Raw genomic sequence first — 56,211 nt, forward strand, 5'->3', positions numbered from 1 at the left:
GATAGGATGATCGAGCAACATCGTCGTCTCCAGGTTGAATGGATGCAACCTCAGTCTGGCCTCAGACTTGGTCGCTATCCACCCCCATGGAATCTTCGCCGCGCTCGCAAGGATGATTGTGGAGGCGTTGCGTTCTTTTGTTTTACCCCCGCCCCACGAACGGCATCTTGGTCGCCATCACTGTCATGGTCAGCACATTGGCGTCGAGCGGCAAACTCGCCATGTAGGCGACGGCATCGCCGACCGCCTTGGCATCCATGCGCGGCTCGTGCTTGGTGGTGCCGTCGGGCTGGAGCACGCCGGGACCGTTGACCATGCGGTCGGTCATCGGGGTGGCGGCATTGCCGATATCAACCTGGCCGACCGCGATGTCATACATGCGGCCGTCGAGATTGGACGCCTTGGTGAGACCCGTGATGGCGTGCTTGGTCGAGGTATAGGCGGCAGAGAACGGCCGCGGCGCGTGTGCCGAGATCGAACCATTGTTGATGATACGGCCGCCGCGCGGGGTCTGGTCCTTCATGATGCGGAAGGCGTGCTGAGTGCACAGGAACGGGCCGGTGAGGTTGGTGTTCACCACCGCCTGCCACTGCTCAAGGCTGAGATCCTCGAAGTTGACGGCCGGCGCGCCCATGCCGGCGTTGTTGAAGAGCAGGTCGAGGCGGCCATAGGTCTCCTTCACCTTGGCAAACAGCGCCGCGATCGACTCCGGTTTGGTCATGTCGGCGGTGACACACAGGCTTTTTCCTGCGGGGCCGAGCTTTGCGGTCTCCTCGAGCATGTCGAGCCTGCGCCCGACCAGCACCACGGTGAAGCCGGTGTTCATCAGCGCCAGCGACGCCGCACGCCCGACACCGGTGCCAGCACCCGTCACCACTGCGATCTTTTTTGCTTCACTCATCGTTTCTTGCCTTTTGTCATGCTGTCAGCTTTTGGGTTCTTTTTCGTTCTTGTAGGGCGGGCGCGGAATGTTCTGATGTGCGGCGCGCAACGCCGCCGACCAGCGCGAGCGCAAATCGTGGAAATAGGGCTCGCCCGCCTCGATGCGGTGATTGAGATCGGCCTCGCAGGCATCGTTGCGCACCACCAGCACGTCGATCGGCAGGCCGACGCCGAGGTTCGAGCGCATGGTGGAGTCCATCGAGATCAGGCCGGTCTTCAGCGCCTCGTACAACTCGACGTCGTAGTGCATGGCGCGGTCGAGCACCGGCTTGCCGTATTTGTGCTCGCCGATCTGCAAGTACGGCGTATCTGTGGTGCACTCGATGAAATTGCCGGCGGTGTAGATCATGAACAGGCGCATCCGGGAGCCCTTGATCTGGCCGCCGAACAGGAAGGAGACGTCGAAGGAAACGTCCTCGGACTTCAGCGCCGGCCCTTCGGTCGCGTGCACGGCCCGGATCGCCCGGCCGATGCGCTGGGCGGCCTGGAACATGGTCGGCGCGTTCATCAGCGTCTCGATCTCGCCCGTGTCGGGGTCCTCCAGGCCTTCCGTCAGCGTCGACAGCACCGACTGGCTGATGGCGAGGTTGCCGGCGCTGGCGATCGCCATGATGCGCTCGCCGGACTTGGAGAAGATGTGCAGCTTGCGGAAGGTCGAGACGTTGTCGAGGCCGGCATTGGTGCGGGTATCGGCGATCATCACCAGACCGTCCCGAACCAGGATTCCGCAACAATAGGTCATTTCCCGTCCCCGAACGCGTTTGCGCGGAATTACTAGCCAATTTCGGGAGCCGCTCCAACCCCCGATTCCCAGGGATCATGTCGTCATTCCGGGGCGCGACGTAATCGCGAAGCCGGAATCCATTCCTCCGCTAACTCTGCGGCCCAATGGATTCCGAACGCGTGCCGAGGCACGCCCGGAACGACGAGCTAGCTTTGCCGCTGTGACTGCGATTGCGACTGCCCGCCGCGGCCGGCCTGCTCGACCTTGACGGCCACCGTCAGCGTCTCCGTGCCGCCGCCATAGCGGGTGCCGCGCACGGGGGCTGCGCCGAGATAATCGAGTCCGGTCGCGACGCGGACATGGGCGTCGGTGGCGCAGATGCTGTTGGCGGGATCGAAGCCAACCCAGCCGAGATCGGGCACGTAGGCCTCCGCCCAGGCGTGGCCGGCCTCCTGGTGCACCGTGCCGTCCGAGCGCAGGAAGTGTCCGGAGACGAAGCGCGCCGGCACGCCACCGCTGCGTGCGCAGGCGATGAAGATATGCGCGTAGTCCTGGCAGACGCCGCGCTTGAGCGTGAACGCCTCCGCCGCCGAGGTGCCGCTGTTGGTCGGGTCCTCGTCGAAGGTCATGTGATCGCCGATCTCGGTCATCAACGTGTGCAGGAAGCCGAGCGTGTCGCTCTCGGCCTCGCTGCGCAACTGGCGCGCAACCGCCATCATCGCCGGATTGACGGAGGTGAGGTCGGTTGAGCGCAGAAACATGCCGGCCGGAAAGCGCTCGTCCGTGCCGCGCAGCACGCCGCCGGTGTCGTGGGTCTCGATCAGGCCTTCGGCGGTGATCTTGATGTCGCCGACGGAACCGCAGGATAGCACATTGGTGACGTTGCCGAACGCGTCCTCGTGCGTGTCGAGCTTGGTGTCCGTCGAGACATCGATCTGCCATTCCGCCACATACTGCCCGTCATGGCTGCCGGGCGTCATCCGAAGGATCTGGATCACGCTGGTCGCCGGCGGCTCGTAGCGATAGGTCGTGGTGTGCTGGATTCGCAGGCGCATGGTGATTAACTTGCTCCGTCATTCCGGGATGGTCCGAAGGACCAGACCGGGAATCTCGAGATTCTCAGGTGCGCAATTGCGCACCATAGTTCGCCCTTGGGGCGCCCCGGCATGACAGCCTGTATCAGATCAAATACTGCTTGGTGATGATTTCGCCCAGCCTGGAATTGTCGGTAATGAATTCCTGAATGAATTCATGCACGCCGTGCTGGAAAATGTCGTTCATATTGCTGTGTTCCAGCCGGTTGCGGATGCCGCGGGCGTGGCGCTGAGCGGGTCCCTGGCGGCCATAGGCGACGCCGATCTGGTCGAGGTTGCGCACGAGATTGCCGTAGCAGCTTGCCAGCGAGCGCGGCAGCGTGTCGTTGAGGATGAGCAGGTCTGCGATCAGCCACGGTTTCAGCGTCTCGCGATAGACCCAGTGATAGGCCGTCAGCGCCGAGACCGAGCGCAGAATCGAGCTCCACTGATAGAAGTCGAGCGGGCCGCCGACATGCTCTTTCTCGGGCAAGAGCACGTGATACTTCACATCGAGGATGCGCGCGGTGTTGTCGGCGCGTTCGAGATGCACGCCCATCCGCGAGAACCAGTAGGCGTCGTTGCGCAGCATGGTCCGGTAGGCCGACCCGTCGAAGCGCAGCGAGGTCTCCTGCACGAAGCGCAGGAATTTTGCGAGGTCCTCCCGCGTGGACGTGCCCTTGCTCCAGACCGCCTGAAGCTCGATCCAGGCCGAATTGATGGTGTCCCACATCTCGCTGGTGAGCGCGGTGCGCACCGAGCGCGAGTTGAGGCGGGCCGCCTCGATGCAGTTCTTGATCGAGGACGGGTTTCCCGCCGAGAACGAGAGGTAATCGACGACGTTGTGCTCGTTGGCTTCCTCATATTGCTGATAGAAACTGCCGGCGACACCGGCGGTGAGCAGCGCCGAGTCCCATTCATTGGTCTTGCCGATATAGGCGGCGGGAAGCGCGGTGACGCGCAGCGTCGCATCGATGGTGCGCGCGAGGTATTCGGCCCGTTCGACGTAGCGAGCGAGCCAGTAGAGGTTTTCGGCGGTACGCGACAGCATGTCTCTACTCGTCCAAAATCCAGGTGTCCTTGGTGCCGCCGCCCTGGCTGGAATTGACGACCAGAGAGCCTTCCTTGAGTGCAACGCGTGTCAGCCCACCCGGCACGATCGTGGTGCGCTTGCTGCCCGTGAGCACGAAAGGCCGCAGGTCGACATGGCGCGGGGCGAGGCCGCTTGCGGTGCAGGTCGGGCAGGTCGAGAGCGCCAGCGTCGGCTGCGCGATGAAGCCTTCCGGCTCACGCTTCAGTTTCTCGCGGAAGGCCTCGATCGTGGCTTTCGTCGCGGCGGGGCCGATCAGCATGCCGTAGCCGCCGGAGCCATGGACCTCCTTGACGACGAGTTCGCCAAGATTGTCCAGCACATAGGCGAGATCCTTCGGCTCGCGACAGCGCCAGGTCGGCACGTTCTTCAGGATCGGCTCCTCGCCGAGATAGAATTTTACGATGTCGGGCATGTAGGAGTAGATCGCCTTGTCGTCGGCGATGCCGGTGCCGACAGCATTGGCGAGCGTGATGTTGCCGGCCGCATAGGCCGACATCAGGCCCGGCACGCCGAGCACGGAGTCGGGGCGGAAGGTGAGGGAATCGAGGAAATCGTCGTCGACGCGGCGATAGATCACGTCAACCCGCTTCAACCCCTCCGTCGTCCGCATGAACACTTCGTTGTTCTTGACAACGAGGTCGCGGCCCTCGACCAGCTCGATGCCGAGCTTGTCGGCCAGGAACGAGTGCTCGTAATAGGCGGAGTTGTAGACGCCGGGCGTGAGCAGGGCGACGGTCGGCTCGCCGGAGGCGCTTTGCGGCGCGACCGAGCGCAGCGCGGCGAGAAGCTCGTCCGGATAGCGTTCGACCGGCGCCACCCTGTGGCGGGCGAACAGATCCGGAAACAGCCGCATCATGATCTCGCGGTTTTCCAGCATGTAGGACACGCCCGAAGGCGTCCGCGCATTATCCTCCAGCACGATGAAGTCTTCAGCGTCGGTCCGGACGATGTCGATGCCGGCGATGTGCACATAGACGTCGTGCGGCACCTGCTGGCCGTTCATCTCGGGCCGGAACACCGGGTTCTGGAAGATCAGATCGTCGGGTACGATTTCGGCACGAAGGATATCGCGGCCGTGATAGATGTCGCGCAAAAACATATTGAGCGCACGCACGCGCTGCTTCAGGCCCTTCTCCAGCAGCGCCCATTCCTTGCCGGACATGATCCGCGGGATCACGTCGAACGGGATCAGGCGCTCGGTCGACTCGGCTTCGCCATAGACCGCAAAGGTGATGCCGATGCGGCGGAACAGCAGTTCCGCCTCCTGGCGGCGATATTCGAGCGCCTCGGGAGGCGTCTCCTTGAGCCAACGCGCCAGCTCTTGATAAGCAGGGCGCAGGTCGCCGCCGGGAATATTCATTTCATCAAACGCGACTGCCATAGATCCCGACTGTTCTCCCCAGGCGTTGCGACATGAGCCAAGTCGCGCCGGCCTTGGTGGAGACCGCAACGTCCTGTGGCCATGCGGCAAGAGTGCATGACTTTCATGTGGTAGCAAGGGGCGGGCCAGCGCGATAAGCATGGAGGACGGGCATTTGCCGGGGATGGCCGGCGGCTTGCCTGAAAAAATGGCTGAGGACTGCTTATTTCGGCGGCAAACCGCGTGACTTCAACGCGTTACCTCGGCAAAGTTGGCGCCACAGGTGAGGGACAGTTTATGAGCGAGATCGTCACGGCGGGCATTCTGGTCATTGGGGACGAAATCCTGTCCGGCCGAACCAAGGACAAGAACATCGGGTTCATCGCCGAGTACCTGACCAATATCGGCATCGACTTGAAGGAAGTCCGGATCGTCTCCGACGACGAGGACGACATCATCGCCGCCTTGAATGCACTGCGGCACCGCTACACCTATGTCTTCACCACCGGCGGCATCGGCCCGACCCATGACGACATTACGGCCGACAGCGTCGCCAAGGCCTTCGGCGTCGGCATCGACCATCACCCGGAGGTGGTCGCCCGCTTCCGCGAGCGCTGGAGCGAGCAGGACCTCAACGAGGCCCGCTTGCGCATGGCTCGCATCCCTGACGGTGCTGAGCTGATCCAGAGCGCGACCATCCTCGCGCCGGGCTTCAAGATCGGCAATGTCATCGTGATGGCCGGCGTGCCCTCGATCATGCAGGCGATGATGGATATCGTCTCGCCCAAGCTGAAATCCGGCGTGCGCATGCTTTCCGAATCGGTCCGCGCCAATGCGCGCGAGGGCGACATCGGCAGCCCGCTGCGCGCGATCGCGGCCGCCCATCCCGACACCATCATCGGCAGCTATCCCTTCATGGACGAGGAGCAAAGGCCGAACACCAATCTGGTGGTGCGCTCGCGCGATGCGGATAAGCTCGCGGCGGCGATGGCGGCAGTGAAGGAAATGCTGGCGGGATTGAACATCACCCGCTAAAGCGCCCGGCTTGCCGGACGTTTTACGAAGCAGGAGACGACAATGGCGGGTGAAGCACCGGAACTCAGCGCGCAGGAACGGGCGGGCAAGGCCTTCCCGGTCTCCTGGGACCAATTCCACCGGGATTGCCGGGCGCTGAGCTGGCGTCTCAACGAGGTCGGTCCGTTCCATGCAGTGATCGCGATCACCCGCGGCGGCCTGGTGCCGGCCGCGATCGTGGCGCGCGAGCTCGGCGTGCGCGTGATCGATACGGTCTGCATCGCCAGCTACGACCACAACAAGCAGGGCGAGCTCCAGGTCCTCAAGAGTATTTCCGAGGCGGCGATGAAGCTCGGCGGCGGCACCGGAAAGGGGCTTCTAATCGTCGACGACCTCGTTGATACCGGGAAGACCGGCAAGCTGGTGCGCGAGATGCTGCCCAATGCGCATTTCGCCACCGTCTACGCCAAGCCGATGGGGCGTCCGCTGGTCGATACCTTCATCACGGAAGTGTCGCAGGATACCTGGATCTTCTTCCCCTGGGACACTGCGCTGTCCTACCACCCGCCGCTTCGCGACGGGGCGGCGTGAGAGAGTGCGAATGGCGAGTGGCGAATGGCCAGTAGTGAATCCCCAATTCGCAATTCGCCATTCGCTACTCGCCCGCTGCAAAATCGCGTCACGCCGACCGGTGAGATCATTGCCACGCCCCATCGCGGCCTGTTCACCGGCAACCGCGGCATCATCCATGATCCGGCGACGAAGACGCTGCTGAGGAAGCGGTGGTCGTCGCCGGCCTGGCTCACCTGCACTTGCGAATTCCGCGGACGGCGCCGCGAGGTGATGGCACAGCGAAGCTGGACCGAGCTGTTCTTCCTGGACGAGGCCACTGCGCTCGCCGCCGGCCATCGCCCCTGCTTCTACTGCCGCCGCGACGATGCCAATCGCTTCCGGGCTGCGTGGGAAAAGGGCAATCGCGTGCACGGCGTCCGCATGCACGACATCGACACGGTGCTGCATCATGAGCGGCTCGATCACGGCAGCAAACGACTGCACGTCTTGCTGGTGCCGCTCGACCAGCTCCCCGACGGCGCAATGGTTCAGCAGGGCGAGGACAGTTTTTTGGTGATGCGGGGCAGGGCGCTGTTGTGGTCGCCGGCGGGTTATACCGCAGTCGAGCGTCAGCTTGGCGAAGCGACGTTACTGACGCCGCCCTCGACGCTGCGCACATTGAACTCCGGCTACGCGCCCGTGTTGCATCCGACGGCGCTGCCTTAGCACAGCGCCCGCCCGTGCCATTACCCCAGTTTCTCGCGCGCCAGCGCCGCGCCGGCGCCGAGCGCCATCAGCTTGGCTTCGGCGATCTCCCGCCGCATCGGCGCCATGCCGCAATTGGTGGTGGCGATGATGTTGCTCTTTGGGACGAATTTCGACACTGCCTCGATCACCTTCACGACGTCGTCCGCCGTCTCCACCGTGTCGCTGGCCACGTCGATCACGCCGGCCTGCACGATCTTGGCCTTGAGCAGCGCCAGCAGGTCGAGCGGCACCTTCGAATTGCGGCACTCGATCGCGACCTGCTGGATCGGGCTGGCATCGATTGCCGGGAAGATCTGCTCATACTGCCGCCATTGGCTGCCGAGCGTCGCCTTCCAGTCAGTGTTGGCCTTGATGCCGTAGCCATAGCAGATGTGCACGGCGGTGGCGCAGGTGAGACCCTGCGCCGCCTGCTCCAGCGCCTTGATGCCCCAGTCGTTGACCTCGTCCATATAGACGTTGAAGGCGGGCTCGTCGAACTGCACGAGATCGACGCCGTCGGCCTGGAGGGCCTTGGCCTCTTCGTTCAGCATCTCGGCGAAAGCGAACGCCATCTTCACGCGGTCGCCGTAATAGCGGTCCGCAATCGTGTCGATGATGGTCATGGGGCCGGGCAGCGTGAATTTCAGCTTCTTCTTCGTGTGCGAGCGCGCGACGCGCGCCTCGTCGGCATGAACGCGGCCCTTGAGCCGAAGCGGCGCGACTACCTGCGGCACCATCGCCTTGTAACGGTCCTTGCGAATGCCCATCTCTACCTTGTGCGCGAAGTCGATGCCTTCCACCTTCTCCAGGAAGCCGTGCACGAAATGCTGGCGGGCCTGCTCGCCCTCGGTGACGATGTCGATGCCGGCGTCCTCCTGGATCTTCAGCCAGATCAGCGTCGCGTCGCGCTTGGCGCGCAAGAGCTCCTCGCCCTGCGACTTCCAGGGCGCCCACAGCATGTTGGGCTCGGCGAGCCATTCCGGCTTCGGCAAGGAGCCGGCGATCGTGGTTGGAAACAGCATGGCGGCCTCCCGGCGGGTTATGTTGCGCCTCTTCCTGCCATGTCTTAACGTCGAGGTACAGAACGACAAAAGTCGTCAACCCCGCGACGCCGGACCGGAAACGCCATGATCGAATTCTTCTTCGACTGTTCCAGCCCCTGGACCTATCTCGCCTTTCACAACATCCAGCCGCTGGCGAAAGAGCTCGGCGCGGAGATCATCTGGCGGCCGATCCTGGTCGGCGGCATCTTCAACACGGTCAATCCGAGCGTCTACGCGCAGCGCGAAAAGCCGGTGCCGCTCAAGGCGCGTTACATGAAGAAGGATATCGCCGATTGGGCGCGCTCGGCAGGCCTGTCGATCAAGATGCCGCCGACCGTGTTTCCCGTGAACAGCGTCAAGGCGATGCGCGGCTGCATCTGGCTCGGCAATGACATGGTGCCGTTCGCCACGGCCGTGTTCGAGACCTACTGGGGCGAGGACAGGGACATCTCGCAGGACGCGGTGCTCGCCGACATCTGCAAGAAGGTCGGCATCGACGAGCAGAAATTCTTCGCGGGCATCGCAGAGCAGGGCATCAAGGACCAGCTCAAGGCCAATACCGAAGAGGTCGTGGCGCGTGGCGGTTTCGGCTCGCCGACGATCTTCGTCGGCAAGACCGACATGTACTTTGGCAACGACCGCCTGCCGCTGATCCGCGAGGCGCTGCTGCGCGCCAAGGCGAGTGCGGCCTGATGGTGCGGGCCGTCATCTGCCGTGAACTCGGCGCGCCCGAGACGTTGCGGCTGGAGGAGTTTCCGTCGCCGCCGCTAAAGCCCGGCGAAGTGCGCGTTGCGATCCGCGCTGCCGGCCTGAACTTTCCCGACGTGCTGATGGCGGCGGGCGAATATCAGCTCAAGCCGGAGCTGCCGTTCACGCCCGGCATGGAAGCTGCCGGGGACGTCATCGAGGTGGCTGCGGAGGCGAGGGGCGTTGCCGTCGGCGACAAGGTCATCGTGAAGATGCGCCACGGCGCCTTCACGGATGAAGCGGTGGTGACGCCATCGCAACTCACCCCTAAGCCGTCCACTTTCGACCATGCTGAGGCCGCGACCTATCTCGCCGGTCATGGCACGGCCTATCATGCACTGATCGATCGCGGCCGGGTCGCGCCGGGCGAGGTGCTGCTGGTGCATGGCGCCGGCGGCGGCGTCGGTCTCGCGGCCATCGAGATCGGCAAGATGCTGGGTGCGACCGTGATCGCAACCGCCTCCAGCGACGAGAAGCTGGCGATCGCGAAATCGCGCGGCGCCGATCATCTCGTCCGCTACGATCGCGAGCCGTTTCGCGATGCTGTCAAGCACATCACCGACGGCCGCGGCGCGGATGTCGTGTTCGATCCCGTCGGCGGCCAGGTGTTCGAGGATTCGATGCGCTGCATCGCCTGGGGCGCGCGATTGCTGGTGATTGGTTTTACCGGCGGCATCGGTTCGGCCAAGACCAATCTCCTGTTGATCAAGGGCGCGAGCGTGCTAGGCGTGCGCGCCGGCGAAGCGGTTCGAAGGAATCCTGAGCTTGGCGAGGTGCGCCTGAAGGCGCTCTTGCGGTGGGCGGAGGAGGGCAAGCTGCGCCCCCACGTTTCGCATCGCCTGCCGCTGGAAGATTATGCAAAGGCGATGCGATTGCTGATCGAGCGCAAGGCAATCGGCCGCGTGGCGCTGGTGATGGATTGAGTTTTACCACCGTCATCCGGGGAGCCCGAAGGGCGAACCCGGAATCGAGATTCCGGGTTCTCGCTTCGCGAGCCCCGGAATGACCGTGAACTATTTATATTCCCGCTCCGTCCACCACGGGAAATAATCCGGCATATCTGTCGATACCTTGTTCTTGAATTGCGCCGGACGCTTCTCCAGGAACGACACCACGCCTTCCTTCACATCGTCGGAGCGGCCGCGGGCGTATATGCCGCGGCTGTCGATCTTGTGCGCCTCCATCGGATCGTCCGCGCCCATCATGCGCCACATCATCTGGCGGATCAGGGCGATCGAGACCGGCGCGGTTTTGGCGGCAAATTCCTTGGCAAGTGCGCGCGCGGTCGGCAGGAGATCATCGGGCGGCACGACCTTGCTGACGAGACGGCCGGAGAGCGCTTCCTGTGCCGGGAAGACGCGGCCGGAATAGCACCATTCCAGCGCCTGCGAGATGCCGACGATGCGCGGCAGGAACCAGCTCGACGCGGCCTCCGGCACGATGCCGCGCTGGGAGAACACGAAGCCGAAGCGAGCGGCATCCGAGGCGATGCGGATGTCCATCGCGAGCTGCATGGTGACGCCGATGCCGACGGCGGGGCCGTTCACGGCAGCGATGACGGGCTTCAAGCATTTGAATATGCGTAGCGTCACCTGGCCGCCGCCATCGCGCACCTGCGGATCGCTGTAATCAACCTTGCCGTCGGCGAGCCGCTTCACCGGACCGCGGCGCGCGTCGCGGTCGAACGTATCGGCGCCGGACGAAAGATCGGCGCCCGCGCAAAAGCCGCGGCCCGCGCCGGTGACGATGATGGCGCGGATATTGTCGTCCTTGTCGGCGGCGTCGAACGCGTCGATCAGCTCCGCTTGCATCTGCGCGTTGAAGGCGTTGAGCTTGTCGGGCCGGTTCAGCGTCATGGTGAGGATCTGCTCGGCGACCTCGTATTTGATCGTCTCATACGCCATGGTGGTTTCCTTCCCTTGTCATTGTTGAATCAATTCTGTCATTGCCGGGCTTGACCCGGCAATCCATCTTTTTCGAAGAGGATGGATGCGCGGGTCGAGCCCGCGCATGACCAGTTGTGCGCAGACGCTAAATGCGATTCTAACGCGCCGGCGGGCTCGGCCAGGGCCGCTGCGGGCCGCGTAGACCTTCAAAAGTCTTGGCCATGCCGAGCACGCCGATATCGTCGAAGCGGCGGCCGACGATCTGCACGCCGATGGGAAAACCCTTGGCGTCGAAGCCGCCGTTGACGGAGATCGCGGGATTCTCCGACATATTCCACGGTACGGTATAGGCGATGTGCTCGAACGGCTTCATGGGATCGTTGGTGGGCGAGGCCCATTCCGCCGGATAGTTCACGTTCGGCGCGGTCGGCGAGACCACATAGTCGATCTCGCAGAACAGCTTTCCTGCTGCTGCGCGGATCGCCATGGTCTGATTGAAGCCGCGGATGACGTCGACGCCCGACAGCTTTGCGCCGGACTCGCCCCATTTGAAGATGTAGGGCAGCACCTTGGCCTGCTCGGCCGGCGTCAGCTTGGACAGATCGTCCCACATGCGCGCACGCCAGAAATTGTCGAGGCCATCGAGCATGTCGCGTGTGAGAATGCCGTCGACCTCGGTCACGACCGCGCCGGCGGATTCGAACGCCTTGGCCGCCTTCACGGCGACCTCGCGCACCGGCTTGTCCAGCGGCAGGCCGACGCCGGGATCGAGCATCAGGCCGATGCGCAGTTTGCGCGGAGACTTCTCCAGCCCCTTCCAGTTGAGCGGCTCGGCCGGCAGGCTCATCCCGTCGCGGCGATCGGGCTTGGCGATCACGCTCATCATCAGCGCACAATCGTCGACCGTGCGGGTCATGGGACCTGCGACGCGGCCGACATAGGCGGGATCGATCGGCACGCGGCCGAAGCTCGGCTTCAATCCGACGAGGCCACACCAAGCGGCCGGCAGGCGCACCGAGCCACCGATATCGGTCCCGAGATGCAAGGGACCATAGCCGGCGGCAGCGGCGGCGCCCGCACCCGCGCTGGAGCCGCCGGGATTCTTGGAGAGGTCCCAGGGATTGCGCGCGAGCGCGTGAAAGCTGGAGAGACCGGAGGACAGCATGCCGTAATCGGGCATGGTGGTCTTGGCGAAGATGATCGCGCCGGCCTCGCGCAGCCGCGCGGCGGGCGGTGCGTCCTTTTCGGCCGGCACCAGCTTGACGCTGGCAGCCCCCAGCGGCACCGGCACGCCCTTGGTCGCGATGTTATCCTTCACCGTAACAGGCACGCCGTCCAGTGCGCCGCACGGCTCGCCGCCGCTCCAGCGCGCGGTCGAGGCCTTTGCGGCCTCGCGCGCGCCGTCGGGATCGAATGCATAGAGCGCCTTCAGATGCGGTTCCCACGCCGCGACGTGCGCAAGCACGTCTTCCAGCACCTCGCTCGGCGAGAACTGCTTGGCGCGATAGCCCGCGATCAGATCGACCGCGGACAGATCATGCAGCGAGGTGACCGTCTCTTCGACGCCCTCGTTATGCATTGCCACCCACCGGCATGCGGGTTTCGATGATGCGGGCAAACATGCTGGCGCCGATCGGCAGGATCTTGTCGTCGAGCACGAAGCCGGGATTGTGCACAGGCACCGAGCCGTCATGACCGACCCAGAAGTAGGCGCCGGGGATGGTCTGCAGCATGTCGGCAAAATCCTCGCTGCCCATCTTCGGTTGGGCGCGGGTGATCACGTTGGCAGGATCGACCACGGTGCGCGCGACCTCCTCGACCACCTTGGACTGCTCAACCTGGTTGACCAGCACGCCGAACGTGTCGCGGATATCGACCGCGATCTCGCACTGGAACGCGGCGGCGATGCCGGCGCAGATCGTGCGGATGCGCTCGCTGATCATGGCGCGGACTTCGTTGGAGAAGGTGCGGATGGTGCCGCAAAGATGCGCTTCGCCTGGGATGACGTTATAAGCGGAGCCCGCATGGATCTGGGTGATCGAGATGACGGCGGATTGCAGCGGCTCGACGTTGCGGCTGACGATGGTCTGGATCGCCTGCGCCAGCGTGGTCGCGATGATCACCGCGTCCTTGGATCGCTCGGGCATCGCGCCATGCGCGCCGTAGCCGGTGATGCGGAGGTCGAAGAAGTCGGCGCCGGCCATCGCCGGGCCCGGCAGAATCGCGATCTCGCCGTGGTTGAGATCGGGCGCGTTGTGCAGGCCGTAGAGCTCGTCGCAGGGAAATTTCTCGAACAGCCCGTCCTTGATCATGGCACGGGCGCCGCCGAGGCCTTCCTCGGCCGGCTGGAAAATCAGGTGCACGGTGCCGTCGAAGTTCCGGGTCTCGGCGAGATAGCGCGCGGTGCCGAGCAGCATGGTGGTGTGGCCGTCGTGGCCGCAGCCGTGGAAGCGGCCGGGAATTTTCGAGCTCCATTTCAGATTGGTGTTCTCTTCCATCGGCAGCGCGTCCATGTCGGCGCGCAGGCCGATGCGCTTGGTGCTCGTGCCCTTGCCCTTGATGACGCCGATCACGCCGGTGCCACCGAGACCGCGATGCACCTCGATGCCCCAGCTCTTCAGCATGTCGGCGACGATACCGGAGGTGCGCACTTCCTCAAAGCCGATCTCGGGATGGGCGTGGAGGTCGCGCCTGATAGCGGTGAGTTCGTCGGCATAGCCGTCGATGCGGTCGATCGTGGGCATGTGTCCTGTCCGGTTAGCGTGAGGAAGGGGTGAAGGCGGGTCCGTTCGGCTTGATGCGGATGCCCGGCCGCAGGCGCGTCCAGGGCAGGGAGGCGGTGTCGGCCGGCATCGCGCCCGGTGCGGCGCAAATCAGCAGCTTTTCCGCGATCGGCTCGAAATCGGCGCGGAAGTGCACCGAGCTCTTGTTGACCAAAATCTTCTCTCGCGTTGGCTCGATGCCGACATAGCGGTACATTGCCTGGTCGGCGAGCTGCGCCTTGTGCGAGGAGACGACGACGCGGACGTCGCCGATGCGCAAGGCGGCGGAGGGGCCCATCTCCATCTCGCGGCCGCCATAATAAGGGCCGGGCGCGATGAAGCGGCCGTCGGAGAGTTTTTCGACGACGAAGGTCTCGCGATAGGGCTCGTCGCCCGGAATGCCGGACTTGCCGCCGAGCGACAGCGTCACGGCGGCCCCGACGCCGGCTGCATGCGCGGCTCTGGCCGATTCCGGATCGTAGATCACCCCAGTCGCGGCACTCGCCTTGTTCCGCACCAGTGCACGTAGCATACCAGTGGTATCGGAATCGCCGCCCGCGCCGGGATTGTCCTGGGTATCGGCGATGATGATCGGCTTGCTTGCGCTCTTGGAAAGCTCCATCGCATGGCGCACGCCGTCGTCGGGCGACCAGATCTTGCCGTCGAAATCGTCCTCGTGGCTTTCGATCAGGTTGAGAAGCGCATCGGCCGCGCGGTCGGCGTCCGCTTGCGTCTTGCCATAGGCGAACACGCTCGGCCCGCAATCGCGGAAATCGGCGGCGGGGAAGCCGGGCGCGAAGGACAGCGTCGGAACTGCGTCACCCTCCAGCGCGGCGAGCTTCTCGTAGATGCTTTTGGTCGGCTGGTCGCTCGTGCACTGCCAGCTGATCGGGATCAGGAACGGCAATTGCCGGAACGCCTTTGCGAAGCGTTGCTTGGACTTCAGCAGCAGTGCGAGATGGCGCGCACAGGCGCGGCCGGTTGCGGCCATGTCGACATGCGGATAGGTGCGGTAGGCGATCAGCGCGTCGGCATGCTCGATCATCTCGGGCGTGACGTTGGCGTGCAGGTCGAGGCTCGCGACCAGCGGAATATCTTTGCCGATGATGCGGCGCACGCGCGCCAGGATCTCGCCTTCCCCATCGTCGAGGTGCTCGGTCACCATCGCGCCGTGCAGGTCGAGATAGACGGCATCGAGCGGACCGGCGGCTGCGATGCCGTCGATCATCACCTTCACGATGCGCTCGAAAGCATCCTTGGTGACATGCGCCGACGGGCTCGCACCGCAGGCGATCGTTGGGATGAGTTCCCAATCGTTCATTTCAGCGCCGTCGACGAAGCCCGCGAGACCGACATTGATGCGCCGCATCACCTTCAACACGTCGGGGCCCTGCGTCATCGCCGGCCAGCCGCCGCCATGCTGGAAGTCCGCGAACGTCGCCTTCGTGGGCGCGAAGGTGTTGGTCTCGTGCAGGAAGCCGCCGACGGCGATACGTGTCATCAATTCAATCCAGTCGATCAGAGTGCGCGAAGTTAGCCTTGGCCTTGCTGCAAGAGCAAGGTGGGAAGCAATCGCGCCACGCATAGGGTCAAGCTGTTTTGGGAATGCTGCGGATGAGCCCACGCTCCATCGTCATTCCGGGGCGCGCGTAGCGCGAGCCCGGAATCTATCGTGCGACGGAGTCTACCGCTCGATAGATTCCGGGCTCATCGCTTCGCGATGCCGGAATGACAGCGGAAAGGCCTACGCGCTCGCCGCCACGCCCTCCGACACCGGCCGAAAGTTCGCAAAGTCCCAGCCTCGCCCCGGAGCCGCATCCAGCAGTGCCTTGGTGTAGGCCTCCTTCGGATGCGTCAGCACTTCGGCGGCGGGGCCCTGTTCGACGACGCGGCCGTGCTGCATCACCACGACCTCGTCGCAGATTTGCGCGGCGACGCGCAAGTCATGGGTGATGAACAGGATCGCGATGCCGAGCCGCTTCTGGATCTCGTCGAGCAGCTCCAGCACTTGCGCCTGCACGGAGACGTCGAGCGCGGAGACCGCTTCATCCGCGACCAGCACGTCGGGATCGAGCGCGAGCGCCCGGGCAATGGCGATGCGCTGGCGCTGTCCGCCCGAGAACTGGTGCGGATAGCGCGACACAGCATCGACCGGCAGGCCGACCAGCTCGAGCAGATCGCGCGCCCGCTTCATCGCCTCGGTGTGCGAGACGCCATAGTTGATCGGGCCTTCTGCGATGCTCTCGCCGACGGTGACGCGTGGATTGAGCGAGCGATAGGGATCCTGGAACACGATCTGGATCTTTTGCCGGTGCGGTTGGAGCAGGCGGCGCGAGATATCGGCAATCTCGCGGCCGGCGAGGCGCACGCCGCCGGAGGTCGGATCGATCAAGCGGACGATGCAGCGCGCGACCGTCGACTTGCCGGAACCGCTCTCACCGACGATGCCGAGCGTACGACCCTTGCGCAGTGTCAGCGTCACCTTGTCGGCGGCGACGACCTCACGGCCTTTGCCGAAGAAGGCGCGCTCCTTATAGACCTTGCTGAGCTCGTTGGCTTCCAGCACCACCGGCTCCTTGGACTCATCCCGTGCCGCGCGCGGCACCAGGCTCGGCACTGCGGCGAGCAAATTGCGGGTGTATTCCATGGTGGGATTGCGCAGCACGGTATCGAGCGGGCCGGTCTCGACGAGGCGGCCCTGCCGCATCACCGCGACGCGGTCGGCGATCTCGGCCACCACGCCCATATCGTGAGTGATGAACAGCACGGCGGTGCCGTGATCGCGCTGCAGGTCGCGGATCAGGGTCAAAATCTGCTTCTGCGTGGTGACGTCGAGCGCGGTGGTGGGCTCGTCCGCGATCAGCAGCTTCGGCTCGAGCACGAGCGCCATTGCGATCATGATGCGCTGGCGCTGGCCGCCGGAGAGGCGGTGCGGGTAAGAGGCGAAGATGCGCTCGACCTGGGGCAGGCGGACCTGCTCCATCATGTCGAGGATCCGCTTCTTGCGCGCTTTGGCGTCAAGATCGGTATGGGCGCGCAGCACCTCGTCGATCTGGCGGCCGACCGGCACCACCGGATTGAGCGCGGTCATCGGCTCCTGGAAGATCATCGCCATCTGCGTCGCGCGGAGCTGGCGCAGGCGGCGGTCGGTCGCGGTCAGCAGCTCGTCGCCGACCAGCTTGATGCTGCCGCCGGTCGGCACCAGCGTGCCCTTCGGCAACAGGCCCATCGTGGTGAGGGAGGTCACCGACTTGCCCGAGCCACTTTCGCCGACGAGGCACAGCGTCTCGCGCTCGCGTACCTGGATCGAGATGCCGTCGATGATCTTCGGCCCGCCCGGCTTCTTGCCGATGGAGACGACGAGGTTGTTGATGTCGAGGATGGTGTTGGTCATGCAGGGTCTTTCGTCATTCCGGGGCGCGCGCTGCGCGAACCCGGAATCCACCGGGCGTCGGTCCAAGCGGTGAAATGGATTCCGGGTTCGCGCCAAGAGGCGTGCCCCGGAATGACACTGTTACCTGTTTCACTTCCCCTCCCGCTGCTTCATGCGCGGATCGAGGGCGTCGCGGGCGGCATCGCCGATCAAATTGATGCTGAGAATGGCGATCGAGAGCAGCAGGCCCGGCCAGAAGATCAGCGACGGCTTGAGCTGGAAGTACTGGCGGCCCTCGGCCATGATGTTGCCCCAGGTCGGCGTCTCCGGCGAGATGCCGGCGCCCAGGAAGGAGAGGATGGCCTCGGTCAGGATTGCGGAGGCGCAAACATAGGTGCCCTGGACGATCAGCGGTGCAATCGTGTTCGGCATCAGATGCCGCCACATGATCTTCGGCAGGCTGGAGCCGACCGAAATCGCTGCCTCGACGTAAGGCTCCTCGCGCGCCGACAGCACCACCGAGCGCACCAGGCGCGCCACGCGCGGGATCTCCGGAATTGTGATCGCGATCAGCACTGTCCAGAGGCTGGCGCCGGACAGTGACACCACGGCGATCGCGAGCAGGATGCTCGGCATCGCCATCAGGCCGTCCATGATCCGCATCATCACGGCATCGACCAGCTTGAAGAAGCCGGACACGAGACCGATTGCAAGCCCAATGGCGACCGAGAGAATCGCCGAACCGATGCCGATCAGGAGCGAGATGCGGCCGCCATAGATGACACGCGACAGCAGGTCGCGGCCGTAGGCGTCGGTGCCGAGCAGGAACTGCGCCGACGACGGCTTCAGCCGCTGCGAAGGCGCAAGCTGGATCGGATCATGCGGCGCGATCAGGGGCGCGAGAATCGAGATCACCACGACCAGCCCGAGCAAGACCGTGGCCGTCGCGATAATCGGCGTCGAGGTGAGAAATCCGAAGCGCGGCCGCAGCGGCGACGTGATCGGAATGGATGACTGGGGAAGGCTATCGACCGACATTATCGTTGTTACCCTTGCCTCAGTACCGAATTCGGGGATCGAGCAGCGTATAGGCGACGTCGATCAGGAGATTGACGACGACATAGATCAACGACGTCAGCAGGATCATCGCCTGGATCACCGGATAGTCGCGCGCCAGCACCGCATCCACGGTGAGGCGGCCGATGCCGGGAATGTTGAACACGCTCTCGGTGACGACGACGCCGGAGATCAGCAGCGCAAAGCCGGTGCCGATCACGGTGATCACGGGCACGGCGGCGTTGCGCAGCGCATGCCGCATCATCACCGCCACCTCGTTGATGCCCTTGGCGCGCGCCGTGCGGACGTAATCTTCGCCGAGCACGTCGAGCATCGCCGCACGCGTCATGCGCGCGATCAGCGCGATGTAGATGAAGGAGAGCGCGCAAGTCGGCAAGATGATGCGTTCGAAGAACGGCCCAAAACCACTCGAGATGCTCTTGAAGCCCTGCACCGGGACCCAGCGCAGATTGATCGCGAAGATTTCGATCAGGACATAGCCGACGACGAACACCGGGACGGAGAAGCCCAGCACGGACAGGCCCATCACGAAACGGTCGATCCAGGTGCCATGCTTCCACGCCGCGATTACGCCCAGGGGCACGGCGACGACCACGGCGAGGATGATGGTCGACAGCGCGATCGAGATCGACGGCTCGACACGCTGGCCGATCATCTTCATCACCGGCAGGTTGGAAATCAGCGACGTCCCGAGATCGCCGTGCAGCAGCTTGTTCACCCAGGTGACGAACTGCACGATCAGGGGCTCGTTGAGGCCGAGCGAGGCGCGGATGCGCTCCAGCCGTTCCGGCGTCGCGTTGTCGCCGGCAAGAATCGCGGCGGGATCGCCGGGGGTGAGGCGAAGCAGCAGGAAGACGAACAGCGCGACGACGCCCATTACGGGCACGGCGGCGAAGATTCGGCGAACGAGATATCCGAGCAAGTTGGATCCGTCAGATTAGAGTCAAATCGGGCAGGGCCTTCGGCAGGCTGCCATCAGCCTAACATTTCAGCAATTCCCGTGCCATCCGGGCCACAGCTTTTACAGGGCGGCCTGTCGTGGCGTGCTCTCTTTGCCCGTCGTCATTCCGGGGCGCGTCGAAGACGCGAACCCGGAATCTCGAGATTCCGGGCTCGGTCCTTCGGACCGCCCCGGAATGACGGACTCAGACAGTCATTCCAGCGTTGCCAGCAGCCCGGCCATCAGCCGGCCGCGTTCGACTAGGCTTTCGACCTCGATATACTCTTCGAGCGTGTGGCCGTTACCGCCACGCACGCCCAGGCCGTCGAGCGTCGGGATCCCCATTGCGCCGGTGAAATTGCCGTCGGAGCCGCCGCCGGCACTCGCATGCGGCAGCTCGGCGCCGAGCGACCTGGCGATGCCGCGGGCTTTTTCATACAACGCCATGGTGCCGGCGTCCGGTTCCCACACCGGCCGCGTCACGCCGCGTGTGACCTTGAAGGTGACATCATTGGTTGTGCCCGACAGCGCCAGCATCCTCTCGACGCCGCGGTCGAGATCGGTCTGGCGCTTGGCCATCGAGAGCGCTTCGCCTGTGGCCGTCGTGGCAACGCAATTCACCCATTGGCCGCCATGCACGACGCCGACCGAGAAGGTGCAGTCGTCCGTGGTCATCGCGTCGATCGCGAGGATCTGCCGGGCCATCTCGCGGATCGCCGAGCGTCCCGCCGACAGCGTCGCGCCGGCGTGGCTCGGGCGGCCCGTCGCCTCGAGATTGAAACGCGAGATGGCGTATCGTCCGGTGGTGACGCCATTGTCGGCGCGGCCAGGCTCGGGCACCAACACGTATTTGTTGCGCGCGGCCTCCGCCTCGATGATGTCGCGGGTGGAGGGCGTGCCGACTTCCTCATCCGGCGTGAACAGCACGGTGATCGGCAGCGGCGTAGTGAAGGCGGCGCGTGCCAGCTGCCGGATCGCCTCCAGCGAGAGATAATTGCCGCCCTTCATGTCGTAGATGCCGGGGCCGTAGCACTTGTTGCCCTCGCGCCGCCATTTCAGCTTCTCAATGGTGCCGACCGGGTGCACGGTATCCATGTGCCCGGCGATCAGGATGCCCGGCTCGCCCTGCTTTGGATGGGGAAAGCGCGCGCGGATCACGCCGCCAAAACCCTGGCGGCCGGCGATGCGCTCGATCGTCGCACCCATGATCGCCATATCCCGCGCTGCGATATCGAGCATGCGGTTCACGGCGCCTGCGTCCCAGGTCGGGCTCTCGCATTCCACCCAGCCGCGCAGGCCCTGGAGCATCGCCTCGGAATCGAAGGGAAGATTGGCTGGGTTCATCTCAATGTCTCTCAAGCTTCAAAGCTGGAACGCGCATTGCATTGGCGCAGGGGAGGACGGGCCGAGAGCGTTGTAAAGCCAAACCGATCTTTTTGGAGCCCTTGCACACGCCGCGAGGGCTTGCACCGAAACCGGATTGACGCGCTCGGCACTGTCTGCAAGTCTCGAAAGATAAAGGCATTGCATGAGGTTAGTTCGCCCAAAGAACGAACCGGATGCTCAATCAATAATCTGCCTTTGAACAGTTTCACGTCAGGAGAAACTTTCCATGTTCAACTTCATGCGGCGGGGGTCTCGCGCGTTCGCCTCCAAACTTGCGCTGTCGGTCGTCGCGCTTTCGGTCGGTTTGGCCTCGCCCGTGCTTGCTGCCGGCAAGACTCTTACGGCGGTGATGCATTCGGATCTGCGCATCATCGATCCGATCTTCACCACGGCCTACATCACGCGGGACCATGGCTACATGGTCTACGACACGCTGGTTGCCACCGATTCAAATTTCAAGATCCAGCCCCAGATGGCGGATTGGAAGGTTTCCGACGACAAGCTCACTTACACGTTCACGCTGCGCGATGGCCTGAAGTGGCATGATGGTGCGCCTGTGACGGCGGAAGACTGCGTCGCCTCGCTGAAGCGTTGGGCCGCGGTCGACGGCATGGGCCAGAAGCTGATGGACTTCACCGCGAGCATTGAGGCGACCGACGCCAAGACCATCACGTTGAAGCTGAAGGAGCCGTACGGCCTCGTGCTGGACTCCATCGGAAAACCCTCTTCGCGCGTCGCCTTCATGATGCCGAAGCGCCTCGCCGAGACGCCGCCGGACAAGCAGATCCCGGAGCAGATCGGCTCGGGTCCCTTCAAGTTCGTGCAGTCGGAATTCCAGCCGGGCGTGAAGGCGGTCTACGTCAAGAACACCGATTACGTGCCGCGCAAGGAGCCGGCGAGCTGGACCTCGGGCGGCAAGGTCGTGAAGGTCGACCGCGTCGAATGGATCACCATGCCGGACTCCCAGACTGCGGTGAACGCGCTGCAGTCGGGCGACATCGATTTCATGGAAAATCTGCCCTACGACATGCTGCCGATACTGGAGGCGAACAACGAGCTCACGATCGAGGTCTCGAACAAGTTCGGTTTTCAGACGCTCGGCCGCATGAACTTCCTTTATCCGCCGTTCGACAACGTCAAAGTGCGCCGCGCAGCCTTCCTGGCGATGAACCAGAAGGACGTGCTCGACGCGCTGGTCGGAAACCCGAAATATCAGAAGATCTGTGGCGCCTTTTTCGTGTGCGATACGCCGCTCGCAACCGAGGTGGGCGCCGAGACCCTGGTGAAGGGCAACGGCATGGCGGAGGCCAAGAAGGCGCTCGCCGAGTCGGGCTATGACGGCACCCCGGTCGTGATCATGGCCCCAGGCGACGTCACGACGCTCAAGGCGCAGCCTATCGTTGCGGCCCAGCTGCTGCGCGAGGCCGGCTTCAAGGTCGATCTGCAAGCGACCGATTGGCAGACGGTGGTGAGCCGCCGCGCCAGCCAGAAGCCCCCGAAGGAGGGCGGCTGGAACATGTTCTTCACCAACTGGGTCGCGGCCGACGTCTCCAACCCGATCGCCAATCTCTCGATCGGCGGCCAGGGCAAGAAGGGCGGCTGGTTCGGCTGGGCGGAAGACGCCAAGATCGAGCAGCTCAAGGATGCCTTCGTCCGCGCGTCCTCGATCGACGAGCAGAAGAAGATCGCCGCGGACATCCAGAAGGAAGCCTATGAACAGGTGATTTACATCCCGCTGGGGCAATATCTCCTGCCGAGCGGCTGGCGCAAATCGCTGACCGGTGTGCTCGACGGCCCTGCGACGCCGCTGTTCTGGAACGTCGACAAGTCGGAGTGAGCGGAAGGCGTATTCTCGCGCCATCGTCTCGATCATCCTGCGGCGCCGCTGTCATGAGCGGCGCCGTTGTCGTTTGTCAGCTTCGCGTCAGCTTGAAACCGGCGAACTCTCAACCCTTCCGATTTCCGATCATTGCTATTTGTTTCGATCTTGAAATAGATGTGTCGTCTCACGCATCACTTTCTCTTCCTCAGATTTAGTTCCTTTGCCGAACCATTTCGCATTCCAGGCGATGGCCGAACGTTCCGATCGCGCGCCGGCGCGTTGGCGGCGACCTTTCCTGCATTGGCTCGATGGCGTCGAGCTAGGCTGGGCCGTGCCGCTTCTCATTGCATGCTTCGTTGCGATCTGGACGCTCTATCTGGCGATCGCCTATGCCGGCGGTGGTCTGCACCCTGATACGCTCGAGGCCTGGACGCTGGGACGGCGTTTCGCCTGGGGCTATCACAAGCATCCCCCGTTGATGGGCTGGGTTGCCGCTCTCTGGACTCCGTCTTTCCGCTCAGCGACTGGTCGTTGCAATCGATGGCGATGGTCAATGCCGGGCTTGCACTGGTCTTCGTCGACCGGATCGCACGGCAGTTCGTGACCGGAGATAAACGCATCCTGGTGCTTCTGCTGCTGATGCTGACGCCGGCCTATCAATTCCACGCCCAGCGCTTCAATGCCAATGCCGTGCTGCTCGCGGTCTGGCCGCTGGCGACCTGGTGCTTCCTGCGCGCGTTCGAGACGCGCGCCGCATCGTGGGCAGTCGCGGCAGGATGCACGACAGCGCTGGCAATGGTCGGCAAGTATTATTCGATCTTTCTCGTCGCGAGCTTCGCGTTTGCCGCGCTGGCGCACCCGGCGCGGCGCGCCTATTTTACCTCCGCTTCGCCCTGGATATCGATGGTCGTCGGGCTGGCGGCGCTATCACCGCACGTCTATTGGCTCGCGACGACGGGAGCGCCAACGTTCAGCTATGCGTTGGCGCACGCCAACGGCAATGTCCTAAGCTCGCTCGGCGAAGCCAGGAACTTCCTGCTCGGGCTGGCGGCGGCGATGATCGTGTCGGCCTTGACTTGGGTGTTCATCGCCGGCACGCGATTGAAGCAGTTTCCGGCCGACTTCGCCGCAATGAGTCCGGGACTGCGACTTCTGTTCTACGTTGCCGTAGGCACGATCGCGCTGCCGGTACTGACATCCCTCGTGATGGGCACCGATCTGCCCTCGCTGTGGGCATTGCAGGGGCTGTTCCTGTTCGCCGTTCTCGTGGTGTGCGGCGCGCGCTATCCGATCGAGCGCTTCTACACGGTCAACCTCACCGTGATCGTGGCCGGCGTCGCGCTCGCCGCCGTCCTGGTCGCCGCGCCGATCCATGCCCTCTATCGCAACGATCACGGCTACGAAGAAGGCAGGAATTTCTATGCGCAGGTGGCCAGCGAATTGACGCGCGAGTGGCGCGAGCTGACCGGTACCCCGCTCAGCGCCGTCAGTGGTGATGATTCGCTGGCCTTTGCGACGGCGTTCTACAGCCCCGATCATCCGTATTATGCACGACCGTTCGAGTCTGAATACGGTTCGGGCTTGCAGCGCAACACGACGCCCGACCGAGGCTGGGCGGCGGCGTGTTTCCGCGGCCAGGACCATTGCGGCCGCTGGATGGAATGGGCGTCCTCGAAAGTCGAACGCGTCGTCCGACGCGAGTTCACGGTACAGGCCAATTTGTGGGGCCTGCCCGGTCTGGCGCGGCAGGTAATCGTGCTGATGGTGCTCCCGCGGGGAAGCGGGCCGGCGCACGAAGGCGCTGCGGATGATTTCAGCGCCAGCAGGCGGCGACCGATCGGACTTCGTGATCAGCAGTGACTGTCGCGCAACTGTTCGAGCCCTTCGCTCGCCAAAGGCGTCGTGGACGTGGTCCGCTCAGCGGCCGGCTCTGAACGCTCCTGCTCCTGCTGTTCCGGCTCGCGGTCTTCGCGGTGTTTCAGTCCCATCTCGTCGTCCTCTCGAATTGCTGCGGTACAACATCGAGGGGAGCGGGAAGTTCCTCAGGTGGCGGGGCGATGATGCGGCTTGAACAGCTGCCCTTTCTCCACCACCAGCACGATCGCAAGCGCCGCAAGGGTCGACAGGAAGAAGCCGACCGAGAACGGCAGCAGCGTGCCGTCGAAGCTCTGTCCGATCGCCATGCCGACCACGATTCCGATCAGCGTCGTGATCGCGCCGTAGAGCGAGGAGGCGGTGCCGGCGATGTGGCCCTGCGGCTCCATCGCGAGCGCGGTGAAGTTGGCGACCATCATGCCGAACGAGAACATCATCAGGGCGGAGAGCGCCATGAACAAGGATAGCGGCAGCACGCCGAGGCTTTCGGTGAGCAGCATCACGCCGGCGACCGCGGTGTAGAGCATGAGTGCCCCGTGCGAGATCACGCGCATGCCGAGCCGACCGACCAGCCTCGCATTGAGAAAGCCGGCGATGGCGGTGCCAGCCGCAATCGCCGCGAAGGCGAGCGGGAAGTAATGGCCGAGATGATAGATGCCGGTGAAGACCTGCTGGGCGCAGAAGACGTAGGCAAACAGGGCGCCGATGACGCTGCCGGCCGCCGTGGCGTAGCCGATGGTCTGGCGATTCGTCACGGTCTGGCGGAACGACGAGAGCACGTCGGCGGGCGCTAGCGATCTGCGCTCGGACTCGGGAAGGGTTTCAGGCAGCCGCAGCACGCACCATGCGAGCGCGAGCAGGCCGTAGAACATCAGCACGACGAAGATGCCGCGCCAGGCCGTCACCAGCAGCACCGCCTGTCCGAACGAGGGGGCGACCACGGGCACCGCGATGAATACCATCATCGCGAGCGACATCACGCTCGCCATGCGGCGGCCGACGTAGCAGTCGCGCACGATCGAGGTCGCGATCACGCGCGTCGCCGAGGTGCCGAGCCCTTGCAGCGCGCGCGCCAGCAGCAACGTCTCGAACGAGGGTGCTGCCACCGCCAGCACGCTCGCCACCGCATAGACCGCCATGCCGCCGAGCAGCACGGGGCGGCGGCCAAAACGGTCCGACAACGGGCCCATGACGAACTGGCCCGCGCCGAAGCCGACCAGGAAGGTCGACAGCACCAGTTGAAGATGGTTGGCGATAGGAATCTGGAAGGCCGCGCCGATGTTGGGCAGCGCCGGCAGCATCATGTCCATCGCGAGCGGATTCAGCGCCATGATGGACGCGATCACGATGACGAATTCGGGAAAACCCATGGGACGGTGTCCGGAGGACACCCAATCATCGGCATTGATGTTGGACAAGAAGCTCACCTCTGAAATTGAGAGCTTTATTTAGCCCGATGTTGCGTTGCACAACCCCCGTTTCGGGATGGCTGTCAGGCGCAGCCGGAGCGGACAAGAATTGGTGAGAGACCAGCGTTCCCTGCCGCCGGATCACGCGGATCGCGCAATCTCACGCCGGCCGGAAAACCAGTGATTCACCATCCCGTCCTAAAGATTGGCGTCCGGTGCGGCCTGTCCCTCCGGCAGGATAAAACCGAAACGCATCCTGCCCACAGTGCGGCTGCGATGATGACGCGCCGCAGTGGCGCCGAGAGAAACAAGCCAGACAAGGTATCCGCCGATGTCCGAGATGTCAGGTGCAGCACGATGGTTGGAGCCCACGGCCAACATGGCCACGAGGCGCAACGTCTGGCTTGCCGGCCTGATCGCGCTGACGGCGCTGCTGGTGCTCGGCAATCTCGCCAACGATGCCAGGCTCGATTTGAAATATGGCTATGGCTGGGACATTCGCGTGAATTGCGCTGCGGTCGACGCGTATGTCGGCGGACTCGATCCTTATTTCGTCAAGAACCTGAAGGGCACGAAGCTCTCCTACCCCTATCTGCCGGTGACGCTGGACGTCTTTCGCCCCCTGTGCGCGGGCGGCTTTCTGCTCGATCACTACAGAGGAATCTTTCTCGTCCTCGCCGTGCTCTGCGGCCTTCTCTTACCCGGGCTCGGCCGAACGGGCCCGAGCGCGCGCGATGCTGCGCTCAAGGTGCTGTGCGCGCTCGGCGCGTTCGTCGGTTTCGAATGGGTGCAGGCGTCGGGCAACTTCGCGATCCTGAGCGGACTGCTGACCGCGATCGCGCTGAGGCTCCTGCTTCCTCCGCCATCCTCCGGAGCGCTGGAGGGCCGCAACTCTTTGCTCCGCGTCGCGGGCGCTGCGTTGCTCGGTTTCGTGATGTCGTTCAAGTTGGTGTTCTTTCCTGTTCTGGCCGCGCTTTACTTCCTGCCCCTGCCGTGCGGCCGCAAGCTGGCGCTGATCGCGGTGGCGACATTCAGCTTCGCATTGCCGATCCTGATATCGGGGCTGGAATATCCCGATCTGTTCGCAAGCTGGCGGCTTGCGATGGCCCAAGAAATCCCCGACCAACACGTCGTCGATCTCTTCGAGATCAATCCGTCGCTGCTGCTGCTAGCGCGAAACCTCATGGATCATGCCGGCCTCGGTGAAAGCAAGCCGGCCATATTCGCGACATATGCGTGCGCCGCGTTAGCGCTCGTGCTCGTGCCGTTCGCTCTGTCCATCTTCCGCGTGACCGCAAGCCAGCCGGCGCGGGAAGGGGCATCGGTTCTGAAGCGGCTGGATCGCTGGCTGATGGATCATCCCCGCGCGGCCATGCGCGTCACGATGCTCGCCATGTTTGCGCTCTATCTCAGCTCGCCGCGCCTCAAGGAATATGCCTTCTTCGAGCTTGCGCTCTATGCTGCCATCCTCATCGTCGATCTTCCGGCCCTGGCTCTTGCCGCATGTCTCTCGATTGGACTCCTCGTTCCGGCGCTGATGTCGCTTTTGGGAGCGATGATCGAGGGCACTTTCGCCCTTCTCGTCGTTTCCCTGTCATGCTTCTGGATCCTGCTGCTCGATTTTCGCGCCGAGCCGAAGCGCCTTGAGACCGAAGGCGTGCAACCATGAGCAATGTCGCCGCGTCCGCAGTGCCAGAACAAGGGCGCTTTGCCGCCGCGACTCCAGCTGGTTCGGTTGCCTGCTTGGCGGATCTGCACGCAGGCGAGCGTCATCAGCACCGATGGTGCGGGCAGCCGGGGTCGAACCGGCACAGCGCTTGCGCGCCGAGGGATTTTAAGTCCCTTGCGTCTACCAATTCCGCCATGCCCGCTTGATCCAACGAGATCAATCACTTAAGGCCACTCCCCGGCCGCCTGGAATTGGCGTCTTGCCGGCCGGATGGGGCGGTCCTTCCTTAAGCGAGCCGGGCGCACAAGGCAAAGCCTCAATCCGGACATTTGTTGTTGCTTTAGGCATTCTCAATCCACGGGGGCTATTCATCCAGCATGGCTGCTTCGTTTTCCTGTCTCCTGCGCGGCTTCGGCGCGCTCCTCGCGCCGCTTGCGGCCGGCGTCGCGCTGTCCGGCTGCGCCGGCATGAGCGAGACGGTCGCGCCGGCCTTCGCCGATCCCGGCAAATACGAATTGTACGACTGCAAGCAGCTCGAGACCGAGCGCAAGGCGCTCGCCAACCGCACGGCCGATTTGCAGCGGCTGATGGACAAGGCGGAGACCGGCGCTGGCGGCGCGGTCGTGTCCGAGCTTGCCTATCGCAACGACTACATCGCAGTGCGGGGCCAAGCCCAACTTGCCGACGAGGCCTGGCGCCGCAACAGGTGCCGGGAGACACCGCCCGAGCCGACACCGCCCGCCACGCCGCCGTCATCCGCTGCCAAGCCGGCGTCGAAATCCGGAAAAGCGATCCGCTGAGGCACCGCGCCGGCGGTACCTCGCTTCAAGGCCGCCAGTTGTAGATCCAGTCCTGCCGCGCCAGCATGCGGTCCGGTCCGAGTGCGCGGATCGCAAGATCGCGCGCGATCGCGAGCGGCCCGCTGAAATGATAGATGCGGCCCTGCTGTCGCGCGGTCCGCTGCACCCGCCGCACGCGGGCTTGGCGCGCGCGGCCATATTGCGTTAGCGCGGCTGTGATGTCGGCGGTGCTCTCGGCCGCCTCGACGCTCAAATGCCGGGCGAGCACGGCGGCATCCTCGATCGCCATGCCGGCGCCCTGCGCTGCGAACGGCAGCATCGCATGCACGGCATCGCCGAGCAGCCCGACCGGACCCTTGCTCCAGGGACAGCCGTCAGGCACGCCGAACAGCGCCCATTTCCGCCAGCTGCCTACTGCGGCGAGCATCATCCGCGCCGATGGCGGCCAGCGCGGTGCGGCGAAAGCTTCCATCACCTCGAGAGGATCGCCGGGCGTGCTCCAGCCCGGCCTGTTCCACGTGCCCGGCAGCACCGCGACCACGTTGATCTGGCGTCCGCCCGCGATCGGATAGGCTACCACATGGGCGTTCGGGCCCATCCAGAGCTGCACCCGGCGCGCGGTGTAGTCCTTCGGCAGTTGCGTTGCATCGAGCGTGCCGCGCCAGGCGATCAGGCCTGAAAAGCGCGGCTGCACGTCGGGAAACAGATGCTGGCGGACCGTCGACCAGATGCCGTCGGCGCCGATCAATGCGCTAGCAAGATCGCTGCGGCGGATCGTGCCGCTGCGATGGACCACCGTCAGCCCCTTGGTGTGAGGCGCGACGTCCTCGAAGGTTGCGCCCAGCTTCAGGTCGATATCAGGATGGTCGGACACCGCGCCGGCGAGCGCCGATTGCAGATCGGCGCGGTGCACCACCCAATAGGGGGCGCCGGCGCGCGCGGAGGCTGCCTCGCCAAGCGGCATGCGCAGCAGCTCGCCGCCGGCGCGCGCGCTCATGATCGAGACCGCTTCCGGGGTCACGGCGCCCAGCTTGAGGCCTTCGGTCAGGCCGAGCTCGACCAGCACGCGGCTGGCATTGGGGGAGAGTTGCAGACCGGCGCCGGCTTCCTCGAGGCGCTCGGCCTTTTCCAGCACGACGATGCGGAAGCCGCGGGCCGCGAGCGCCAGCGCGGCCGTCAGTCCACCGATGCCGGCACCGGCGATGACAATCGTTCTGGAGAGCGCCACCCCTGACCGATGAGAGCGGTCAGGCCACCTTGTCCTTCAGCACGCATTCTGGCGGACGGGCCTCGCCCGCCTTCAGGTCGGCCGCGAAGCGGTACAGCGTCGAGCAATAGGGGCAGATGATCTCGTTATCGTTGCCGAGATCGAGGAAGACGTGCGGATGATCGAACGGAGGATTGGCGCCCACGCACATGAACTCTTGCGAGCCGATCTCGATGACGGGAACACCGGCATCGTTATGGAAGTGCGGGACGACATGGTCGGACATCGTAGTTCATCCTGGAGTGGCAATGGCGGCAGATACAATCAAACTGACGCGGCATTAGTAAGGCGCCGCGGACCATACTGGCGGGTGTAGATGATTGCTAGTCCAGCGGAACCGAAAGCTCCGCAATTGCCCCATGTTCATTTGCTCATGCAAATTCGACACAATCTTGCGGCTTGAGAGAAGCCCTTCTTTCGTCGGGGACGTTGTGCCGCAATTTCGGCATACTATGTCTGTGGACGAGCGCAATTGCGACGACAGACGTATCGTCAGGCGTCAACGATTTTAGGACCGTCCAGGCTTTCCGCATGAAATGGCTGCGAATCAGCACAGCGTTGACCGGTGTCGCGGCATGCGCGTTCCTGCTCGCGCAGGTTGCGCCGCATGCGCGCGAGGCCGGCGCGATCCTCGCTGCCCAGGATGATCCCGCGGTGCTCTCCGAGTTCAAGCTCGATGCGCTGCTGCGGCAGAACGATCGCCTTGTTCAGGACAACATCGAGGCTGCGCTCGCCGCAGGCGACGCCGATCTCGCCGACAGTTTCGTCGCGCTCGCGCGTGACCGCAACATCGCGCTGCCGGACGACCTGCTGAACCGCGTCAGCGATGCGGTCAAAACCGAGAATTCCACCTCCCATTTCGCCAAACGATTTGCCACCGGTCTCGTCACCGGCAATGCCGACGACGTCGCGAGCCTGTCGGGAACGGCGGCCGGCGATCTCTTCGTAATCGGCGACATCAGGGACGTCGTCCGCGAAGGCAAGCACCTCGCCATGGGTGAGGATACCGACCGCCTCGTGCTGGGGCTTGCGGCGGCAGGCCTTGCGGTGACGGCGGCGACCTACGTCACCGTCGGTGGTGCCGCGCCGGTGCGCGCCGGGCTGACGCTGGTGAAGGACGCACGCAAGGTGGGGCGGCTCGGCGAGGGGCTGGCCGCGTGGGCCGGCCGTTCCGCGCGCGAGATCGTTGACACGCCGATGCTTCAGAACGCGGTCGCCAAGGGTTCGGTGCTGCGGCCGGGCGAGACCGTGAGTGCGATCAAGGCTGCGTTCCGCGCCGAAAAGGCCGGCGCGCTGGTTCGGCTCGGCAAGGACGTCACGCGCGTCGCCGGAAAGACCGGCACGCGCGGGGCGATGGACACGTTGCGGATCGCCGAAGGCCCGAAAGATGTGGCGCGCGCGGCCCGGCTCGCGGAAGCGCAGGGCGGCAAGACCCGCGCCATCATGAAACTGCTTGGCCGCGGCGCGCTGCTCCTCATCGGCGGTGCGTTCGATCTGACGCTCTGGCTATTCGGCGCGGCGCTGACCCTGTTGGGATTGCTGTCCTCGATCAAGGCGACCACCGAGCGCCTGACCCAGGCCTGGTGTGATCGCAGGCGCGCGCGGCGGCTCCGCCGGGCGCAAGGGGCCGCCGAGGCCGCTCTGGCGGATGCAGCCCTCAGGGTCTGAAGCGCGATGAGATTGAGGTCATTCGTAGCCGCGATAGAGGCTATTGTTTGAGCATGATCTCCGCGCAAACGCGTTCCGCGTTTGTGGACTGAAAAACCCGCTGCACACTCGTCCGGATCGTGCTCTAAGATCGACTTTTCCCCCTCAAGACCTGCGGAACTGATGATGCCGAGCTTCCATAACGGCGCCGTTGAAATTGCCTATCTCGACGAAGGTGAGGGCGACCCGATCATTCTCGTGCACGGCTTTGCTTCCAGCAAGAACGTGAACTGGGTCTATCCGACCTGGGTCTCGGAACTGCGCAAGAATGGCCGCCGTGTCATCGCACTCGACAATCGCGGCCACGGCGAGAGTGCGAAGCTCTACGAGCCCCAGCAATACTCGATCCCAGTCATGGCCGGCGACGTACTGGCACTGATGGATCATCTCGCGATCCCCCAGGCCGACATTATGGGCTATTCGATGGGTGGACGGATGGCGGCGTGGCTTGCGCTCCACGAGGCGCAGCGCCTGCGCTCGGCGATCCTCGGCGGCATCGGCATCGGCGGTCTGATCGAGGGCACCGGCCCCGGCGAAAACGTCGCCAAGGCGCTGGAGGCACCCTCGCTCGACGACGTCACCGATCCCGTTGGGCGCACCTTCCGCGCCTTCGCCGATCAGACCCGCTCGGACCGTCGTGCACTCGCCGCCTGCCTCCGCGGCACGCGCGATCTCATGACGAGGCAGCAGGCTGCACGCATCGAGGTGCCGGTGCTGATCGCGGTCGGCACCGCCGACGATGTCGCAGGATCTGCCGGCGCACTCGGTGCGATCATCCCGGGCGCGCAAGTGCTCGACATCCCGGGCCGCGATCACATGCGTGCGGTCGGCGACAAGGTCTACAAGACCGGCGTGCTCGATTTCCTCTCACGCCGCGGCTGAGGTCTCATCCGCCAGCGCGTCGTCGCCGAATGAGCGAAACAGAGCCGTCAGCACCACGAAGGTCGCAAGCCACGCCATCCGCGCGCCATAGCGGTCGTGCGGGCCCGAGATCACGCCGCAGATGAAGGCATTACCGAGCAGCGCCAGCGACACGGTTGCTGCCAGCAGCGTCAGATCGTCGAGCCGGCGCTTGGCGAGCGCATGCACCAGCAGCACGACAAGTCCCGCCATCGAGGCCAGCGCGACGGGGATATGCAGCCAGTTGACGTCGTCGAAATTGACGGCCCAGTGCTGCTGTCGCGCCGCGCGCATCGGCGCGACTTGCGAAGGCACGTAACGTTCGATGATGCCGTAGGTGTGCGGAATCCAGCCGTTGGTGCCTTCGCCGGTTGCGACATGCAGCAATTGTTGCCCGATCGCCCGCAGCGCCGCGCCGGCCTGCCAGGCCGGATAGTCCGCGAGTGAATGCACGACGATGTAGCCCATCTCCTCGTTCAGCCCATCGAAGCGGCCGAGGGTGTTGAACATGCTTTTGCCCCACAGAAACTCGTCGGCGCTCGCCGGCAGCTCGTTGCGATAGGGGCAGAGCTTGTAGTGTTCGCGCGGGCAATGGTCGTTGAGATAGCGCGCCACGATGCCGTCCTGCATCATGCGACCGAAGGCGACGCCATAGCCGCCGGGCGTCCAGGTCCATTTGCCCGACAGCGCATAATTCGCCGACATCAGCATCAGGCCGCCCGCGACGATGCTGAGACTCGCCAGCGCAAGTCCCGCAAGCGGAAGGCGACGCCCAAGGAGCGGCCGCGCCATCCAGCCGGCGGCGCACAGACCGAGCAGCACGCCGAGCGTCGCGCTGTGGGTCGCTGCGGCAAAGGCGGTGAAGACGAACAGCGCGATTTTTTCGGGCACCGAGGTGCGGTGTCGTCCGATGACCAGGAGGAACAGCGACAGCACCGACAGTCCCGCAAAGATGTCGGTGAGCAGCATGCTGGCCAGCCAGGGCAGGGCGGTCGACAGGATCAGGAGCAGACTGATCGCGACGAAGCGGAAGGTCTGCATCAGGCCGAGCACGCGCAAGCTGAGCTGCAACAGCCACAGCGTCGCCAGCGACTGGACCGCGAGGTTGAGCCAGAAACCAAAACCCTCGCCATAGTGCAGATAGAGGCCGAACACGGTGGAGCGGCTGGGGACGAGATAGCCCTCGTACCAGCGGGCCAGATAGCCGCCGGTATCCCATTGCAACAAGGGATAGCCGTTCCAGAACGCCGGCGCGATCATCAGGAGGGGCAGGGCCATTGCGGCCAGCCGCAGCCAGAACGTGTCAGCGGCGCGCGCGCGCAATTGGTCGGTGGTGATGCTCAAATCTGCTCCGTCCTCGCTCGGACCATGCCCGCAATAACGGTTGGGGGAGAATTCACCAATAGTTTGACGCGGCCCGGCTTGAATTTGGCAAAACTCTGACCACCTTGAGCCGACCTTGCCGCTTGGGGGCGTCAGAAGAAAGTCTTGTATATCAGTACGTTGGCTTGGTGTGGCGAGGCAAAGCACTGTTCACTCTCAGGCAAGCCGGTCAGGACTTTGTCGCCTAGACTGTGCTATAGAACCAACAAAACGAGCCCATTCGAAAGAGCAGATCCCATGTCAGTGCATCAGGTCAATCCGGGAGGAAAGCTCGCATCGCTCGATCCGATCTGGGACCGGATCCGGGGCGAGGCGGAAGACATCGTCCATCGCGAGCCCGAGCTTGCCACCTTCATCTATTCGACGGTGCTGCATCACAGTCGCCTGGAAGATTCCGTGATTCACCGTCTCGCCGACCGGCTCGATCACTCCGCGCTGTCGGGCGATCTTGTGCGCCAGACCTATGACGAGGCGCTGCGCGACGATCCCGATCTCGGCAACGCCTTCCGCGCCGATCTCGTCGCCGTCTACGACCGCGATCCCGCGACTTCGCGCTTCATCGATCCCTTGCTCTACTTCAAGGGCTTTCATGCGATCCAGACCCATCGCTTGGCGCATTGGCTCTATCTAAAGGGCCGCAAGGATTTCGCATACTACCTCCAGAGCCGCGCCTCGGCGGTGTTCCAGACCGATATCAATCCCGCAGCGCGCATCGGCCGCGGCATCTTCCTTGACCACGCCACCGGTTTCGTCTGCGGTGAGACGGCTGTCATCGAGGACGACGTCTCGATCCTGCACGGTGTCACGCTCGGCGGCACCGGCAAGGAGAACGAGGACCGTCATCCGAAGATCCGCCATGGCGTGCTGATCGGCGCCGGCGCAAAGATCCTCGGCAACATTGAGATCGGCCATTGCGCACGCATTGCCGCCGGCTCGGTCGTGGTCAAGCCGGTACCGCACAACGTCACGGTTGCGGGCGTCCCCGCCAAGATCGTCGGTGAAGCCGGCTGCGCCGAGCCGTCGCGCACCATGGATCAGATGATCAACGCGATGGGACTTTGATCTTCGTTGATCGGAACAGGATTTTCCGGCCCTTTCCGTCCCAAATTACGTTGGCAATTCATGCTGGCGGTTCGTCGCGTCTCGTCGTAAACCCCGCCAAGTTAGATTTCGATTGGAGACTTGCCGTGGACGTCAAGGAAGTGAGAAAGCTCGATGCGTATCTGAAGCGCGTATTCGGCAATCCCAAGATTCGCGTCGTGCCGCGGCCGAAGAAGGACGATTCCGCCGAGGTCTATATCGGCGAGGAGTTCATCGGCGTGCTCTTCGTCGACGATGAGGACGACGATCGCTCGTTCCAGTTCCAGATGGCGATCCTCGAGGACGATCTCGTCGATCAGGAATAGTGGTGACACGTCATTGCGAGCCAACGGGTCCGCGCAAGCGCGGCCCCGTTGGCTCGCAATGACGATGCTAGCTTCGCGGGCCCGTAACTCTATCTCTCGTCAAGAATTCGCAGCCGCGCGTCATGGCGTCAGCGACGATGACGCTGTCGGCCTCGATGAGGTCGGCTGCACGACCATGTCGCGATCAGTGTGCTCCACGATGCGCGCACGCGCCGGGATGGAGGCAAGCGCCGAGCTGCAGGAAAAGCATGATGACATCATGCCCCTGTTTTGCCCGACAGGTCAAGTTGCGATTCGAAAAATACGAAAAAGCTCGATGCCCCCAGTGCTTGGCTACTGTGCATGGGGTTGTTTTCGCGGTTTTTGTTTGGGAGGCTCCAGCCCGTCCCTTCGAGCCGAGGCCCCGCTCAGCCCCTCGGCCCGCGCAGCTGCGCGGTCAGCTTCTCCATCGCCTCCGCCACGTCCCGCCACTGCGACAGCCAGCTTCGCGGAAAGCGGAAGGTGAGGTCGGCGCCGCCGACGCGGCGCTCGGAGAGGCACATGCCGGGAGTGGCCGCATCGCGGGTGCAGCGTGCGGTCAGCGCCGGACTTGCGGCGGAATAGAGATCCTCGCTGCCGTAAGGGGTCTCAGCGCGAAACATCCGCATCGTCAGGCCCTCTTGGGGCATCGTCGCGGCCCGGTCGAGATAGCGCGGATAGATCGTGGCCGTTCGCTGCTCGGGCGCGAGTGCATCGTGATGGGCCGCGATCGACAGGAAGATGCGGTCGATCGACTGCACCGCCGCCTCCACGGTATCGGCGGTGACGTGCTTCGGAGCGCCGGGCGGTTCCAGCGAGGGATAGAGGAAATCGAGATCGATGCGCTCCTGCGGCCCTGAGTGCCGCTGGATCTTCATCCGGATCGCCGTCACAGGCAGGTTGAACAGCGTGCCGCCGACGCTCACCGGCAGCTTGTCCGGGGCGTTCGCACCGCGCGTGCCCCAGGTCGGCCACAGCAAATAGGCAACGAGCGCGACCGCGCAGGCCGCCGCCGCGCCGCCGAGCGCGATCGGGACGACGTGCGCGCGGGTGCGCGTCCGGGGAGAGCGAGGCGAGGCTGCCGAAAACACCGTCATGAGCTAGCGCAAGGTAAGCCGCAGTCGGCCGCTGGCCGACGAATCAGCGGCGAATATGCCATGTGGCGGCGATTTCGCGCAGCGCTCCCCGCCTGCGGAGAGCGGGAGGGCCCCTGCACGGGCTGGCCGGCGGCGTTAACCTTCCCTTAAGGATAATGTAGCGTTAACCGGCACGATTTGTCACAGGTAGGCGCCAGCGTCGCGTAAGGGCGGACCGTTCCGATGACACCTGAAGCTCTCAATACCTTCTTCTCGATCTGCATCGGTTTCGCGCTCGCGGGCGCGCTCGTGAACGGATACCAGGCGTTCGCGCAGCGTCCCGCCGGCTTCGGCTTGTTGCAGGACGGCGTCGCGCCGAAGACCTTCGCGGCCGTGCCGTTCCTGGTCTTCGCGGCGCCCTTCATCATCATGCGCAACACGCTCCGCGGCATCCGTGTGGAAACCCGCCGCGCCGAATTCGTGATGATGGCGACCCTCATTGCCGGCTTCTGGAGCATGATGAGCGGCACCTTCTTCCTGATGACGCTGCGCGCAGCCGGCGTGCTGGGCTGACGCCTCCGGCGCGACTGGACGCTCTGCGTGGCGGCGCCTTTGCGTCCAGGCCGCCGTTTCGCTATGCCAGGATCATCCTGACAGGAGACCTCCATGGCGATCTACGAGCTCGACGGGCAGGCGCCCGATCTTCCCGCCGACGGCAATTATTTCATCGCGGAGACCGCCACCGTGATCGGCCGTGTGCGCCTGAAGCCGGGCGCGAGCGTCTGGTTCGGCGCGGTGCTTCGCGGCGACAATGAATGGATCGAGATCGGCGAAGGCGCCAACGTGCAGGACGGCTCGACCTGTCACACCGATCTCGGCTTCCCGCTTCACGTCGGCAGGAACTGCACGGTTGGCCACAACGTCATCCTGCACGGCTGCACCATCGAGGAGGGCGCGCTCGTCGGCATGGGCGCGATCGTGATGAACGGCGCGAAGATCGGCCGCAACAGCATCGTCGGCGCCGGCTCCGTCATCACCGAGGGCAAGGCGTTTCCCGAGCGCTCGCTGATCATCGGCTCGCCGGCGCGCGTGATCCGCACGCTCGAAGACGCCCAGGTCCAGAAGATGGGGAGTGCGGCCAAGTTCTACGTGGCCAACGGTCCCCGCTTCAAGAAGGGCTTGAAGCGGATCGGCTGAGATGCCCGCCGCCCGTGTCGGTCCAGCCGGTGCGGCTGCAGACGACCTCTCGTCACATGCCCTCGGCTTCGCCCGCCTCGATCGCGCCTGCCACCTTCTCGTGGCCGGCGGCCCATAGCGCATGCTCGTCGCTGCCGTCTGAATAGGGATTGGCTTCTGCCGGGATGCTTTCGCGCGCAGCGCGTTCGCCTTCAGCAAAGGGGTCGCGATGGTTCATCGTGATTTGGCCTCCTCGCTTTCAAGCTGATGTGAGGGCATTTGTTCCGGAACAGGTGATCGCGGCAGCGGTTGACCGGCAAAGGAGAATTTCCAATGTCTGCCAGATCGTCCGCAACCAAGACCATGATGGTGATCCTCGCACTCGCGGCGATTCCGGCCGTATCGTTCGCGCAAGCGACCGGCGGCTCTGCCGGATCGACCGGAGGCTCTGCGAGCTCGACCGGAGGTTCTGTGGGATCGACTGGAAGCTCCGCGGGACCGACGGGGGGTAGCGCCAACTCGCCGGCTCCGCCGCCCGGGACCAACAGCCTGGGTACGGCTCAATCATCCGGCCCGGGCTCCGGAGTCGCCACCGGCGGTGGCGCAGGTGGGGCGGCTGATGCCACCGTCAACGCCGAGAACCGGCTGCTCGACAAGAAGATGAAAAGCATCTGCCGCGGCTGCTGACGCTCGCGCGGAAGTGAGACAGCGCGGCTGTCAGAAATGTCGAAGTGACGTTAGCTTGATCCTGCTTTGAAGCGTGGAGCGTATCCACGCGGAGGATCGAGTGGTGTTAGGCAAGATGATCATGGCGGCCGTGACCGTCGCGGCGGTCGGACTGTCGGCGCCGCAAGTGGCCGAGGCGCGCGGATTCGGTCATGGCGGCTGGGGCGGTGGCGGTTGGGGCCATGGCGGCCACGGCCATTGGCACGGCGGCGGCTTCTGGCCGGGCGTCGCGATCGGAGCGGGGCTTGCCGGCGCCGGCTATTACGGCGCTTATTATGGCTATCGCTATCCGTATTACGGCAGCCCTTATTATTATGGTGCCGGCTATGACGATGGTTACGGCGGCTGCTACGTCGTTCGCAAGCGGGTCATGACGCCTGCGGGATGGCGATACCGCCGCGTGGATGTCTGCGAATAGCATCCCTGGCGAGTAGCCGGCCCACCAAAAAACAAGGCCGTTGACGCAGTATACCGTCAACGACCTTGCCAGCCCCGGACATTGAAATCGGCTCACGCCATCCGGTATCGCAAGCATCGCGCGGAATCACACGCGCGAATGTGATCCAGTTCACAAGTCGAAAAAATTCGCCGGTATCGTGAGTTGCTCAGCCGCGCGACCGCTTGCCCGCGCTGGCTTGAACGCGGTGCCGCGCCGGTTTCCTGCGGGTAACCGAGTTTGTTTCGGCCTCGCTGGCCCGGGCGCTGGCAAAGGATTGCCGTAAGCCGTCGACGGACTCACTCAGCGCCGCGACCTGCTCGGACAGGCGCTTGGTGTCGGCCTGCTGCGCCGCCATCAGCCGCTTCATGGTCTGGAGCTGGTCCTGCACGACCTGGAGCTGATCGATCGATTCCTGCTGGGTCGCCTCCAGCCCTTTGGTCTTCTCGACGAGTTGCTCGGACGCCTGTGCGGTGCGGGCCTGGAGCTGCCGCGATGCTACCAGCCGGTCGGTCTCCGGTGCCGCGCCGGTATAGGCACGCCAGGCCGCGATGGAGGTCACGCCGGCGATCAGCAGGAGAAGCGCGGCCGCGGTCAGCGCGATCGGCTGGGCGCCGAGGCGAAGGAGAGGGGCGGATGGTGTGTCCTGTGCGAGATCGATCATCGCTGACAAAACCCAAATTGAAACTTGGTGAGTGGCGAAGACCGGCAACCCAGAGGATCACCGGGGCGTCCCGAAAGCCTTACGTTTCGGCAAGGAATGGGACCAAAAAGAGGCTAAGGGCAAAAAAACCAGCAATCAGCGGGAGTTGAAGCGTCCCAAGGCCCGTCGGGAGCACGGATCAGGGCTGAAATTGCGAAAATGGCCCGGAATAGGTCTTCGAGCGCGGCGCGGCATAGGGCCCGAGCCGGGACGTCGTTAGCCCGAGCCGCACCACTGATTCCGCCAGCGTCACGGCGGCCGCGACGCCGTCGACAACGGGCAGGCCGTGCGCGGCGGCGAGCCCGGCGGCGAGATCAGCCATGCCGGCGCAGCCGAGCACGATGGCTTCGGCGCGGTCATCACGGATCGCGGCCGAGATCTCCGCGGAGATCCTGCCGAGGGCATCGGCATTGCGCTCCTCGAGCGCGAGCACGGGCACCTCGGCGGTGCGCACGCGGGCACAGCGTTCGGCGAGACCGTATTTTCGCAAGTTATGTTCGATCGGCACGATGGAGACAGCGAGCGTCGTCACCACGGCAAAGCGCGCCGCGATCAGGCTTGCCATATGAAAGCCGGCTTCGCCGATGCCGATCACCGGGGCCTTCGCGGCAGCGCGCGCCGCGTCGAGGCCGGTGTCATCGAAACAGGCAATGACGTGCGCATCCGCGCCGTCGCGATCAGCCTCGCGGATGCAGCCGAGCATGCCGGGGACGGCAAAGGCCTCGTCGTAAAATCCCTCGATCGAGACCGGGCCCATCGCCGGCTGGCGCGCATCGATCACGGTGCCGGGCAGGGCAACGGAGCCCGCGGCAGCGGCGATCTTCGTCGTCATCGCAACAGTGGTATTGGGATTGACGACGTGAAGCCGCATCGGATCAGACAAGTCCCTTGCCAGCGTCCGAGCCCTTGGCCGCCTGCCGCTTGTTGAGCATGTGGATGGTGCCGAGCGCAAGAGCGATCACCGTGAACGAGACGGCGGAGATGATAGTGCCGAGAGCATAAATGTCCGGGTTCGTCACGGTGGTGGTGAGGCCCTGCAGATCCAGCGGCAATGTATTAACAGCTCCGATTGCCTGGCTCGAGCGGGCGAGTTCGTCCCAGGATAGCGTGAAGCCGAATAGGCCAATGCCGATCACGGATGGCAATATGATCGGCAGCACGACGTGGCGGAACGTCTGCCACGGCGTCGCGCCGAGATCGCGTGCGGCTTCCTCGAGCCTGGGGTCGAAGCGGTTGAAGATCGCGAACATGATCAAGAGGCCAAACGGCAGCGTCCAGGTCAGGTGGGCACCGAGGCCCGAAGTGAGCAGGCCCATCGAGGTCTCGAAGTTTTCGTTCCAATGCGCCTTGATCAAGTCGTCGATAATGCGGAATTCTAGCGATATGCCGAGCGAGGTGATGATCGAGGGCACGATCAGGCTTGCGATCGCCGAATAGAACAGGATGCTCTGCGCCCTGAACTTGCGGCGGAAGGCCATGCCGGCGGCGACTGACAGCACGACCGTGAGGATCATCACGATGATGCCGAGCAGCAGCGAGCGGCGGAAAGCCGCACCGAGATCGACGATGCCGGTGCCCTGGAACAGCTTCGCGATCCAGAAGGTCGATATGCCATTCATCGGGAAAGTGAGGCCGCCCTGCGGCCCCTGGAAGGACAGCACGTAGATCGCGATCATCGGGCCATAGAGAAACAGCACATAGGCCGCGAAGAAGATCGCGAGCACGTAGAAAGAGCGCGGGCGTCCTTCCGTCATGCTCTAGAGCTCCTTCTTGATGTCGACGATGCGCGACATCATGGTGATGATCGAGAAGGTGATCGCGAGCAGGATGACGGCGTTCGCCGCGGCGGCCGGGAATTGCAGCGCGTTCACCCGCGTCTCGATGATCTTGCCGGCGGCGGCGATCTGCTGGCCGCCCATCACGCCGATGGTGATGAAGTCGCCCATCACGATGGTGATGACGAAGATCGAGCCGATCACGATGCCGGGCTTTGCCAGCGGGATGATGACGTTGACCAGCGTCTGGAAGCCGCTCGCGCCGGCGTCATAGGCGGCCTCGATCAGCGACTTGTCGATGCGCACCATCGAATTGAAGATCGGCACCACCATGAAGAAGGTGAAGAGGTGGACCAGCGCCAACACCACGGAGAATTCGGAGAACAGCAGCCATTCCAGTGGCTGGTTGATAAGTCCTGCTTTGACAAGGCCGGAATTGACCAGGCCGTTGCGGCCCAGCAACGGGATCCAGGCGATCATGCGGATGACGTTGGAGGTCCAGAACGGGATCGTGCACAGCAGCGACAATCCCATCTGCCAGGTCTTGGACTTGACGTGGAAGGCGAGGAAGTAGGCGACCCAGAAGCCGATGAAGAGCGTGATGGCCCAGACCATGAAGCACAGCTTCAGCGTCATCACGTAGGTGCGCCCGATTGTGCAGAGATCGGGGAGCTGCGCGATGCAGCCTTCGAACGTGTCGGTGTAGCCGCGGCCCGAGAAGGCCGGCAGCAGCTGGTATTCGTTGTAGTCCCAGAACGAGACGATGACGACGAAGACGAGCGGGATGAGGAAGAAGGCGAGAAACACCAGCATCATCGGCCCGGCCTGGAGCCAGGAGATGAAGGACGGGGACAGGCGCGTCAGTTTTGCGGCGCGCGCTGTGCCCGACCCCGGGATCAAGCCCGGGGCCGCCTGTTGCAGGACCTCTTCCGACATGTCCATTACGCCGCGATGAACTCATTCCATTTGCGGACCATGTAGTCGTTCTCGTCCATCACGGCGTTCCAGCAGGCGACGCCGCCCATGCGGTCCTCGTAGGAGCCGCCGTCACGCACGGCGCCAGCCTTCTCGAGCAGCGAGCCGTCGGGCGCCTTGATGTCCTTTTCGGCCGGCTTGCCCTCCATCCAGTAGGCCCATTCGTAAGGCTCCATGTTGGCCTTCGCGGTGGAGAGCACGGCAGAGTAGTAGCCCTGGCGGTTGAGGTAGGCGCCGGCGTAGCCGGACAAGAACCAGTTCACGAACTCATAGGCCCATTCGAGCTTGGGACCCGAGACGCCCTTGGAGACGCAGAAGCCCGAGGCCCAGGAGCGGTAGCCTTCCTTCAGCGGCTGGAAGGTGCAGGGAATGCCCATCGAGCGCACCTTCGTCACCGCCGGCGACCACATCGACTGGATCACGGTCTCGCCCGAAGCCATCAGGTTGACGCTCTCGTTGAAGTCTTTCCAGAAGGCACGGAACTGGCCGGCCTTCTTGGCTTCGGTCATCACCTTCATGGTGAGGTCGATCTCTTCCTTGGTCATGTTGCCCTTGTCGGCATATTTGTACTTGCCGGAGGCCTCCACGACCATCGCGGCGTCCATGATGCCGATGGAGGGAATGTTGAGGATCGAAGCCTTGCCCTTGAATTCGGGATTGAGCAGCTCGGACCACGAGCTGATGGGGCGCTTGATCAGGTCGGGACGGATGCCGAGCGTGTCGGCGTTGTAGACGGTCGGAATCAACGTGACGAATTCGGTCGCCGACGTCGCGAACTTCTTGGAGTCCTTGCCTTCGAGATAGAGCACCTTCCAGGGCGCGGTGCCCTGGCCGCCGATCTTCTTGCCGCCGGGCGTCTCGCCCTTGGTGAAGACCGGCGTGATGTTGTCGAATTCCTTGATCTTCTTGGCGTCGAGGGCAAGGATGTTGCCGGACGGCACGATCTTCTTGAGCGAGAAATATTCGGTGTCGAGCACGTCGAAGGAGTTCGGTTGGGTCATCACGCGCTTGGTGACGTCGTCGGTGGTCGCGGTGATGTATTCGATCTTGATGCCGGTGTCCTTCAGGCATTGCTTGGAGATGTCGTCGCCTTCGTTTACGGCGGTGCCGAGATAGCGCAGCACCTTCGCATCGGCCGACTTCACATATGGAAAGCCGGTGATCGCGCCGGAGCCGGCGGCGAGGCCGGCAAGACCTGCAGTGCCCTTGAGCAGCGTGCGGCGGCTGACGTCCTTCGTCCAGGTACTCTCGGTCATATCAGTCACTCCTCTGTTGCGCATTCCGGTGATCGATCGGCGCTATTGCAGGCGTTGCGCCTTGGCGGGATCCCAGGTGGCCAGCACGCGATCGCCCGGACGGAACGGGTGGACGTCGAAGGTGGCCTCGGGAACGTGGGAGAACAGGGCGGTGCCATCGTCGAGCGTGAGCGAGACGGCGATGAAGGAGCCCTGGTACTCGGTCTGGGTCAAAAGCGCCGGCGCGCCGAAGGCGCCGTCGGTGAACGGGACGATGCCGAGCTGATCGGCGCGCACCGCGATCAGCTTGCCGGAATCGTTGAGCACGTTATGGCCACCTATGAAGCGCGCCACGAATTCGGTGCGGGGACGGTGGAATATCTCGCGCGCGGTGCCCTGCTGCTCGATCCGGCCGTGGTTCATCACCACGATGTGGTCGGCGAGCGCCATCGCCTCTTCCTGGCCGTGGGTGACCTGGATGAAGCTGATGCCGAGCTCGCGCTGCAGCCGCTTCAATTCGCCCCGCATTTTCACCCGCAGGAAGGGATCGAGCGCAGAGAGCGGCTCGTCGAGCAGCAGAATCTGCGGCTCGGTGATCAGCGCGCGGGCGAGTGCCACGCGCTGCTGCTGGCCGCCGGACAGCTGTGCGGGCAGGCGTCCGGCATAGGGGCTCATCGCCACCAGTTCGAGCAATTCGCCGGCGCGCTTGTGGCGCGTCGGCTTGTCGATGCCACGCATCTTCAGCGCAAAAGCGACGTTATCGATGACGCTGAGATGCGGAAACAGCGCATAGGACTGAAACATCATCGCCGTGCCGCGCTTGGCGGGCTCAAGGTCGGTGACGTTTTGCGCGCCCAGGATGATGTCGCCCTCGCTGACCGCCTCATGGCCCGCGATCATGCGCAGGGTCGAGGTCTTGCCGCAGCCGGAGGGGCCGAGCAGGCAGCAATAGGTGCCGGCCGGGATCTTCAGGTTGATATTGTCGACCGCCAGCGTCGCGTCGTAGCGTTTGGTGACGGCAACCAGTTCGAGAGCGGCAGGAGTGGCCATGGCGTGTCCGACGGTGGGCGATGCTTCCCGCCTCTCTCCGCAAGGTCCGTGCCAACGACTCTCGGCGGTCAATTTCTCAAAACTGTGCAGCGGAGTCAGATCGTTAGATGAATCTGGCCGATCCGGGCTGCCTGCCGCCTGCGCAATCACCTGCACACAAAACGGGCGAAGATTGTATAAAGTTTCGCCTGTGATTGGATACAGCTCGTCGACTAACATTCGCCGCCGAACGTCCTCGATCGAGCCTGACATCCATGGCCGCCAAGACCCGCCCGAAATTCGACGCGCCGGACGCGAGCGATCGCGTCAGTCGTATCCGGGAGGGCGTGACCGCCGCGATCCTCGAGCACCGCCTGTTACCCGGCACGAAGCTCGGCGAGGACGAGATCGGCGATATCTACGGTGCCAGCCGTACCCTGGTCCGCACCGCGCTCCAACAGCTCGCGCATGAAGGCATCGTCAACATCGAGAAGAACCGCGGGGCCTTCGTCGCACGTCCGACGCCTGCGGATGCCCGCGAAGTGTTCGAGGCGCGCCGCCTGATCGAACCGACGATCATTGGTCACGCCATCGACGCGGTATCGCCGGCCTGGATCGACCGTCTCCAGCGCCATCTCACCGAAGAACGCGAGGCCGAACTGCGCGGCGACGCCCGCGCCTCGGTCCGCCTCTCCGGCGAGTTTCACCGTCTGGTCGCCGAGATGGGCGGCCACAGCATCTATCTCGGCTTCCTCAAGGAGCTGATCGCGCGTTCCTCGCTCATCATCCTGCTCTACCGCCGCCATGACACGCCGGCCTGCGGCACCGATCACCACGCCGGCATCGTCGCCGCGATCCGCAAGCGCGACAGGGAGGCGGCGCGCGCACAGATGCTGTCGCATCTGACCGAGATCGAGGCCGAGCTGTTCTTGAAAGATCCCGCCGCCGATGAGCTGCGGCTGGTCGATGTGCTCGGCGCCTGAGCGAACCGCGTCAGTTGTCTATGGCAACGAAGATCATTCGTTTCGTTTGACGATTTTCAGCACGAGTAAACCGGCGCCAAGTACCAGGAAGAGAACGCCGAAGAAAGTCGTCCCGCTGGATTCGAAGGTCACGCCGACTGCCGTCAGCAAGCATCCGATGATGATTGCGAAGAGGCCGCCGAGCTTTTTGACCAGCAGGACATGTCCGTCAGTCGTTTGTGCCACCATGTTACGCCTCGTTCACCTAATGTGGATTTCTTCGCGCTTCTCTTTCGCCCTATGATCCTTTGCAGCCGCGCATGATCGTACTCCAGCGCAAGCGAATTACAATCTGACCTTGAGTCTTATCTCGGTCGGTATTTGCTTTTGAATAGAGTTCGATACATGGCTCGACAGCGAGGCTTACGCATATGCCGGAAATTCCCGCTGCATCGCGCGGTCGCTGCATCTCTTGTGGAGTCGTATGGCAGGTCTGCAAAATCGCCTTGTGGTTGTAAATTGACTCGCTCGAGTTGGGGGAATCAACTGGCGGCGAGCGTCGAGTTATAGAACGGAGCCGACATCAGTTGAATCCGTTCTGCGGAGTGGTGCCATGGCGCGTCCTCTGGCTGACGAACGAGAGACGGCTTACGTCTCGACCGGCCATCTGCCCGGCGCGGAGGCCGTGCAGTCGCTGGTGACCGAGGCACAGCGACGATTTCAATCAAATCGCGATGGAACCAACTCGCAGGTCTACCCCGCGCTCGCGCGCGTGCCGAGTGAGCTGTTCGGCGTCTGTGTCGTTGCGACAAGCGGGCAGGTCTACGGCGCTGGCGATGCCGACTACGAATTCTCCATCATGAGCGTGTCAAAACCGTTCCTGTTCGCGTTGATCTGCGAGGCCATCGGGCCGGAGGAGGCCCGCGCCAAGCTCGGCGCGAACGCGACCGGTCTCCCATTCAACTCGCTCGCCGCGATTGAGCAGGGCAGCGGCCGTACCAACCCGATGGTGAATGCCGGCGCGATTGCGACGACCAGCCTGGCGCCCGGCGCTACCGCAGCGGCGCGATGGGCATTCATTCATGACGGATTGTCGCGCTTTGCCGGTCGCAAGCTGCCGCTCAACGAAGAGGTCTACGCCTCGGCGTCGGAGACCAATTTTCGCAACCGCAGCATAGCGCGGCTGCTGGAGAGCTATGATTGCATCTACTGCGACGCAAAGGAAGCGACCGATCTCTATACCCGGCAGTGCTCTCTGAATGTGAGCGCGCGCGACCTCGCAGTCATGGGCGCAACGCTTGCGGACGGCGGCGTCAACCCGGTGACCAAGCAGCGCGTCGTCGATGCCTCGATCTGCCATTACGCATTGGCTGTTATGATCACAGCCGGGCTCTACGAGACCTCGGGCGACTGGCTCTACGACATCGGCCTGCCGGGCAAGAGCGGGATCGGCGGCGGCATCGTCGCGGTGTCCCCAGGCAAGGGCGGCTTCGGCACCTTCGCGCCGCCGCTCGATGCGGCCGGCAACAGCGTGCGGGGGCAACTCGCCGCAAAGTTCTTGTCGCAGCGGCTGGGAATGGATCTGTTCGTATCGAAACCGGAAGAGTGAACCGATGCTGAAAGGATCGGTGGGCTCATTGCCTGGCCGGTCGCAACGCCGATCAAGCTGGAGGACGTCATGGCCACGCAGACAATGTCGATCGGCGGCATTCACCAGGAGGAGCGCGCCTCATGGGTTCCCATGATCGCAATCGCGCTCGGCCAGATGATCATGTCATTCAACGTGGCTTCGCTGCCGGTGGCCATGGGTGGAATGGTCGAGAGCTTTGGCGTCGCGCCGACGACGGTCGCGACAGGCATCGTAGCTTACTCCATGCTGGTTGCCGGCTTCGTGATGCTCGGCGCCAAGCTTGCTCAACGGTTTGGCGCGGTGCACGTGTTCCGCGGCGCGGTGGTGCTGTTCTTCGTCTCACAGCTCATGATGACGTTCAGCCCGTCTGCATCGGTCATGATTTCCGCGCAAGCGCTGTGCGGCGCCTCGGGTTCGGTGATCGTGCCTTCGCTGGTCGCGCTGGTTGCCGAGAATTATGCGGGCCGCCAGCAGGCAACCGCGCTAGGTGCGCTCGGCTCGGCCCGTGCGGCTGCCGGTGTGCTGGCGTTTGTGGTCGGCGGCGTCTTTGGAACCTATATCGGCTGGCGGCCGGCGTTCGGAATTCTGATCGCGGCGTCCGCTATCGTTTTTCTCATGAGCTTCCGCCTCAAACCTGACCACGGTCGGCCTGACGTGCAGATCGACATCGTCGGCGTGGTGCTCGCCGCGACCGCGATCATCCTCATCAGCTTCGGCTTCAACAACCTGAACGGCTGGGGGCTGGCGGTGGCGACCCCGAACGCACCGTTTGATCTGTTCGGCCTTTCGCCCGCCCCAGTCATGATCTTGCTCGGCATCGTGCTGGGCCAGGCATTCCTGCTGTGGACGCACAGGCGGCAAGCCGCCGGCAAGACGCCGCTGCTGGCCTTGGCGGTGGTCGATTCGCCGGAGGAGCGTTGCGCGGTCTTTGCGCTGTTCGCGGTGGTCGCGCTAGAGGCTGCACTGAACTTCACGGTGCCGCTCTATATCCAAATCGTGCAGGGGCGTTCGCCGCTTGCGACTGCTATTGCGATGATGCCGTTCAACCTCACGGTCTTCTTCTCGGCGATGCTGATCGTCAATGTCTACGAGCGACTAACGCCCCGCCAGATCGGCCGCTACGGCTTTTCGGTTTGCACTATCGCGCTGGTCTGGCTCGCCTTCGTCGTGCGCAACGACTGGAGCGAAATTCCCGTGCTGTTCGGGCTTTTCCTGTTCGGCATTGGTCAGGGCTCGCTGGTGACGCTGCTGTTCAACGTCCTCGTGACAGCGTCTCCAAAAGCACTCGCCGGTGACGTCGGCTCCTTGCGCGGCACGACGCAAAATCTTGCCGCCGCAGTCGGGACCGCGGTCGCAGGAGCTCTTCTGGTCGGTCTACTTAGCACCATCGCACTCGGCAGGATCACGGCAAGTCCCGTGCTGACGCCGGAGCTGCAGGCCCAGGTCGATCTCGACAACATCACCTTCGTCAGCAACGACCGCCTGCGCACCGTGCTGGAAGGCACGAGCGGATCGCCGCAGCAGGTCGCGGAAGCCGTGCGGGTGAACACTGAGGCACGGCTGCGGGCGCTCAAGATTGGACTCTTGATCATGGCGGGTCTCGCCCTGATTGCGATCATCCCGGCCGGACAGCTTCCTAACTATCTGCCGGGTGAGATCCCAAGCGATGAAGTCGCTGCGAAAACCTGCGTTGAAGAAGGGCAGAGGATTTCGTGAAAGAGAACCCAGGAATGAGATCAGTAAGCGAGATGGATCGACGCGCCGCGTTGCGGACGCTGTTGGGAGGCGTGATTGTCGCTGGTGCAGGAGTGACCCTCGGGTCGTACGATGCTGTGGCCCTGCCGGAGCCAAAGGATCGTCCCGTTCCGAGTAGACGCGAGCCCGTCGCCGGCACCTTTGCGCAGCAGACTGCCCGTCCGTTACAGGACTCCGGCCAACGCCCGGCGCGTCGGCCGCCACAGCGTCCACGGCCTCGCCCGCCATCTTGGCATCGGCGGCGTCGGCGCTGGGAGTGCTGGTGGCACCGTGGCCGCCATCATTGCGGATGGCGTTGGAGGTAAACCGAGGAGGATGTCATGACAACTTACGACAATAGCGCACCCATGGGCGCGACCGGCCTGCCGCAACCGCCTCGCTGGGTCTGTGTGCTGCTGGGTCTGTTCATGGTGCTCGCGGGGCTGATGGTGCTCGGCGACATCGCGTTCTTCACCGTGGTCAGTGCGCTGTTCATTGGCTGGATGGCCATCGCCGCGGGCGCTTTCGAAATTTTCCACGCGTTCTGGACCAGGGGCTGGGGCGGCTTCGTCTGGCAGATCATCCTCGGCATGCTCTATATTGCCTTCGGCATTGTTCTGGTCACCCAACCGCTGACCGGAGCGCTCCTGCTCACTTATGTGCTCGGCATTGCGCTGCTGGTCTCCGGTGTCGTACGCATGCTGATCGGCATCGGCCGCTGGCAGCAGGGCGGCGGCATGATATTCGCGTCGGGCGTATTTGGTGTTCTAGCGGGACTCATCATCCTCACGGGCTTTCCGATGACCGGGCTGTGGGTTCTGGGACTGTTGCTCGGCATCGACTTGTTGTCTCACGGCATCGGGTGGCTGGCTTTTGCGTGGCTCCCCGTGGCAAAGCCTGCGTAAGCGCCGCGGAGATTACTTATGTCGAGTTGGCGTAGGCCGGCGACGCTCCTGCGGGCTGTCATGGCGCTTTGGTTCGTTGGAGGCGTCTTCGGTCTTCCGTCACCAGTATCGGCGCAGCAGGACTCCGCTATCCTGTTCCGCAACGTCCGGATATTCGACGGCAAGTCCGTTTCGCTCTCTGCACCATCCAGCGTTCTTGTCCGGAACAACACCATCGAGAAGATCTCAACCGGCGACGCCACTGCTGCCGGTCTGGCAATCGACGGCGGTGGCCGCGTGCTGATGCCCGGGCTGATCGACGCACACTGGCATGCGATGCTGGTGCGCCCGACGCCGATGGCCGCGCTCGCAGGCGATGTTGGCTACAACAATCTGCTCGCCGCGGCCGAGGCAACTGCGACGCTGATGCGCGGCTTCACGACGGTGCGCGATATGGGTGGACCCTCGTTCGGATTGAAGCAGGCCATCGACGAGGATCTCGTTGCCGGCCCTCGCATCTACCCCTCGGGCGCCATGATCACCATCACCAGCGGTCATGGCGATTTTCGCCAGCTTTCGGATCTGCCGCGCACGATCGGTCGCATGCTCAGCCGCATGGAGCGGATCGGCGGCAGCATGGTCGCCGACAGTCCCGACGAGGTCCGCATGCGGGCGCGCGAGCAACTGATGCAAGGCGCTTCGCAGGTCAAGCTTGCGGCGGGCGGCGGTGTCGCGTCGCCGTTCAGCCCGCTCGATGTCTCGACCTTCACCGAGCCCGAACTCCGCGCCGCGGTTGAGGCGGCCGACAATTGGGGCACCTATGTCGCGACCCATGCCTATACCCCGGTCGCGATCCAACGCTCGATCGCCGCCGGCGTCAGATGCATCGAGCACGGTCACCTCATGGACGAGGCGAGCGCAAGGTTGATGGCGGAAAAGGGAATATGGCTGAGCACACAGCCGTTCCTGGATCTCGCCGGCGCGACCGCACTTGGGCCTGCCGAGCAGGACAAGATGCGGCAGGTGGTTGCCGGCACTGACCGCCTTTATGCGCTGGCAAGAAAGTACGGCATCAAAACCGCGTTTGGTACCGATGTCTTGTTCTCGAAGGCACTGCGGACAAGCAAGGTGCGTTGCTGAGCGCGCTCACGCGCTGGTACACGCCGGCTGAAGCACTGACTATGGCGACGTCAACCAATGCGGAACTGCTGCGCCTCTCCGGTCTACGGGATCCCTATCCCGGCAAGCTCGGCGTCGTGGAGGAGGGGGCGCTCGCCGATCTCCTGCTCGTCGACGGAAATCCGCTCGACGACATCAGGCTCATCGAAGATCCCTCGAAGAATTTTGTGGTGATTATGAAGGACGGCAGGATCTACAAAAACAGTCTCGTGCACTGACACGCGCGCGTCTCTGCGCCGCTTATAACCTGCGGCTTGGATTGTTTCTGGCTCGACGGTCAGGACCGGGTTTTTGCCGAAGTTGCGGCTGGACCCAGCGGGCGCATCAGCGACTGTACTCGCTTTCGGCGGCAAGCTGCCCGTCAGGCGTGATCTCGTATTCGCCGTCCTGCTTGGTCATCCATCCTGACCTGACCATCTCGCGTGCAAGCTGGATCGAGCAGATCGGATGATTGCCTCCTGGGTAATACAGCCTGTCATTCCGGACGAGCAGGTGTCCGTACAATTGGGCTTGACGTAACGCCCTGCGCATTCCGGGTGATGGATTTTTCATGCCGTTTCAAGCGCGAGCGCGATGAAGGTTCCTAATGAATGTGGTGATCTTCGATTGGCATTTCCGCTCGCCGGCGGTCGGAGAGGAACCCTGGTCCCGTCGCATCGTTTGTTGCTTCGAGGAGTACTGTCATGAATGTACGAGACGAGCACACCCGATCGCTCTGGATGGATGTTTCGGTTGCCGATGCCCCGGCGCTATCCGGTACGATGGGTACGGACGTCGTCGTTGTCGGTTCTGGAATTGCCGGGCTATCGGTCGCCTATGAGCTCGCCAGCCATGGACGCTCGGTCGTAGTGCTGGACCGCGGCGGCATCGGCAGCGGGATGACGGCGCGCACCACTGCCCACCTGGCCACCGCGCTCGACGACGGTTACGACGAGTTGGTGAGGGTGCGCGGGTATGATTGCGCGCTCCGCTACTATCAGAGCGTTGCTGCCGCGATCGATCGCGCCGAGGCCATCCAGGGTGCCGAGCACATCGATTGTGATTTTCAACGCGTCGACGGTTACTGGGTGCTGGCGCCCGAAACGCCCGCATCGGAGCTGGACAAGGAATTGGATTGCTGTCGCAAGCTCGGAATTCCCGTCGAGAATTGCATCGAGCCAACCCCGTTCCATGCCAAGGGCCAGGTGCGTTCGCTGCGCTTTCCAAGCCAGGCGCGCATGCACCCGACCAAATATCTCGCGGGCTTAGCGCGTGCACTCGAGCGGCGGGGTGTGCGGCTCTTTAGCAACACCTGTGTTGAGAGCATCGGTCAACGCCACGGCGACATGGTCGTGACGACGGCCTCGGGTCACGAGGTCCATGCCGCCGACGTGGTGGTCGCGACGAACTCGCCCGTCAATGTGCAGGTGGCGATCCACACCAAGCAGGCGCCTTACCGCACCTATGCGCTTGCGGCGAAGATTGCGGCCGGCGCGCTGGAGGATGCGCTCTATTGGGATACGCTCGATCCCTATCATTATGTCCGGCTCCAGCCGTTCTCAGCTGACGAGGACATCGTGATCATCGGCGGCGAAGATCATAAATCGGGCGAAGCGAACGACGGCGCACAGCGCCTTGATGCGCTCGAGCGCTGGGCCCGCGATCGCCTGCCCGGTTTGCGCGAGGTCACTCATCGCTGGTCCGGCCAGGTGCTGGAGCCGGTTGATTTCGCCGGCTTCATCGGCCGCAGCCCCGGCGAGGAGCATCTATTCATCGTCAGCGGCGATTCCGGGCAGGGGATCACCAACGGGCTCGTCGCCGGCCTCTTGCTGACGGATCTGATCACGACGGGCGCGAGCCCGTGGCAAGACATCTACGCTCCGTCACGGAAGATCCAGAAGAACATCGGCGAGTTCATCAGCGAGAACATCACGCCGCTGAAGAATTTTGCGGAATATCTTGCGGCGAGCGAGATTGCGAGCGTCGAACGGCTGCGGCCGGGCGAGGGGCGTCTCGTCCGCAGCGGCCTGAAGAAGATTGCCGCTTGCCGCGACCGCAACGGACGTCTGCATCTGCACTCGGCCAGTTGCACCCATCTCGGCTGCGTCGTGCACTGGAATGCGCTGGAGCAGTGCTGGGATTGTCCATGTCACGGCTCGCAGTTCGCGCCCGACGGCACCGCGCTCAATGGTCCTGCCGTGTCGCCGCTGGGCGAGGTCGATAGACCCGCTAATCTCGAAGCCGCGGAGTGAGCGGCAATTCCCTCAAAAAGTTGCGGCCAGCCATTGGGGGATGGCTGGCCGCGCGCGAACCGGTCTGGGACGGGGAGGGGTGGGGATGTGACCGGGCCGCGTGACTCTTTCTTTGGGTGACGATCAATCTCTCGCGCTGGCGGTCGAGACCGCCGGCTTGGTATCGCCCAGCGAGACCCAGACGTTGGGATCGCTCTGCGACTGGCGCTTGACGAAGCGGTAGCCGGTCTCCGTCCAGGCAAGGACGTTCTCGTTCTGATTGTCGAGAACGAACTCGCCCTTGTCGGTCTTCACCGTCAGCACCGCGTGGCCTTCGCCCTTCTTGTCGCGCACGACGGTGATGAGCAGGGCCTCGCGCGGCCATCCGGCATCGATCAGCATCTTGCGCTTCAACAACACGTAGTCTTCACAGTCGCCGTAACCGTCTGACGGCAGCGACCACTTCTCGATCACGCCCCAGTGCTCCTGGTCGGTCAAAGGCTTCACGGTCTCATTGACCCAGCGATTGACCTTGATGAGGTCGCGCCATGCAGCCTGCGACATCACGATATCGCGTGCCTGCGTCGGCCCGCCCTGGCACTGAGCGGCATTGTCGGCACAGAACTCGACCCAGCCGATCGGCGCACGCGTGGTGTCGCCGAGGCTCGCGTAGAGCAGACGGCCTTCGCCGGCCTGCGCTGCCGCGCTAAACCCGAAGAGCATGGCAGCCAGCGCCAGCCCTTTCCCCTGTCCCCTGAAATCAAACATTGCGGCCCCCGTTCTTGTTGGGACCACATTTCGCACGGAGCTTTTGAGTTGCCGCTAAGTCATCCAAGTCAAGTCAAGACGAATGCAAGTAAAACGCGCGGCGAATTCGAACTATACTTGAATCGAATTCTCGTAAAATTTGAAATGAATGCAATTGGTTCAATTTTTACGTATTAACGCGGCAAACGCTGCCGAAGCCGTTGTTTGCGCACAGCTGCAACCCTCGCGTTAACCCGCACGGGGTCGGTCGCCACGCACGAAAAAGGCGGCGTCCGCATCGCGGAGGCCGCTTTCGAGGCTGGAAATGCAGGTGTTTTGACGCCGTCGCGCTTTACCGCGCGGTAACGCTCTCTTCGAGTGTCTCGGCCGGCTGCTCGTGCATGAACTCCAGCGCGAAGCCGTCTTCGAGGTTTCGGACCACCCGGCCCTGGACCCGGCCGAGCAGGACGATCGATTTCAGCGGCGGGCGGTTCTCCGCGGCGATCGCGGCGCCCGAGAGCGACAGGTCGATGATGCGGCAGGTCATCTTGGTGCCGTCCTCGAGCGTCAGCACCGCAATCGGATTGCGCGGCACGATACGGTCGTGGCGGCGGTCTTCCGGCAGATTGAGGATGTCACGGTTGGCGAGCCAGGTCAGCTGCGCCGCGAGCTTGTCGCGCTTCCGCGGCGTCGCACCGATCGTCATGGCGAAGCCATTGTCGATGATCCGGGTGATTTTGCCCTCGACGCGGCCGATATGGTCGAGATAGGCGACGACGCGGTCGCCGACATTGCCGATGCCGGGGGCCAGCAGTGCCAGCCCGCCCGGCGACATGTTGATCACCTGGCAGGGGAATTCGCGGCGGTCCGGCAGCATGTAACGGCCGAGCAGGTGCACTTTCACCCGCTGGAAACGCCGGCGCTCCTCGGCGGCCGGAAGAAATTTTTTGTTCGCCAACGCCATTTCCAACACCCGACCCCCCGCCCGGGCGGAGTCCGGCACGACCCTAAGGTGCATAGGGTTAATGCCGCGTTAGGATCGCACCCGCCGGACACGGACAGACACAATGCGCTCGAAAAGCCACATCAAGGGCGGGCAGGCCAGCACCGTCAGCGCGCCGAGGTCGAGCGCGGCTGCGGCGGTCCCGGCCGAGTTGGCGAGCCGACCCGCGATCGCCGGCCCCAGCATCATCGCGGCATAGAACAGCGTGTAGAACACGCCCATCCCGATAGCCCTCGTTTCCGGCGCAAGCACGCGGGCGGCCAGGCTCATGATGGGGCCGGCCGGATGGCCGCCGATCAGCCCGATCAGGACGAGGATCGTGATAACGGCGTCCGTTCGCGGCAGCCAGGCCAGCAACAGGGCCACGATGAGGCTCGCCGCGGTCGCCAGTATAAAGGGCCGTTTGAATCGATCGGCCAGATAGCCGCCTGCTGGCACTGAGATCACCGACAGCCACATCACGAGGCTGATCGCCGACCCTGCCGCCGCGATGCTCCAGCCGCGCTCGGCGAGCAGTGACGGGCCGAACGAGAAGATCATGGCGAAGCCGACATTATAGAGACCCCAGATTGCGCCGGCGACGATGACCGCCAGCAGGGCCGGAGGATCGAGGCGTGCCGAACCGGCCGCGCCGGCTGTTGCACCCGGCGGCGGCTGATAAAACATGATCAGCACGATACCGATCGCGGTCAGCGCAGCCGCCGACAGGAATACGGCGCCCGCACCATAGGCGGTGCCGATCGCCGGCAGCACCAGCAAGGAGATCGCAACACCGGCCGGCCAGGAGTTGACGAAGATCGCCATCGCGGTTGCGATCTCCTTTCCGGCGAACCAGTCGGTGCCCATCTTGGTGAGTTGCACCGTCAGCAGCACTCCGCCGGCGCCGGAGGCGAGCCGGCCTGCCATCTGCCAGCCCCAGACCTCTGTGACGGCCATGACGAGGCTGCCGGCCGTCATCAGCAGCAGTGCCGCGATCGTGGTGGGTTTGTCGCCGAGAGTCCGGCCGATCGCCCCGCCTGGCAGCGCCAGCACCACGCCCGGTGTGAAGTAGAGCCCGATCAGGATGCCGATGTCGGCGAGCCCGACGCCGAAAGTCTGTTGCAGGAGCGGAGCGACTGCGGCCACGCTCTGGAACTGGAACGCGATGGTGAGGCGGACGACGAACAGGATCGCAAGAATGCCCCAGCGATTGCGCAAAGCGTGATCTCCCCAGCCACTGCCTCGAGCGTGCGGTGGAGAGAGGCCGGAGTCAACCGGCTGACTTCTTCGCCGCGCGCCCATAGAGCAGGCCGAGCAGCGCCAGCAGTACCGCGGCCGAGAGGCCAGTGAATGCCGATCGCGGCGTCTGATAGCCCGACGGTGATGCCGCTGAAGGCGCGCATCCCGAGTCCGGCCGGGTTGTCGAGCCGACGACGCGGCCGCGGATGTCGAATGGTGCGTTGAGCTGCACCAGCGCCTGCGCCATGGTGTTGAACGACAGCTTTTGCGGGCTACGACCCTGCCGCTAGTCGAGCCGTTTGACGTAGACCGCATAAGGCACGCCAGAGATATCCGGCGCCTCGCGCACTTTCTCGAATCCCATCCGCAGGTACATCGGCAGAGCGACCGTCATGATAGGCGTGGTATGCAGTGCGATGATCGGCGACTGGTCGCGCTCGGCGCGGCGAACGCACTCTTCCGTGAGTTGCCGGCCAATGCCCTTGCCGCGCGCGAAGGGGTCGACCACCAGCATGCGGATGATCGGCCAGGCCGGATC

The 56,211-nt window shown here is 64.0% G+C and carries 54 protein-coding genes, 1 tRNA gene and 3 pseudogenes (1 of these 58 only partly in view); 23 read left to right on the plus strand and 35 right to left on the minus strand.

Annotated elements, in window-relative coordinates; translation table 11 throughout:
- Positions 1–142 precede the first annotated feature (142 nt).
- From IVA98_RS26890 to IVA98_RS26910, 5 genes are all read right to left on the minus strand, one after another.
- Positions 143–901, minus strand: coding sequence for an SDR family oxidoreductase (locus tag IVA98_RS26890; RefSeq protein ID WP_247296269.1), 759 nt, complete (start codon positions 899–901; stop codon positions 143–145).
- A 24-nt stretch (positions 902–925) separates the two neighbouring features.
- Entirely contained in the window at positions 926–1,684 is a 759-nt protein-coding gene (locus IVA98_RS26895) for a proteasome-type protease (protein WP_247355781.1), read from the minus strand.
- A 188-nt stretch (positions 1,685–1,872) separates the two neighbouring features.
- Positions 1,873–2,721: a transglutaminase family protein gene (locus IVA98_RS26900; protein ID WP_247355782.1), complete on the minus strand. Its 849-nt coding sequence runs from the start codon at positions 2,719–2,721 to the stop codon at positions 1,873–1,875.
- 124 nt (positions 2,722–2,845) lie between these two features.
- Entirely contained in the window at positions 2,846–3,790 is a 945-nt protein-coding gene (locus tag IVA98_RS26905; protein ID WP_247296275.1) for an alpha-E domain-containing protein, read from the minus strand.
- A gap of 4 nt (positions 3,791–3,794) precedes the next feature.
- Positions 3,795–5,213: a circularly permuted type 2 ATP-grasp protein gene (locus tag IVA98_RS26910; protein ID WP_247355783.1), complete on the minus strand. Its 1,419-nt coding sequence runs from the start codon at positions 5,211–5,213 to the stop codon at positions 3,795–3,797.
- Positions 5,214–5,489: 276 nt separating this feature from the next.
- Between IVA98_RS26910 and IVA98_RS26915 the strand changes: the two genes are divergently transcribed.
- Genes IVA98_RS26915 through IVA98_RS26925 form a run of 3 tightly spaced genes read left to right on the plus strand, consistent with a single transcriptional unit; the run spans position 5,490 to position 7,484 of the window.
- Positions 5,490–6,227 (plus strand): competence/damage-inducible protein A, encoded by a 738-nt coding sequence (locus IVA98_RS26915; protein WP_247296279.1) that lies wholly within the window; start codon positions 5,490–5,492, stop codon positions 6,225–6,227.
- A 42-nt stretch (positions 6,228–6,269) separates the two neighbouring features.
- Positions 6,270–6,797, plus strand: coding sequence for a xanthine phosphoribosyltransferase (gpt, locus tag IVA98_RS26920; RefSeq protein WP_247296280.1), 528 nt, complete (start codon positions 6,270–6,272; stop codon positions 6,795–6,797).
- Between the two features lie 24 nt (positions 6,798–6,821).
- Entirely contained in the window at positions 6,822–7,484 is a 663-nt protein-coding gene (locus IVA98_RS26925) for a hypothetical protein (RefSeq protein WP_247296282.1), read from the plus strand.
- A gap of 20 nt (positions 7,485–7,504) precedes the next feature.
- Here IVA98_RS26925 and IVA98_RS26930 read toward each other — a convergent pair whose 3' ends face one another.
- The gene (locus IVA98_RS26930) at positions 7,505–8,527 is read right to left on the minus strand and encodes a methionine synthase (RefSeq protein WP_247296284.1); all 1,023 of its coding nucleotides are present in this window, start codon (positions 8,525–8,527) and stop codon (positions 7,505–7,507) included.
- Between the two features lie 105 nt (positions 8,528–8,632).
- Here IVA98_RS26930 and IVA98_RS26935 point away from each other — a divergent pair, with 105 nt between their 5' ends.
- Both IVA98_RS26935 and IVA98_RS26940 read left to right on the plus strand, forming a co-directional pair.
- Positions 8,633–9,241, plus strand: coding sequence for a 2-hydroxychromene-2-carboxylate isomerase (locus tag IVA98_RS26935; RefSeq protein WP_247355784.1), 609 nt, complete (start codon positions 8,633–8,635; stop codon positions 9,239–9,241).
- Positions 9,241–10,218 carry an NADPH:quinone oxidoreductase family protein gene (locus IVA98_RS26940; protein ID WP_247296286.1) on the plus strand — a complete coding sequence of 326 codons (978 nt, stop codon included), beginning with the start codon at positions 9,241–9,243 and terminating at the stop codon, positions 10,216–10,218. The genes IVA98_RS26935 and IVA98_RS26940 overlap by 1 nt, the downstream gene beginning before the upstream one ends.
- A 90-nt stretch (positions 10,219–10,308) precedes the next feature.
- On the opposite strand, the gene IVA98_RS26945 is transcribed toward IVA98_RS26940, so the two are convergent.
- The 8 genes from IVA98_RS26945 to IVA98_RS26980 form a co-directional block, all read right to left on the minus strand.
- Complete coding sequence (locus tag IVA98_RS26945) at positions 10,309–11,199, minus strand: crotonase/enoyl-CoA hydratase family protein (RefSeq protein ID WP_247296288.1); 891 nt, start codon at positions 11,197–11,199, stop codon at positions 10,309–10,311.
- A gap of 139 nt (positions 11,200–11,338) precedes the next feature.
- Positions 11,339–12,760, minus strand: coding sequence for an amidase (locus IVA98_RS26950; protein ID WP_247296290.1), 1,422 nt, complete (start codon positions 12,758–12,760; stop codon positions 11,339–11,341).
- Positions 12,753–13,925, minus strand: coding sequence for a M20 aminoacylase family protein (locus tag IVA98_RS26955; protein ID WP_247296292.1), 1,173 nt, complete (start codon positions 13,923–13,925; stop codon positions 12,753–12,755). Before IVA98_RS26955 ends, IVA98_RS26950 begins: the two co-directional genes overlap by 8 nt.
- A 13-nt stretch (positions 13,926–13,938) precedes the next feature.
- Positions 13,939–15,444, minus strand: coding sequence for a M81 family metallopeptidase (locus IVA98_RS26960; RefSeq protein WP_247355785.1), 1,506 nt, complete (start codon positions 15,442–15,444; stop codon positions 13,939–13,941).
- A 243-nt stretch (positions 15,445–15,687) separates the two neighbouring features.
- Entirely contained in the window at positions 15,688–17,337 is a 1,650-nt protein-coding gene (locus tag IVA98_RS26965; protein ID WP_247296296.1) for an ABC transporter ATP-binding protein, read from the minus strand.
- Between the two features lie 129 nt (positions 17,338–17,466).
- Positions 17,467–18,354, minus strand: coding sequence for an ABC transporter permease (locus IVA98_RS26970; protein WP_247280084.1), 888 nt, complete (start codon positions 18,352–18,354; stop codon positions 17,467–17,469).
- 19 nt (positions 18,355–18,373) lie between these two features.
- On the minus strand, positions 18,374–19,315 hold the full coding sequence (locus IVA98_RS26975; RefSeq protein ID WP_247280083.1) for an ABC transporter permease: 942 nt from the start codon (positions 19,313–19,315) through the stop codon (positions 18,374–18,376).
- Positions 19,316–19,546: 231 nt separating this feature from the next.
- Positions 19,547–20,677, minus strand: a complete 1,131-nt coding sequence (locus IVA98_RS26980; protein ID WP_247355786.1) for a M20/M25/M40 family metallo-hydrolase — start codon at positions 20,675–20,677, stop codon at positions 19,547–19,549.
- Between the two features lie 268 nt (positions 20,678–20,945).
- Here IVA98_RS26980 and IVA98_RS26985 point away from each other — a divergent pair, with 268 nt between their 5' ends.
- Together IVA98_RS26985 and IVA98_RS26990 are read left to right on the plus strand one after the other, a co-directional pair.
- A complete protein-coding gene (locus tag IVA98_RS26985) occupies positions 20,946–22,556 on the plus strand; it encodes an ABC transporter substrate-binding protein (RefSeq protein WP_247296300.1) in 1,611 nt (536 codons plus the stop codon).
- 232 nt (positions 22,557–22,788) lie between these two features.
- Positions 22,789–24,401: pseudogene (locus IVA98_RS26990) on the plus strand (ArnT family glycosyltransferase).
- Here the strand turns inward: IVA98_RS26990 and IVA98_RS26995 are convergent.
- On the minus strand, positions 24,392–24,529 hold the full coding sequence (locus tag IVA98_RS26995) for a hypothetical protein (RefSeq protein ID WP_247280079.1): 138 nt from the start codon (positions 24,527–24,529) through the stop codon (positions 24,392–24,394). The pseudogene IVA98_RS26990 and the gene IVA98_RS26995 sit on opposite strands and share 10 nt — an antisense overlap.
- 54 nt (positions 24,530–24,583) lie before the next feature.
- Positions 24,584–25,834 (minus strand): multidrug effflux MFS transporter, encoded by a 1,251-nt coding sequence (locus IVA98_RS27000; protein ID WP_247355787.1) that lies wholly within the window; start codon positions 25,832–25,834, stop codon positions 24,584–24,586.
- 370 nt (positions 25,835–26,204) lie between these two features.
- Between IVA98_RS27000 and IVA98_RS27005 the strand changes: the two genes are divergently transcribed.
- The gene (locus tag IVA98_RS27005; RefSeq protein ID WP_247355788.1) at positions 26,205–27,494 is read left to right on the plus strand and encodes a hypothetical protein; all 1,290 of its coding nucleotides are present in this window, start codon (positions 26,205–26,207) and stop codon (positions 27,492–27,494) included.
- 113 nt (positions 27,495–27,607) lie between these two features.
- Here IVA98_RS27005 and IVA98_RS27010 read toward each other — a convergent pair.
- A tRNA-Leu gene (locus IVA98_RS27010) sits at positions 27,608–27,696 on the minus strand.
- A 175-nt stretch (positions 27,697–27,871) separates the two neighbouring features.
- Here IVA98_RS27010 and IVA98_RS27015 point away from each other — a divergent pair.
- Positions 27,872–28,294, plus strand: coding sequence for a twin-arginine translocation pathway signal (locus IVA98_RS27015; RefSeq protein ID WP_247296309.1), 423 nt, complete (start codon positions 27,872–27,874; stop codon positions 28,292–28,294).
- Between the two features lie 25 nt (positions 28,295–28,319).
- On the opposite strand, the gene IVA98_RS27020 is transcribed toward IVA98_RS27015, so the two are convergent.
- Both IVA98_RS27020 and IVA98_RS27025 read right to left on the minus strand, forming a co-directional pair.
- The gene (locus IVA98_RS27020) at positions 28,320–29,522 is read right to left on the minus strand and encodes an FAD-dependent monooxygenase (RefSeq protein WP_247355789.1); all 1,203 of its coding nucleotides are present in this window, start codon (positions 29,520–29,522) and stop codon (positions 28,320–28,322) included.
- Positions 29,523–29,541: 19 nt separating this feature from the next.
- Positions 29,542–29,787, minus strand: a complete 246-nt coding sequence (locus tag IVA98_RS27025) for a zinc-finger domain-containing protein (RefSeq protein WP_007602543.1) — start codon at positions 29,785–29,787, stop codon at positions 29,542–29,544.
- A 305-nt stretch (positions 29,788–30,092) separates the two neighbouring features.
- On the opposite strand from IVA98_RS27025, the gene IVA98_RS27030 reads away from it, so the two are divergent.
- Positions 30,093–31,229 carry a hypothetical protein gene (locus tag IVA98_RS27030; protein ID WP_247355790.1) on the plus strand — a complete coding sequence of 379 codons (1,137 nt, stop codon included), beginning with the start codon at positions 30,093–30,095 and terminating at the stop codon, positions 31,227–31,229.
- Positions 31,230–31,394: 165 nt separating this feature from the next.
- The gene (locus tag IVA98_RS27035) at positions 31,395–32,150 is read left to right on the plus strand and encodes an alpha/beta fold hydrolase (protein ID WP_247355791.1); all 756 of its coding nucleotides are present in this window, start codon (positions 31,395–31,397) and stop codon (positions 32,148–32,150) included.
- Here the strand turns inward: IVA98_RS27035 and IVA98_RS27040 are convergent.
- Complete coding sequence (locus IVA98_RS27040; RefSeq protein WP_247296319.1) at positions 32,136–33,512, minus strand: hypothetical protein; 1,377 nt, start codon at positions 33,510–33,512, stop codon at positions 32,136–32,138. The genes IVA98_RS27035 and IVA98_RS27040 overlap by 15 nt on opposite strands.
- 276 nt (positions 33,513–33,788) lie before the next feature.
- Here IVA98_RS27040 and cysE point away from each other — a divergent pair, with 276 nt between their 5' ends.
- A complete protein-coding gene (gene cysE, locus IVA98_RS27045) occupies positions 33,789–34,613 on the plus strand; it encodes a serine O-acetyltransferase (RefSeq protein WP_247336032.1) in 825 nt (274 codons plus the stop codon).
- A gap of 125 nt (positions 34,614–34,738) precedes the next feature.
- A complete protein-coding gene (locus IVA98_RS27050; RefSeq protein ID WP_007602550.1) occupies positions 34,739–34,957 on the plus strand; it encodes a DUF3126 family protein in 219 nt (72 codons plus the stop codon).
- Positions 34,958–35,364: 407 nt separating this feature from the next.
- Here IVA98_RS27050 and IVA98_RS27055 read toward each other — a convergent pair whose 3' ends face one another.
- A complete protein-coding gene (locus IVA98_RS27055; RefSeq protein WP_247355792.1) occupies positions 35,365–36,072 on the minus strand; it encodes a hypothetical protein in 708 nt (235 codons plus the stop codon).
- A gap of 222 nt (positions 36,073–36,294) precedes the next feature.
- Between IVA98_RS27055 and IVA98_RS27060 the strand changes: the two genes are divergently transcribed.
- Together IVA98_RS27060 and IVA98_RS27065 are read left to right on the plus strand one after the other, a co-directional pair.
- On the plus strand, positions 36,295–36,624 hold the full coding sequence (locus tag IVA98_RS27060; RefSeq protein WP_247280070.1) for a DUF6949 family protein: 330 nt from the start codon (positions 36,295–36,297) through the stop codon (positions 36,622–36,624).
- A gap of 93 nt (positions 36,625–36,717) precedes the next feature.
- A complete protein-coding gene (locus IVA98_RS27065; protein WP_247296326.1) occupies positions 36,718–37,248 on the plus strand; it encodes a gamma carbonic anhydrase family protein in 531 nt (176 codons plus the stop codon).
- A gap of 52 nt (positions 37,249–37,300) precedes the next feature.
- Here the strand turns inward: IVA98_RS27065 and IVA98_RS27070 are convergent, their stop codons facing one another.
- Positions 37,301–37,465, minus strand: a complete 165-nt coding sequence (locus tag IVA98_RS27070; RefSeq protein ID WP_247296327.1) for a hypothetical protein — start codon at positions 37,463–37,465, stop codon at positions 37,301–37,303.
- 95 nt (positions 37,466–37,560) lie between these two features.
- Between IVA98_RS27070 and IVA98_RS27075 the strand changes: the two genes are divergently transcribed.
- Both IVA98_RS27075 and IVA98_RS27080 read left to right on the plus strand, forming a co-directional pair.
- Positions 37,561–37,914 (plus strand): hypothetical protein, encoded by a 354-nt coding sequence (locus IVA98_RS27075; RefSeq protein ID WP_247355793.1) that lies wholly within the window; start codon positions 37,561–37,563, stop codon positions 37,912–37,914.
- Positions 37,915–38,017: 103 nt separating this feature from the next.
- Positions 38,018–38,371, plus strand: a complete 354-nt coding sequence (locus IVA98_RS27080; protein ID WP_247296332.1) for a hypothetical protein — start codon at positions 38,018–38,020, stop codon at positions 38,369–38,371.
- Between the two features lie 187 nt (positions 38,372–38,558).
- Here the strand turns inward: IVA98_RS27080 and IVA98_RS27085 are convergent, their stop codons facing one another.
- The 6 genes from IVA98_RS27085 to IVA98_RS27110 form a co-directional block, all read right to left on the minus strand.
- Positions 38,559–39,053 carry a hypothetical protein gene (locus IVA98_RS27085; RefSeq protein ID WP_247296334.1) on the minus strand — a complete coding sequence of 165 codons (495 nt, stop codon included), beginning with the start codon at positions 39,051–39,053 and terminating at the stop codon, positions 38,559–38,561.
- Between the two features lie 178 nt (positions 39,054–39,231).
- Positions 39,232–39,963, minus strand: a complete 732-nt coding sequence (locus IVA98_RS27090; RefSeq protein WP_247296451.1) for an aspartate/glutamate racemase family protein — start codon at positions 39,961–39,963, stop codon at positions 39,232–39,234.
- Between the two features lie 4 nt (positions 39,964–39,967).
- The gene (locus IVA98_RS27095; protein WP_247296337.1) at positions 39,968–40,846 is read right to left on the minus strand and encodes an ABC transporter permease; all 879 of its coding nucleotides are present in this window, start codon (positions 40,844–40,846) and stop codon (positions 39,968–39,970) included.
- Positions 40,847–40,849: 3 nt separating this feature from the next.
- Positions 40,850–41,809 (minus strand): ABC transporter permease, encoded by a 960-nt coding sequence (locus IVA98_RS27100; protein ID WP_247355794.1) that lies wholly within the window; start codon positions 41,807–41,809, stop codon positions 40,850–40,852.
- The gene (locus tag IVA98_RS27105; protein WP_524536416.1) at positions 41,809–43,122 is read right to left on the minus strand and encodes an ABC transporter substrate-binding protein; all 1,314 of its coding nucleotides are present in this window, start codon (positions 43,120–43,122) and stop codon (positions 41,809–41,811) included. Before IVA98_RS27105 ends, IVA98_RS27100 begins: the two co-directional genes overlap by 1 nt.
- An 18-nt stretch (positions 43,123–43,140) precedes the next feature.
- Entirely contained in the window at positions 43,141–44,127 is a 987-nt protein-coding gene (locus tag IVA98_RS27110) for an ABC transporter ATP-binding protein (protein ID WP_247296343.1), read from the minus strand.
- 254 nt (positions 44,128–44,381) lie between these two features.
- Between IVA98_RS27110 and IVA98_RS27115 the strand changes: the two genes are divergently transcribed.
- A complete protein-coding gene (locus tag IVA98_RS27115) occupies positions 44,382–45,089 on the plus strand; it encodes a GntR family transcriptional regulator (protein WP_247296345.1) in 708 nt (235 codons plus the stop codon).
- 33 nt (positions 45,090–45,122) lie between these two features.
- On the opposite strand, the gene IVA98_RS27120 is transcribed toward IVA98_RS27115, so the two are convergent.
- On the minus strand, positions 45,123–45,317 hold the full coding sequence (locus IVA98_RS27120; protein ID WP_247296348.1) for a hypothetical protein: 195 nt from the start codon (positions 45,315–45,317) through the stop codon (positions 45,123–45,125).
- Positions 45,318–45,681: 364 nt separating this feature from the next.
- On the opposite strand from IVA98_RS27120, the gene glsA reads away from it, so the two are divergent.
- The 4 genes and pseudogenes from glsA (at position 45,682) to IVA98_RS27140 (ending at position 50,713) form a co-directional block, all read left to right on the plus strand.
- Positions 45,682–46,677, plus strand: a complete 996-nt coding sequence (glsA, locus tag IVA98_RS27125) for a glutaminase A (RefSeq protein WP_247355795.1) — start codon at positions 45,682–45,684, stop codon at positions 46,675–46,677.
- A 69-nt stretch (positions 46,678–46,746) separates the two neighbouring features.
- Complete coding sequence (locus tag IVA98_RS27130) at positions 46,747–48,414, plus strand: MFS transporter (protein WP_247355796.1); 1,668 nt, start codon at positions 46,747–46,749, stop codon at positions 48,412–48,414.
- 359 nt (positions 48,415–48,773) lie between these two features.
- Positions 48,774–49,337, plus strand: a complete 564-nt coding sequence (locus IVA98_RS27135; RefSeq protein WP_247355797.1) for an HdeD family acid-resistance protein — start codon at positions 48,774–48,776, stop codon at positions 49,335–49,337.
- A 60-nt stretch (positions 49,338–49,397) separates the two neighbouring features.
- Positions 49,398–50,713 (plus strand): annotated as a pseudogene (locus IVA98_RS27140) (metal-dependent hydrolase family protein).
- A gap of 106 nt (positions 50,714–50,819) precedes the next feature.
- On the opposite strand, the gene IVA98_RS27145 reads toward IVA98_RS27140, so the two are convergent.
- The gene (locus IVA98_RS27145) at positions 50,820–51,047 is read right to left on the minus strand and encodes a hypothetical protein (RefSeq protein WP_247280057.1); all 228 of its coding nucleotides are present in this window, start codon (positions 51,045–51,047) and stop codon (positions 50,820–50,822) included.
- 131 nt (positions 51,048–51,178) lie between these two features.
- On the opposite strand from IVA98_RS27145, the gene IVA98_RS27150 reads away from it, so the two are divergent.
- A complete protein-coding gene (locus tag IVA98_RS27150; RefSeq protein WP_247296356.1) occupies positions 51,179–52,726 on the plus strand; it encodes an FAD-dependent oxidoreductase in 1,548 nt (515 codons plus the stop codon).
- Positions 52,727–52,849: 123 nt separating this feature from the next.
- On the opposite strand, the gene IVA98_RS27155 is transcribed toward IVA98_RS27150, so the two are convergent.
- From IVA98_RS27155 to IVA98_RS27175, 5 genes and pseudogenes are all read right to left on the minus strand, one after another.
- A complete protein-coding gene (locus tag IVA98_RS27155) occupies positions 52,850–53,473 on the minus strand; it encodes a transglutaminase-like cysteine peptidase (protein ID WP_247280055.1) in 624 nt (207 codons plus the stop codon).
- A 331-nt stretch (positions 53,474–53,804) separates the two neighbouring features.
- On the minus strand, positions 53,805–54,416 hold the full coding sequence (locus IVA98_RS27160) for a PilZ domain-containing protein (RefSeq protein WP_080134316.1): 612 nt from the start codon (positions 54,414–54,416) through the stop codon (positions 53,805–53,807).
- A gap of 69 nt (positions 54,417–54,485) precedes the next feature.
- Positions 54,486–55,652, minus strand: coding sequence for an MFS transporter (locus tag IVA98_RS27165; RefSeq protein WP_247300579.1), 1,167 nt, complete (start codon positions 55,650–55,652; stop codon positions 54,486–54,488).
- A gap of 52 nt (positions 55,653–55,704) precedes the next feature.
- Positions 55,705–55,938: pseudogene (locus IVA98_RS27170) on the minus strand (MFS transporter); the annotation flags it as partial.
- 21 nt (positions 55,939–55,959) lie between these two features.
- A protein-coding gene (locus tag IVA98_RS27175; RefSeq protein WP_247334627.1) for a GNAT family N-acetyltransferase crosses the window boundary here: on the minus strand, positions 55,960–56,211 show its 3' portion. The gene runs 228 nt beyond the window's last position; the window shows 252 of its 480 coding nt (coding positions 229–480); the start codon falls outside the window, past its right edge; its stop codon occupies positions 55,960–55,962.

The organism is Bradyrhizobium sp. 160 (assembly GCF_023073735.1).
GTDB lineage: Bacteria > Pseudomonadota > Alphaproteobacteria > Rhizobiales > Xanthobacteraceae > Bradyrhizobium.

Bases quoted from the DNA above. Each gene is read 5' to 3' on its own strand.
- IVA98_RS26945 (WP_247296288.1), bottom strand. From the start codon at position 11,199: ATGGCGTATGAGACGATCAAATACGAGGTCGCCGAGCAGATCCTCACC.
- IVA98_RS26970 (WP_247280084.1), bottom strand. From the start codon at position 18,354: ATGTCGGTCGATAGCCTTCCCCAGTCATCCATTCCGATCACGTCGCCG.
- IVA98_RS26940 (WP_247296286.1), top strand. From the start codon at position 9,241: ATGGTGCGGGCCGTCATCTGCCGTGAACTCGGCGCGCCCGAGACGTTG.
- IVA98_RS27065 (WP_247296326.1), top strand. From the start codon at position 36,718: ATGGCGATCTACGAGCTCGACGGGCAGGCGCCCGATCTTCCCGCCGAC.
- IVA98_RS26965 (WP_247296296.1), bottom strand. From the start codon at position 17,337: ATGACCAACACCATCCTCGACATCAACAACCTCGTCGTCTCCATCGGC.
- IVA98_RS27100 (WP_247355794.1), bottom strand. From the start codon at position 41,809: ATGGACATGTCGGAAGAGGTCCTGCAACAGGCGGCCCCGGGCTTGATC.
- glsA (WP_247355795.1), top strand. From the start codon at position 45,682: ATGGCGCGTCCTCTGGCTGACGAACGAGAGACGGCTTACGTCTCGACC.
- IVA98_RS27155 (WP_247280055.1), bottom strand. From the start codon at position 53,473: ATGTTTGATTTCAGGGGACAGGGGAAAGGGCTGGCGCTGGCTGCCATG.
- gpt (WP_247296280.1), top strand. From the start codon at position 6,270: ATGGCGGGTGAAGCACCGGAACTCAGCGCGCAGGAACGGGCGGGCAAG.
- IVA98_RS27030 (WP_247355790.1), top strand. From the start codon at position 30,093: ATGAAATGGCTGCGAATCAGCACAGCGTTGACCGGTGTCGCGGCATGC.
- IVA98_RS26895 (WP_247355781.1), bottom strand. From the start codon at position 1,684: ATGACCTATTGTTGCGGAATCCTGGTTCGGGACGGTCTGGTGATGATC.
- IVA98_RS26935 (WP_247355784.1), top strand. From the start codon at position 8,633: ATGATCGAATTCTTCTTCGACTGTTCCAGCCCCTGGACCTATCTCGCC.
- IVA98_RS27085 (WP_247296334.1), bottom strand. From the start codon at position 39,053: ATGATCGATCTCGCACAGGACACACCATCCGCCCCTCTCCTTCGCCTC.
- IVA98_RS26905 (WP_247296275.1), bottom strand. From the start codon at position 3,790: ATGCTGTCGCGTACCGCCGAAAACCTCTACTGGCTCGCTCGCTACGTC.
- IVA98_RS27115 (WP_247296345.1), top strand. From the start codon at position 44,382: ATGGCCGCCAAGACCCGCCCGAAATTCGACGCGCCGGACGCGAGCGAT.
- IVA98_RS27035 (WP_247355791.1), top strand. From the start codon at position 31,395: ATGCCGAGCTTCCATAACGGCGCCGTTGAAATTGCCTATCTCGACGAA.
- IVA98_RS26890 (WP_247296269.1), bottom strand. From the start codon at position 901: ATGAGTGAAGCAAAAAAGATCGCAGTGGTGACGGGTGCTGGCACCGGT.
- IVA98_RS26995 (WP_247280079.1), bottom strand. From the start codon at position 24,529: ATGGGACTGAAACACCGCGAAGACCGCGAGCCGGAACAGCAGGAGCAG.
- IVA98_RS27160 (WP_080134316.1), bottom strand. From the start codon at position 54,416: ATGGCGTTGGCGAACAAAAAATTTCTTCCGGCCGCCGAGGAGCGCCGG.
- IVA98_RS26915 (WP_247296279.1), top strand. From the start codon at position 5,490: ATGAGCGAGATCGTCACGGCGGGCATTCTGGTCATTGGGGACGAAATC.
- IVA98_RS27005 (WP_247355788.1), top strand. From the start codon at position 26,205: ATGGCCACGAGGCGCAACGTCTGGCTTGCCGGCCTGATCGCGCTGACG.
- IVA98_RS26955 (WP_247296292.1), bottom strand. From the start codon at position 13,925: ATGCCCACGATCGACCGCATCGACGGCTATGCCGACGAACTCACCGCT.
- IVA98_RS27075 (WP_247355793.1), top strand. From the start codon at position 37,561: ATGTCTGCCAGATCGTCCGCAACCAAGACCATGATGGTGATCCTCGCA.
- IVA98_RS27150 (WP_247296356.1), top strand. From the start codon at position 51,179: ATGAATGTACGAGACGAGCACACCCGATCGCTCTGGATGGATGTTTCG.
- IVA98_RS26910 (WP_247355783.1), bottom strand. From the start codon at position 5,213: ATGGCAGTCGCGTTTGATGAAATGAATATTCCCGGCGGCGACCTGCGC.
- IVA98_RS27130 (WP_247355796.1), top strand. From the start codon at position 46,747: ATGGCCACGCAGACAATGTCGATCGGCGGCATTCACCAGGAGGAGCGC.
- IVA98_RS27145 (WP_247280057.1), bottom strand. From the start codon at position 51,047: ATGAAAAATCCATCACCCGGAATGCGCAGGGCGTTACGTCAAGCCCAA.
- IVA98_RS27095 (WP_247296337.1), bottom strand. From the start codon at position 40,846: ATGACGGAAGGACGCCCGCGCTCTTTCTACGTGCTCGCGATCTTCTTC.
- IVA98_RS27060 (WP_247280070.1), top strand. From the start codon at position 36,295: ATGACACCTGAAGCTCTCAATACCTTCTTCTCGATCTGCATCGGTTTC.
- IVA98_RS27090 (WP_247296451.1), bottom strand. From the start codon at position 39,963: ATGCGGCTTCACGTCGTCAATCCCAATACCACTGTTGCGATGACGACG.
- IVA98_RS27070 (WP_247296327.1), bottom strand. From the start codon at position 37,465: ATGAACCATCGCGACCCCTTTGCTGAAGGCGAACGCGCTGCGCGCGAA.
- IVA98_RS26925 (WP_247296282.1), top strand. From the start codon at position 6,822: ATGGCCAGTAGTGAATCCCCAATTCGCAATTCGCCATTCGCTACTCGC.
- IVA98_RS26930 (WP_247296284.1), bottom strand. From the start codon at position 8,527: ATGCTGTTTCCAACCACGATCGCCGGCTCCTTGCCGAAGCCGGAATGG.
- IVA98_RS26980 (WP_247355786.1), bottom strand. From the start codon at position 20,677: ATGAACCCAGCCAATCTTCCCTTCGATTCCGAGGCGATGCTCCAGGGC.
- IVA98_RS26950 (WP_247296290.1), bottom strand. From the start codon at position 12,760: ATGCATAACGAGGGCGTCGAAGAGACGGTCACCTCGCTGCATGATCTG.
- IVA98_RS26900 (WP_247355782.1), bottom strand. From the start codon at position 2,721: ATGCGCCTGCGAATCCAGCACACCACGACCTATCGCTACGAGCCGCCG.
- IVA98_RS27105 (WP_524536416.1), bottom strand. From the start codon at position 43,122: ATGCGCAACAGAGGAGTGACTGATATGACCGAGAGTACCTGGACGAAG.
- IVA98_RS27025 (WP_007602543.1), bottom strand. From the start codon at position 29,787: ATGTCCGACCATGTCGTCCCGCACTTCCATAACGATGCCGGTGTTCCC.
- IVA98_RS26960 (WP_247355785.1), bottom strand. From the start codon at position 15,444: ATGACACGTATCGCCGTCGGCGGCTTCCTGCACGAGACCAACACCTTC.
- IVA98_RS27110 (WP_247296343.1), bottom strand. From the start codon at position 44,127: ATGGCCACTCCTGCCGCTCTCGAACTGGTTGCCGTCACCAAACGCTAC.
- IVA98_RS26985 (WP_247296300.1), top strand. From the start codon at position 20,946: ATGTTCAACTTCATGCGGCGGGGGTCTCGCGCGTTCGCCTCCAAACTT.
- IVA98_RS27120 (WP_247296348.1), bottom strand. From the start codon at position 45,317: ATGGTGGCACAAACGACTGACGGACATGTCCTGCTGGTCAAAAAGCTC.
- IVA98_RS27055 (WP_247355792.1), bottom strand. From the start codon at position 36,072: ATGACGGTGTTTTCGGCAGCCTCGCCTCGCTCTCCCCGGACGCGCACC.
- cysE (WP_247336032.1), top strand. From the start codon at position 33,789: ATGTCAGTGCATCAGGTCAATCCGGGAGGAAAGCTCGCATCGCTCGAT.
- IVA98_RS27015 (WP_247296309.1), top strand. From the start codon at position 27,872: ATGGCTGCTTCGTTTTCCTGTCTCCTGCGCGGCTTCGGCGCGCTCCTC.
- IVA98_RS27135 (WP_247355797.1), top strand. From the start codon at position 48,774: ATGACAACTTACGACAATAGCGCACCCATGGGCGCGACCGGCCTGCCG.